The 57671-nt window shown below is 31.7% G+C and carries 61 protein-coding genes (2 of these 61 only partly in view); 13 read left to right on the top strand and 48 right to left on the bottom strand.

The genetic code is table 11. The features are described from left to right. The 14 genes from DZ68_RS0108230 to pheS form a co-directional block, all read right to left on the bottom strand. A protein-coding gene (locus tag DZ68_RS0108230) for a class I SAM-dependent rRNA methyltransferase (RefSeq protein ID WP_024788130.1) crosses the window boundary here: on the bottom strand, positions 1–476 show its beginning. Its footprint begins 697 nt before the window's first position; 476 of the gene's 1173 nt are visible here — the first part of the coding sequence; it begins with the start codon at positions 474–476; the stop codon falls past the left edge of the window. Beyond that, positions 473–1573: a redox-regulated ATPase YchF gene (gene ychF / locus DZ68_RS0108225; RefSeq protein WP_024788129.1), complete on the bottom strand. Its 1101-nt coding sequence runs from the start codon at positions 1571–1573 to the stop codon at positions 473–475. The genes DZ68_RS0108230 and ychF overlap by 4 nt, the downstream gene beginning before the upstream one ends. 71 nt (positions 1574–1644) lie before the next feature. Next, complete coding sequence (locus tag DZ68_RS0108220) at positions 1645–3009, bottom strand: leucyl aminopeptidase (protein ID WP_024791012.1); 1365 nt, start codon at positions 3007–3009, stop codon at positions 1645–1647. Then, a complete protein-coding gene (locus tag DZ68_RS0108215) occupies positions 3010–3645 on the bottom strand; it encodes a DedA family protein (RefSeq protein ID WP_024791011.1) in 636 nt (211 codons plus the stop codon). Next, the gene (gene trpB / locus DZ68_RS0108210; RefSeq protein ID WP_024791010.1) at positions 3645–4844 is read right to left on the bottom strand and encodes a tryptophan synthase subunit beta; all 1200 of its coding nucleotides are present in this window, start codon (positions 4842–4844) and stop codon (positions 3645–3647) included. The genes DZ68_RS0108215 and trpB overlap by 1 nt, the downstream gene beginning before the upstream one ends. A 12-nt stretch (positions 4845–4856) precedes the next feature. Beyond that, positions 4857–5399, bottom strand: a complete 543-nt coding sequence (locus DZ68_RS0108205; protein ID WP_024791009.1) for an adenine phosphoribosyltransferase — start codon at positions 5397–5399, stop codon at positions 4857–4859. 9 nt (positions 5400–5408) lie between these two features. Beyond that, positions 5409–5972 carry an elongation factor P gene (gene efp / locus DZ68_RS0108200; RefSeq protein ID WP_024790226.1) on the bottom strand — a complete coding sequence of 188 codons (564 nt, stop codon included), beginning with the start codon at positions 5970–5972 and terminating at the stop codon, positions 5409–5411. A gap of 9 nt (positions 5973–5981) precedes the next feature. After that, positions 5982–7550, bottom strand: coding sequence for a phosphoglycerate dehydrogenase (serA, locus tag DZ68_RS0108195; RefSeq protein ID WP_024791008.1), 1569 nt, complete (start codon positions 7548–7550; stop codon positions 5982–5984). Further along, a complete protein-coding gene (locus DZ68_RS0108190) occupies positions 7551–7997 on the bottom strand; it encodes a hypothetical protein (protein ID WP_024788122.1) in 447 nt (148 codons plus the stop codon). Next, positions 7994–9151, bottom strand: coding sequence for a S1 RNA-binding domain-containing protein (locus DZ68_RS0108185; protein WP_024791007.1), 1158 nt, complete (start codon positions 9149–9151; stop codon positions 7994–7996). Before DZ68_RS0108185 ends, DZ68_RS0108190 begins: the two co-directional genes overlap by 4 nt. After that, complete coding sequence (locus DZ68_RS0108180) at positions 9142–9978, bottom strand: 4-hydroxy-3-methylbut-2-enyl diphosphate reductase (protein WP_024791006.1); 837 nt, start codon at positions 9976–9978, stop codon at positions 9142–9144. The genes DZ68_RS0108185 and DZ68_RS0108180 overlap by 10 nt, the downstream gene beginning before the upstream one ends. Next, complete coding sequence (gene aroA, locus DZ68_RS0108175; RefSeq protein WP_024791005.1) at positions 9968–11263, bottom strand: 3-phosphoshikimate 1-carboxyvinyltransferase; 1296 nt, start codon at positions 11261–11263, stop codon at positions 9968–9970. The genes DZ68_RS0108180 and aroA overlap by 11 nt, the downstream gene beginning before the upstream one ends. Beyond that, positions 11260–13503: a YtpR family tRNA-binding protein gene (gene ytpR / locus DZ68_RS0108170; protein ID WP_024791004.1), complete on the bottom strand. Its 2244-nt coding sequence runs from the start codon at positions 13501–13503 to the stop codon at positions 11260–11262. The genes aroA and ytpR overlap by 4 nt, the downstream gene beginning before the upstream one ends. Continuing rightward, a complete protein-coding gene (gene pheS / locus DZ68_RS0108165) occupies positions 13500–14483 on the bottom strand; it encodes a phenylalanine--tRNA ligase subunit alpha (protein WP_024791003.1) in 984 nt (327 codons plus the stop codon). The genes ytpR and pheS overlap by 4 nt, the downstream gene beginning before the upstream one ends. 52 nt (positions 14484–14535) lie before the next feature. Here pheS and DZ68_RS0108160 point away from each other — a divergent pair, with 52 nt between their 5' ends. From DZ68_RS0108160 to murA, 3 genes are all read left to right on the top strand, one after another. Further along, positions 14536–14871 (top strand): histidine triad nucleotide-binding protein, encoded by a 336-nt coding sequence (locus DZ68_RS0108160; RefSeq protein WP_024791002.1) that lies wholly within the window; start codon positions 14536–14538, stop codon positions 14869–14871. A gap of 86 nt (positions 14872–14957) precedes the next feature. Next, the gene (gene nfo, locus DZ68_RS0108155; RefSeq protein ID WP_084023939.1) at positions 14958–15803 is read left to right on the top strand and encodes a deoxyribonuclease IV; all 846 of its coding nucleotides are present in this window, start codon (positions 14958–14960) and stop codon (positions 15801–15803) included. Continuing rightward, positions 15796–17061 (top strand): UDP-N-acetylglucosamine 1-carboxyvinyltransferase, encoded by a 1266-nt coding sequence (murA, locus tag DZ68_RS0108150; RefSeq protein WP_024791000.1) that lies wholly within the window; start codon positions 15796–15798, stop codon positions 17059–17061. The genes nfo and murA overlap by 8 nt, the downstream gene beginning before the upstream one ends. A gap of 21 nt (positions 17062–17082) precedes the next feature. On the opposite strand, the gene DZ68_RS0108145 is transcribed toward murA, so the two are convergent. The 12 genes from DZ68_RS0108145 to DZ68_RS10520 all read right to left on the bottom strand — a co-directional run bounded on the left by DZ68_RS0108145 (position 17083) and on the right by DZ68_RS10520 (position 26150). Further along, entirely contained in the window at positions 17083–17889 is an 807-nt protein-coding gene (locus tag DZ68_RS0108145) for a shikimate dehydrogenase (RefSeq protein ID WP_236617379.1), read from the bottom strand. 104 nt (positions 17890–17993) lie between these two features. Continuing rightward, positions 17994–18218, bottom strand: coding sequence for a chemotaxis protein CheX (locus DZ68_RS11155; RefSeq protein ID WP_024790998.1), 225 nt, complete (start codon positions 18216–18218; stop codon positions 17994–17996). After that, positions 18208–18480: a hypothetical protein gene (locus DZ68_RS11150; protein ID WP_236619712.1), complete on the bottom strand. Its 273-nt coding sequence runs from the start codon at positions 18478–18480 to the stop codon at positions 18208–18210. The genes DZ68_RS11155 and DZ68_RS11150 overlap by 11 nt, the downstream gene beginning before the upstream one ends. 25 nt (positions 18481–18505) lie before the next feature. Beyond that, positions 18506–18910 carry a hypothetical protein gene (locus tag DZ68_RS11145; protein WP_236619711.1) on the bottom strand — a complete coding sequence of 135 codons (405 nt, stop codon included), beginning with the start codon at positions 18908–18910 and terminating at the stop codon, positions 18506–18508. Positions 18911–18936: 26 nt separating this feature from the next. Continuing rightward, on the bottom strand, positions 18937–19329 hold the full coding sequence (locus tag DZ68_RS11140; protein WP_024790995.1) for an STAS domain-containing protein: 393 nt from the start codon (positions 19327–19329) through the stop codon (positions 18937–18939). A 3-nt stretch (positions 19330–19332) separates the two neighbouring features. After that, positions 19333–20736, bottom strand: a complete 1404-nt coding sequence (locus DZ68_RS0108120; RefSeq protein WP_024790994.1) for an anthranilate synthase component I family protein — start codon at positions 20734–20736, stop codon at positions 19333–19335. After that, a complete protein-coding gene (locus DZ68_RS0108115; protein ID WP_024790993.1) occupies positions 20736–21416 on the bottom strand; it encodes an SPOR domain-containing protein in 681 nt (226 codons plus the stop codon). The genes DZ68_RS0108120 and DZ68_RS0108115 overlap by 1 nt, the downstream gene beginning before the upstream one ends. A 9-nt stretch (positions 21417–21425) precedes the next feature. Next, positions 21426–21968, bottom strand: a complete 543-nt coding sequence (locus DZ68_RS0108110) for a DUF1882 domain-containing protein (RefSeq protein ID WP_024788112.1) — start codon at positions 21966–21968, stop codon at positions 21426–21428. Between the two features lie 30 nt (positions 21969–21998). Beyond that, complete coding sequence (locus DZ68_RS0108105) at positions 21999–23246, bottom strand: serine hydroxymethyltransferase (protein WP_024790992.1); 1248 nt, start codon at positions 23244–23246, stop codon at positions 21999–22001. Positions 23247–23259: 13 nt separating this feature from the next. Further along, positions 23260–24768, bottom strand: coding sequence for a lysine--tRNA ligase (lysS, locus tag DZ68_RS0108100; protein WP_024790991.1), 1509 nt, complete (start codon positions 24766–24768; stop codon positions 23260–23262). A 9-nt stretch (positions 24769–24777) separates the two neighbouring features. Then, entirely contained in the window at positions 24778–25299 is a 522-nt protein-coding gene (locus tag DZ68_RS0108095; protein WP_024790990.1) for a CvpA family protein, read from the bottom strand. Positions 25300–25307: 8 nt separating this feature from the next. Beyond that, positions 25308–26150 carry a GGDEF domain-containing protein gene (locus DZ68_RS10520; protein WP_236619710.1) on the bottom strand — a complete coding sequence of 281 codons (843 nt, stop codon included), beginning with the start codon at positions 26148–26150 and terminating at the stop codon, positions 25308–25310. Positions 26151–26243: 93 nt separating this feature from the next. Here DZ68_RS10520 and DZ68_RS0108085 point away from each other — a divergent pair, with 93 nt between their 5' ends. Continuing rightward, the gene (locus DZ68_RS0108085) at positions 26244–27290 is read left to right on the top strand and encodes a dehypoxanthine futalosine cyclase (RefSeq protein WP_201768041.1); all 1047 of its coding nucleotides are present in this window, start codon (positions 26244–26246) and stop codon (positions 27288–27290) included. A 47-nt stretch (positions 27291–27337) separates the two neighbouring features. Here the strand turns inward: DZ68_RS0108085 and DZ68_RS0108080 are convergent, their stop codons facing one another. The 5 genes from DZ68_RS0108080 to DZ68_RS0108060 form a co-directional block, all read right to left on the bottom strand. Continuing rightward, positions 27338–28114, bottom strand: coding sequence for a carbon-nitrogen hydrolase family protein (locus tag DZ68_RS0108080; protein WP_024788106.1), 777 nt, complete (start codon positions 28112–28114; stop codon positions 27338–27340). Continuing rightward, the gene (gene xseB, locus DZ68_RS0108075) at positions 28111–28287 is read right to left on the bottom strand and encodes an exodeoxyribonuclease VII small subunit (RefSeq protein ID WP_024788105.1); all 177 of its coding nucleotides are present in this window, start codon (positions 28285–28287) and stop codon (positions 28111–28113) included. Before xseB ends, DZ68_RS0108080 begins: the two co-directional genes overlap by 4 nt. 99 nt (positions 28288–28386) lie before the next feature. After that, entirely contained in the window at positions 28387–29487 is a 1101-nt protein-coding gene (locus tag DZ68_RS0108070) for a homoserine O-acetyltransferase (protein ID WP_024790206.1), read from the bottom strand. Between the two features lie 28 nt (positions 29488–29515). Beyond that, entirely contained in the window at positions 29516–31675 is a 2160-nt protein-coding gene (locus DZ68_RS0108065) for an EAL domain-containing protein (protein ID WP_024790987.1), read from the bottom strand. Beyond that, positions 31672–32925, bottom strand: coding sequence for an O-acetylhomoserine aminocarboxypropyltransferase/cysteine synthase family protein (locus DZ68_RS0108060; protein ID WP_024790986.1), 1254 nt, complete (start codon positions 32923–32925; stop codon positions 31672–31674). Before DZ68_RS0108060 ends, DZ68_RS0108065 begins: the two co-directional genes overlap by 4 nt. Before the next feature lie 52 nt (positions 32926–32977). Here DZ68_RS0108060 and cmoA point away from each other — a divergent pair, with 52 nt between their 5' ends. Continuing rightward, the gene (gene cmoA, locus DZ68_RS0108055; protein ID WP_024790985.1) at positions 32978–33685 is read left to right on the top strand and encodes a carboxy-S-adenosyl-L-methionine synthase CmoA; all 708 of its coding nucleotides are present in this window, start codon (positions 32978–32980) and stop codon (positions 33683–33685) included. Here the strand turns inward: cmoA and DZ68_RS0108050 are convergent. Genes DZ68_RS0108050 through DZ68_RS10515 form a run of 5 tightly spaced genes read right to left on the bottom strand, consistent with a single transcriptional unit; the run spans position 33678 to position 39772 of the window. After that, the gene (locus tag DZ68_RS0108050) at positions 33678–35144 is read right to left on the bottom strand and encodes a cache domain-containing protein (RefSeq protein WP_024790984.1); all 1467 of its coding nucleotides are present in this window, start codon (positions 35142–35144) and stop codon (positions 33678–33680) included. The genes cmoA and DZ68_RS0108050 overlap by 8 nt on opposite strands. Next, positions 35108–35329 carry a hypothetical protein gene (locus DZ68_RS0108045; protein WP_024790983.1) on the bottom strand — a complete coding sequence of 74 codons (222 nt, stop codon included), beginning with the start codon at positions 35327–35329 and terminating at the stop codon, positions 35108–35110. Before DZ68_RS0108045 ends, DZ68_RS0108050 begins: the two co-directional genes overlap by 37 nt. 1 nt (position 35330) lies before the next feature. After that, complete coding sequence (gene flhA / locus DZ68_RS0108040; protein ID WP_035908234.1) at positions 35331–37505, bottom strand: flagellar biosynthesis protein FlhA; 2175 nt, start codon at positions 37503–37505, stop codon at positions 35331–35333. Beyond that, on the bottom strand, positions 37495–37911 hold the full coding sequence (locus DZ68_RS0108030) for an Rrf2 family transcriptional regulator (protein WP_024790981.1): 417 nt from the start codon (positions 37909–37911) through the stop codon (positions 37495–37497). The genes flhA and DZ68_RS0108030 overlap by 11 nt, the downstream gene beginning before the upstream one ends. A gap of 43 nt (positions 37912–37954) precedes the next feature. Further along, complete coding sequence (locus DZ68_RS10515; RefSeq protein ID WP_024790980.1) at positions 37955–39772, bottom strand: HAMP domain-containing sensor histidine kinase; 1818 nt, start codon at positions 39770–39772, stop codon at positions 37955–37957. A 105-nt stretch (positions 39773–39877) separates the two neighbouring features. On the opposite strand from DZ68_RS10515, the gene rpsO reads away from it, so the two are divergent. Continuing rightward, on the top strand, positions 39878–40153 hold the full coding sequence (gene rpsO / locus DZ68_RS0108020) for a 30S ribosomal protein S15 (RefSeq protein ID WP_024788094.1): 276 nt from the start codon (positions 39878–39880) through the stop codon (positions 40151–40153). A gap of 8 nt (positions 40154–40161) precedes the next feature. On the opposite strand, the gene DZ68_RS0108015 is transcribed toward rpsO, so the two are convergent. Both DZ68_RS0108015 and hisD read right to left on the bottom strand, forming a co-directional pair. Continuing rightward, complete coding sequence (locus DZ68_RS0108015; protein WP_024790979.1) at positions 40162–40581, bottom strand: hypothetical protein; 420 nt, start codon at positions 40579–40581, stop codon at positions 40162–40164. Then, positions 40578–41867, bottom strand: a complete 1290-nt coding sequence (gene hisD, locus DZ68_RS0108010) for a histidinol dehydrogenase (RefSeq protein ID WP_024790978.1) — start codon at positions 41865–41867, stop codon at positions 40578–40580. The genes DZ68_RS0108015 and hisD overlap by 4 nt, the downstream gene beginning before the upstream one ends. A gap of 144 nt (positions 41868–42011) precedes the next feature. Between hisD and fetB the strand changes: the two genes are divergently transcribed. Beyond that, positions 42012–42737: an iron export ABC transporter permease subunit FetB gene (fetB, locus tag DZ68_RS0108005; RefSeq protein WP_024790977.1), complete on the top strand. Its 726-nt coding sequence runs from the start codon at positions 42012–42014 to the stop codon at positions 42735–42737. After that, a complete protein-coding gene (locus DZ68_RS0108000) occupies positions 42721–43167 on the top strand; it encodes a YaiI/YqxD family protein (RefSeq protein ID WP_024790976.1) in 447 nt (148 codons plus the stop codon). Before fetB ends, DZ68_RS0108000 begins: the two co-directional genes overlap by 17 nt. Here DZ68_RS0108000 and gpmA read toward each other — a convergent pair. Next, positions 43159–43848 carry a 2,3-diphosphoglycerate-dependent phosphoglycerate mutase gene (gene gpmA / locus DZ68_RS0107995; RefSeq protein ID WP_024788089.1) on the bottom strand — a complete coding sequence of 230 codons (690 nt, stop codon included), beginning with the start codon at positions 43846–43848 and terminating at the stop codon, positions 43159–43161. The two genes, DZ68_RS0108000 and gpmA, sit on opposite strands and share 9 nt — an antisense overlap. A 15-nt stretch (positions 43849–43863) precedes the next feature. Further along, on the bottom strand, positions 43864–44346 hold the full coding sequence (locus tag DZ68_RS0107990) for a hypothetical protein (RefSeq protein WP_024790975.1): 483 nt from the start codon (positions 44344–44346) through the stop codon (positions 43864–43866). A gap of 37 nt (positions 44347–44383) precedes the next feature. Between DZ68_RS0107990 and surE the strand changes: the two genes are divergently transcribed. Genes surE through DZ68_RS0107975 form a run of 3 tightly spaced genes read left to right on the top strand, consistent with a single transcriptional unit; the run spans position 44384 to position 47035 of the window. Continuing rightward, positions 44384–45151 carry a 5'/3'-nucleotidase SurE gene (surE, locus tag DZ68_RS0107985; RefSeq protein WP_024790974.1) on the top strand — a complete coding sequence of 256 codons (768 nt, stop codon included), beginning with the start codon at positions 44384–44386 and terminating at the stop codon, positions 45149–45151. 20 nt (positions 45152–45171) lie between these two features. After that, entirely contained in the window at positions 45172–46419 is a 1248-nt protein-coding gene (locus DZ68_RS0107980; protein WP_024790973.1) for a YcaO-like family protein, read from the top strand. After that, the gene (locus DZ68_RS0107975) at positions 46409–47035 is read left to right on the top strand and encodes a tRNA threonylcarbamoyladenosine dehydratase (protein WP_024790972.1); all 627 of its coding nucleotides are present in this window, start codon (positions 46409–46411) and stop codon (positions 47033–47035) included. The genes DZ68_RS0107980 and DZ68_RS0107975 overlap by 11 nt, the downstream gene beginning before the upstream one ends. Here the strand turns inward: DZ68_RS0107975 and DZ68_RS0107970 are convergent. The 8 genes from DZ68_RS0107970 to rsmH form a co-directional block, all read right to left on the bottom strand. Further along, on the bottom strand, positions 47032–48120 hold the full coding sequence (locus DZ68_RS0107970; protein ID WP_024790971.1) for a TRAP transporter substrate-binding protein: 1089 nt from the start codon (positions 48118–48120) through the stop codon (positions 47032–47034). The two genes, DZ68_RS0107975 and DZ68_RS0107970, sit on opposite strands and share 4 nt — an antisense overlap. Positions 48121–48183: 63 nt before the next feature. Continuing rightward, positions 48184–49302, bottom strand: coding sequence for a calcium:proton antiporter (locus DZ68_RS0107965; RefSeq protein WP_024790970.1), 1119 nt, complete (start codon positions 49300–49302; stop codon positions 48184–48186). Position 49303: 1 nt separating this feature from the next. After that, a complete protein-coding gene (gene bioV / locus DZ68_RS0107960) occupies positions 49304–49831 on the bottom strand; it encodes a pimelyl-ACP methyl ester esterase BioV (protein WP_024788082.1) in 528 nt (175 codons plus the stop codon). After that, on the bottom strand, positions 49818–51206 hold the full coding sequence (locus DZ68_RS11310; protein ID WP_024790969.1) for an AAA family ATPase: 1389 nt from the start codon (positions 51204–51206) through the stop codon (positions 49818–49820). Before DZ68_RS11310 ends, bioV begins: the two co-directional genes overlap by 14 nt. Continuing rightward, on the bottom strand, positions 51193–52413 hold the full coding sequence (mtaB, locus tag DZ68_RS0107950; protein ID WP_024790968.1) for a tRNA (N(6)-L-threonylcarbamoyladenosine(37)-C(2))-methylthiotransferase MtaB: 1221 nt from the start codon (positions 52411–52413) through the stop codon (positions 51193–51195). Before mtaB ends, DZ68_RS11310 begins: the two co-directional genes overlap by 14 nt. 1 nt (position 52414) lies before the next feature. Further along, on the bottom strand, positions 52415–55483 hold the full coding sequence (locus DZ68_RS0107945; RefSeq protein ID WP_024790967.1) for an efflux RND transporter permease subunit: 3069 nt from the start codon (positions 55481–55483) through the stop codon (positions 52415–52417). Between the two features lie 48 nt (positions 55484–55531). After that, positions 55532–55807, bottom strand: a complete 276-nt coding sequence (locus tag DZ68_RS0107940; protein WP_024790185.1) for a hypothetical protein — start codon at positions 55805–55807, stop codon at positions 55532–55534. Continuing rightward, positions 55807–56712, bottom strand: a complete 906-nt coding sequence (rsmH, locus tag DZ68_RS0107935; protein ID WP_024788077.1) for a 16S rRNA (cytosine(1402)-N(4))-methyltransferase RsmH — start codon at positions 56710–56712, stop codon at positions 55807–55809. Before rsmH ends, DZ68_RS0107940 begins: the two co-directional genes overlap by 1 nt. 62 nt (positions 56713–56774) lie before the next feature. On the opposite strand from rsmH, the gene DZ68_RS0107930 reads away from it, so the two are divergent. Both DZ68_RS0107930 and DZ68_RS0107925 read left to right on the top strand, forming a co-directional pair. Next, on the top strand, positions 56775–57323 hold the full coding sequence (locus DZ68_RS0107930) for a class II aldolase/adducin family protein (protein ID WP_024790966.1): 549 nt from the start codon (positions 56775–56777) through the stop codon (positions 57321–57323). Between the two features lie 13 nt (positions 57324–57336). Then, positions 57337–57671, top strand: partial view of a pitrilysin family protein gene (locus DZ68_RS0107925; protein ID WP_024788075.1) — the start only. The gene runs 805 nt beyond the window's last position; the window shows 335 of its 1140 coding nt (coding positions 1–335); the start codon lies at positions 57337–57339; its stop codon lies off the right edge, out of view.

Below are 57671 nucleotides of genomic sequence, written 5' to 3'. Positions count from 1 at the left end.
TATAAGCCTTTTGGATTTAACAAATCTATTAAAATTTCAATAATAACGCCCTTAAAATTATCCATTCCGGCAGTTGTAAAAGAAACAACAAGATTATCTCCGTATTTGTCTACGATAAGTCCCGGCAGAAAATCCGCTTCTGAGTGTATAAGTCTAAGAGAATTAGAATGAAATTTTTTCTCCAAACTTAACATAATATTTTTACTATTAAAATCTGCACCCCTGTTTTTTAAAGCTTTTTTAATTCTTTCATAAAAAAATTCCCTCTCAATTTGTATTTTTTCAAAGCTTATTACCCTTGCACTGATCTTACTTAAAGGGTTTATAAAGGCAGTTGCCACATATTCTCCGTTATAAATCAAATCGGTAACACTTCCTTTGTCGCAATCGGGAATATTTATCAGTTCGTTTTTATAAACCCATGGAAATCTTTTTTTTAATTTTTGAAAAGCATCTTTAGTTATTTCTACTTTCATACATTAAACCTAAAATGCATTACATCACCGTCTTTTACAATATATTCTTTTCCTTCCAGCCTCATAACTCCGGCTTCTTTTGCACCCTGTTCGCCATTATATTTTATAAAATCCTCATAACTTATAACTTCGGCCCTGATAAATCCTTTTTCAAAATCTGTGTGTATTACTCCGGCCGCCTGAGGGGCTTTTGTGCCTTTTTTAATCGTCCAGCTTCTGACTTCAATTTTTCCTGCCGTAAAATAACTTATCAAATTTAGTTTTTCATACGCTTTTTTGATAATCTGATCAAGTCCGCTTTCACTTGCCCCCATACTCTCTAAAAACTCTTTTCTTTCTTCATCACTCATTCCGACCATTTCTTCTTCTATTTTAGCACATAGTTTTATTACTTCCCTGTTGTTTTTATTTGCATATTCTTTTAGGGATTTTACATATTCATTATCCTCAGCCAAACCTTCTTCATCAACATTTGCCCCGTAAAATATTTCTTTATTTGTTAAAAAACTGAGCTCTCTTTCAAGTATTTTAAAAGCGTCTTCATCTTTTTTTGGAAAAGTACTGACCGGATTTCCCTCAGCCAGCCATTCCATAAGCTCCTCGGCTAACTCAAGCTGGGCTTTAGCTTCTTTAGAACCTTTTGCCTGTTTTTGTAGTCTTTCTATCCTTCTTTCAAGAGTCTGAATATCGGCATATAAAAGTTCCTGTTCTATTATTTCCACATCCCTTATGGGATCTACGCTGTTTTCCACATGAATAACATTAGGATTTTCAAAACATCTGACCATATGCAAAATTATATCTGTCTCACGAATGTTTGCCAGAAACTGGTTTCCAAGACCCTCACCTTTACTTGCACCTTTGACAAGTCCCGCAATATCTACAAATTCTATGGTTGAATATTGAATTCTATTTGGATTTACTATTTTGGCAAGCTCGTCAATTCTTTCATCCGGTACAGGAACTATAGCTTTATTAGGTTCTATTGTACAAAACGGATAATTTTGAGCTTCTGCATTTTGTGTTTTGGTAAGTGCATTAAACGTGGTGGATTTTCCAACATTAGGCAGTCCGACAATTCCAACTTTCATATATATTTTCTCCTTAGTTTTTATGAAATTATATCTTATTTTAATTATTTTTTATTTTGGGAAAATAAGAAGGAGAATCAAAGAGATTTTAAGTAGTTTATAAACGTATCAACCCCGAATCCGCTTGCACCGTAAGGATTAAATCCCCACTCTTTTTCTACAAATGCCGGTCCGGCAATATCCAAATGAGTCCATTTGTCTTTATTTTTTACAAACTCACTCAAAAACACTCCAGCAGTAAGCGCACCGCCGTATCTGCTTGAAGCTATATTACAAATATCGGCAATATTGCTCTTTAACAGTTTTGGCAAATATTTATTAAACGGAAGATATGCAAAATGTTCACCGGCCAATTGTGCATTTTTAATAATATTTTCTATTTTTTCTTTATTAAAGCCCATAACACCTGCTGTATATTCTCCAAGGCCTACGACACAAGCTCCTGTAAGAGTTGCAAAATCATAAATTTCATCATATTCTTTAATTTCCTCATCGGCGTAACACAGACAGTCAGCCAAAACAAGTCTTCCCTCGGCATCCGTATTTCTGACTTCAATAGTTTTTGAGTTTTTTGCCTTTAATACATCATCTGGTTTATAAGCATTTCCTCCTATCATATTTTCAGCCGCACCCAAGATGGCATGCACTTCTATATCGAGTTTAAGCTCACTTACAGCTTTTATAATTCCAAGAACTGTAACTGCACCTGATTTATCACTTTTCATAGTTACCATATAATCGGCTGGTTTTAAACTTAACCCCCCGCTGTCATAACATAACCCCTTACCGATTAATACAATTTTTCTTTTAGGATTTTTCGGTTTATATGTTAAATGAATAAGCCTTGGAGGGTTGGAGCTGGCTTTTCCTACGGCATAAAAAGCATGATATCCGTTTTCATATAAATAATTTTCATCATAAATTTTACATTCAAGTTTATTTTCTTTTGCAACATCTTCGGCAATTGCTGCAAGTTTAGGCGGAGTTATTTCATCCGGAACAGAATTAATGACATCTCTTACAAAATTTATTGTATTTGCTCTTATTTTTGCTTCTTTAATTAACTCATCAAAATCTCTTTTCGAATTAATTGCTATTTTTTTAACCGGATGCTTTGCCTTCTCATTTTTATATTTGTCAAATTCATAATCTCCTAACATAAATCCTTCAAAAAAGGAAATTAAAATTTCTTCTTTTTTGGTATTTGGAGGCGTAATTTCCACACTTTCAAATTTATATTTTTTAAGAGATTTAATAATACTTGCCGTTGCAGTTTTTATATTTTCGGCATTGATTTTTTCAATTCCGACATAAATTCTTTTTTTTTCAGCCAAAACCAAAACTTCGCCGTCTTTACCATTAAAGCCATATTCTTCAAATTTTTTTGTTCCGTTTATAATAATTTCTGCTTTAACTTGACCTTTTCCTTTAATAAATTCCATTTAATCCTCCTCTTTTTTATTTAAATACCAAAGAAATGAAAACAATATTATTACAAAAGCTACACCTAAATACCAATGATGTTTCAAGAATTTTAAAATTGCCAAAATCTCCTCGCCGAATATATAACTTGGTATTATTGTAACACTTGCCCAGACAAATGCACTAAATAAATTAACCAAAGCAAATTTCTTTGCATCATAATTCAAAATACCTATTGTCATTGGAATAATCGTTCTCATCCCGTAAATGAATCTTTGTATAAAAACAACCCAGATGCCATATTTCTTAAGAAGCAGTTTTGCTTTTGCAAATTTTTTTCTGTGCTGTGTTAACTCTTTTAAAATCCATTTTCTGTTAAATCTCCCAAGATAAAAATATATCTGGTCTCCGCTGAATCCCCCAAATGTAGCGACAATAATGGCAAGCTCCAGATTCATATCACCCATATGTGATAAAACACCTGCCATAACAAGACCGGTTTCACCTTCAAATATACACCATATAAATAAAATTATATATCCGTATTGTTTAAGAAGATAAATTAAATTCTCTTCACTGAAAAATTCTTTTATGGAATGTAAATCAAAAGCCCAAATAAAGCTTATAAACAGTGTTAAGATTAAAAATTTTTTCATTAAATTTCAAACTTCAAAATTTTTTTTGCACTCATCATATCCTTATCTCCCCTGCCGGAAAGATTGATAATGACTATTTTATCTTTTATATTCTCTAATTTTTTTAAATAAGCTACAGCATGCGAACTTTCAAACGCCGGAATAATTCCCTCTTTTTGACTTAACCATGCAAAAGCATCCAAAGCCTCTTTGTCTGTTATATAATCGTATTTAATTCTTCCGGCTTCATAATGAAATGCATGCTCCGGCCCGATTCCAGGGTAATCAAGGCCGGCTGAAATGGAATAAGCTTCTTTAATCTGTCCTTCCTCATCCTGAAGGAGATAACTCATCTGGCCATGTAAAACTCCGGGTCTTCCGGCGTTTAAACTAGCTCCGTGTTTTCCGCTTTCAATTCCAAGCCCCCCTGCCTCAATTCCAATACACTGGACATTTTTTTCTTCCAAAAAATGCGAAAAAACACCCATGGCGTTGCTTCCTCCCCCAATACATGCTATTACGTAATCGGGAAGGGAGTTTTCCTTTGCCAAAATCTGGGCTTTTGCTTCATATCCTATTATAGCCTGAAAATCCCTAACAAGCATAGGATAAGGATGGGGACCCGCAACAGTTCCTATTACATAAAAGGTATCCCTTGCATTACTTACCCAATACCTTATTGCTTCATTCATAGCATCTTTTAATGTTCTGCTGCCGCTTTTTACAGGATGCACTTTTGCACCCAAAAGCTCCATTCTAAAAACATTGAGTTCCTGTCTTTTTACATCTTTTTCACCCATAAAAACATCACATTCAAGTCCGAAAAGTGCCGCAGCAGTTGCTGTTGCAACACCGTGCTGACCGGCACCCGTTTCTGCAATTACTTTCTTTTTACCCATTTTTTTTGCAAGTAACACCTGACCTATGGTATTGTTTATTTTATGCGCACCTGTATGGTTTAAATCTTCTCTTTTTAAATATATTTTTGCATTAAGCTCTTTACTTAAATTCCCAGCATAATATAAATTTGTGGGACGCCCGATATATTCTTTGTAATAATAATCCATTTCTTTCCAAAAATTTCTATCAAATCTCACACTCTTATAAAAATTTTCCAATTCTTCAAGAACAGGCATTAATGTCTCAGGTACGAATTTTCCTCCGAATTTGTCAAAATGCCCTCCTTTATCAGGATCATATATAGGTTTTGGAATATACATTAATTTCCTTTTTTAATTTTTAACTTTTAAAAGCGAATCCACTTCAACTCCAAGCTCTCTTAATCTTTTTGCCCCATCTAAGAATTCAAGTTCTATTAAAAATGCACAAGCTTCTATTTTCCCCCCGATTTTTTGAATAAGTTTTACAGCCGCTTCAGCGGTTCCGCCTGTTGCGATTAAATCGTCAACAAGTAAAATTTTCGGATTTTGACATTCTCTAAAAGCGTCAATATGAATCTCTATTTCATCAAATCCGTATTCCAATGCATATTTTTCACTGACAGTGGTAAAAGGAAGTTTTCCTTTTTTTCTAAGAGGGACAAAACCTTTTTTAATAGCATAAGCTATTGCCGAACCGAAAATAAAACCTCTGCTCTCAATCCCGCATACAAAATCGACATCTTTATATTTATCTGCAAAGTAATCGATAACCTCGGCAAAAAGTTCCCCGTTATTAAGCAATGTTGTGATATCTTTAAAAATTATTCCTTTTTTGGGATAATCAGGAATATTTCTTACAGATTTTTCTACTTTTTTAGCCAGTTTGTTTTTCATTTTTTTTGCCTATTTTACTTTTTCCAGATAATCACCCGTACGTGTATCGACTCTTATTTTATCACCCTCGAGAATATGGCAAGGAACTGTCACAACAGCCCCTGTTTCGAGTGTTGCGGGTTTTCTGCATGCCCCGCTTCTGTCTTTGTTGCTTACAGGCTGTGTTTCAATTACACTAAGTTCAACACTTCCTGGAAGCTCAACACCTATAACTTTTCCGTTATGAAATAAAATGTCCACCTCCATTCCGTCTAAAAGAAACTGTTTACTTTCTTCAAAAACACTTACATCCACCGGAATCATTTCATAAGTGTTTGTATCCATAAAATAATAAATATCCCCCTCATTATAAGAATATTGATATTTTTTTCTTTCAAGATGGGGTTCATCAGCTTTGTCCCCCGCATGAAATGTTTTTTCTATCACCCTGCCGTCAATTAAATTTTTGAGTTTTGTTCTTACAAACGCCGCACCTTTTCCGGGTTTAACATGATGATATTCAACTATTTTATAAGGTATTCCGTCCAGTTCTATATTTAAATATTTTTTTAAATCATTCATACTGTATGCCATATTTTCTCCTTAAATTTCTGCAAAAGCCACACTTAAAGCGGCTTTTAAGTTTCTAAGTTCATTTAACACATCCTCATTAACATGATTATCTACAATAATAACAGCCATTGCCTGAGATTTTTTATTTCTTCCCAGTCTGAAATCGGCAATGTTTATTTTATTTTTCGCAAGAGTCTTTCCAACTTCACCTATTACTCCGGGTACGTCGGTATTTTTAAAGAATATCATTTTACCTTTAGGTTCAAATTCCAAATCAAACCCTTTAAATTCAACAATTCTCGGATATTTGTCAAGCATTGTGCCGCTTATGGAATATTCCCCGTCATCAGTAATTATTTTTATATTGATAAAATTTTTATAAGTGGGGTTTTTAATTTCTTGTGTTTTTAATTCAATTCCTTTTTCTTTGGCCAAAAATTCAGCATTTACATAATTTACGCTGTCTGTGATGTTTTTAAGAAGCCCCACTACTGTAAATGTTAAAACAGATTTTTCTTCTTTGGCGATATCCCCGCTTAAATTTACTTTTACTTTTTTGATTGATTTTTTAATTATCTGAGAAAGGATATATCCCATTTTTTGGGAGAGTTCAAGATATTTAATAATCCATTCTGGTGTATTTGCCGTATTAATAGGAAGATTAAGGGCATTAGGATAACTGCTGCCCCTGAAGGCTTCTATAATGGCTTCAGCGGCCTGGGTTGCGATTCTTCTCTGTGATTCTACGGTATTTGCCCCTATATGAGGTGTAACAGATGTGTTTTCTAGCTCAAAAAACGGATGGTTTGTAGGCGGTTCTTTTTCAAAAACATCTATTCCAAGCCATCTTATTTTACCTGATTTCAATCCTTCGTAAACATCTTTTTCATTATATAAACCCCCTCTGGCACAATTGATTAATACCACCCCGTCTTTCATTTTTTCAATTTCTTTTTTTGTAATCATATTTATTGTTTCAGCTGTTTTAGGAGTATGGATTGTAATAAAATCACATTTTAATATTTCCTCAAAATCGGTTGTATAATTACAACCTAAATCTGTTGCTTTGCTTGGATCGATATAAGGGTCATATGTAATTACTTCCATTTCAAGTGCTTTTGCCCTGATACCTACCCTGCTTCCTATATTTCCAAAACCTATAATTCCGAGTTTTTTACCTGCAAGTTCAATTCCTAACCATTTTTCCCTGTTCCAAACATGCTCTTTTTTCAAGTTCCATACAGCATTTGTAAAACTTCTTGCCCCTGCAAATAAATGAGCCATTGTAAGTTCAACTGCTGCCAATGTGTTTGCCATAGGGACATTCATAACAATAATACCTCTTTTAGAACAGCTTTTGATATCAACATTATCAACCCCGACCCCCGCTCTTACAATTGCTTTTAATTTTTTAGCTGATGTAAGAAATTTTTCATTTACAGGCGTTGGACTTCTCGTAATTACACCCTCAGCATCTTCAATTACATTTAAAAGTTCATCTTTCGGTGTTTTACTTGCATCAACGAGTTCAATATCTTTTGCTTTTTTTAGTATTTCAAATCCGGCTTCGTGAATTGGATCGCAAATTACTACTTTCATTTAAATCCTTTTTATTATTTTTTGTAATTTTATCGGAAAATTATAATTTTTAAATAAATTCAATATATTTTCAGCTTCTTTTAAATTTTTAAAAATTACATAAACTGAAACATTTTTTTGTTTAATCATTGAATAAGGAACTTTTTTGGTTTTCAAAATTTCCAAAACATTAAAAAGCGAAAACCTGTCTGTACCTTTTATTATTATTTTATATAAAATAACTGTTTTTATTTTTTTAAAATCAATTTTTTCATATAAAACCCTTGCGGGAAGGGCATTATATTCAAAATTAGAAATTTCAGGAAATTTTTCAGGTTTACTTGTCTTAATTTCAACTTTTTTTTCTTCATATTTTTGCCAAATAAAATTTGGTTTTGAAATTTTAACATAAGTTAATACAAGCAAAGAAAAAATTAAAACGCTTAGCAAAGAAATTATTATTTTCATTCAGCAAGCTTAATTTTATCTCCGTTAAGTTCTATAATTTTACCTTGGAATTCATCTCCCACATTATATTCATTTTTCATATCTTCTTTTCTAACCAGTGCTTCAACATCTCCTAAATCTACAAAACTTCCAAAATCAGTAATATGTTTGACTTTTCCTTTTACATTATCTCCAATTTGATAATTTTTTGCAAATTCTTCATAAGGATTTGAAAGAACATCTTTTCTTGAAACAATCACTTTATTATTTTCCGGCTCTATTGTAATTACTTTTACTTCTATTTCATCGCCGATATTTAACACATCGCTTGCTTTTTCGCCTTTTTTAAAACTTACAAATTTATTTGGTAGAAGAACACTTATTCCGTCTATTTCAACAAAAGCACCTACATTTATAAATTTTGTAACAACACCTTTTAATATGTCGCCTTTTTTATATTTTTTTGAGAATTCTTCGGCAGGTTTATCCAAAAGGTTTTTTCTGCTGACTCTCAGTTTTTCTTCATCAGTATTAATTTCTACTATTTCAACATCTATTTCCTGCCCCAGAGTTAAATCATTCATACCGTCCCAGTTAATTTCACTTATATGCAAAAATCCCTCAGCCCCGTTTCCCAAATCAACAAAAGCGCCGTAATCTGTAATATGTGAAACACTAACTTTTACAACATCGCCTTTATTTAAATCTTTAATTTCTTCCCAAGGGTTAGGCAGGGCTTTTTTAATGGAAAATATTCTTCTTACAGGGTCAACAAGCATTACTTCAACATCATCTCCGACACTAATATATTTCTTATGGTCTATTTTTTTATAAAAAATTTCATCTTTTGGAACAAAACCGCTGATTCCGTCTATATCTATTACAAGACCGGAATTTTTAACTTTTGTAACATTTGCAGATATTATTTTGTCTTTTAAGCTCTCTAATTTTTCTTTTATTTCATTTAAATATGCTTTTCTATCAACTACAACAGAATTTTCTTTAAATTCTTTTACCTTTGCTTTTACCTTTTTACCGATTACACTTTCATCTTCTTTAAGACCGCTTAGGCTTTTTGGCAAAAATATTTCAGTATCGTCTATATGGGAAATAAATCCGCCTTTTATTATTTTTTCCACATTAAATTCAACTACATCACCGATATTCAATTCCATGTTACTTCCTTTATTTTTGAGATTATTTTTTCTACCAGCCATTCCGGAGTCGAGGCACCGGCACTGATTCCGCAAAGCTTTTTTCCTTTAAACCACTCGGGGTTTATTTCTTTTTCATTTTCTATTAAATGGCTCTGGGCATACTCTTTTGCAATATTATATAACTGTTTTGTATTAGAAGAGTTTTTACCACCTATAATTATCATTATATCCGCATCTTTTGCAAGAGCCCTTACAGCATCCTGATTTTCAAATGTTGCATTACAGATGGTGTTGAACACCCTGACTTCTTTATAATTTTTTATTAAATAATCAGTAATTTTTAAATAATCCTGAATTTTTCTTGTAGTTTGTGCAACCGTCGCTATATGCTCTTTAAGTTTTATTTTTTTAAGTTCATCAATATCCAGCACAACAAAAACCCTATCATGAACGCTGTAACTCATAACACCTTTTATTTCAGGATGATTGATATCCCCGAAAATTACTATATCATATCCAAGTCTGCTCATCTCCTCCACAATTTCCTGGGGTTTTTTAACAAAAGGGCATGTGGCGTCAATTATTTCTACTTTTTTTTCTTTAAGCTTTTGTAAATCTTTTTTCGGAATACCGTGGGTTCTCACAATCACCCTTTTTATGTTTTTATCTATTTTATCTATAGAATCAACATAATTTACATTATAATTTTTAGCAAGCCTTTTTATTTCAAGTGGATTATGGATAAGCGGACCGAGTGTTACGGCATTTTTAGAATTTTCGGCAATTTCAACCGCTCTTTTTACACCAAAACAAAATCCGTAACTTTTGGCTTTTTTAATCAGCATTTTCCACCCTGAACTTAGCTATTTTATTAAACAGATTAAAAAAATTAGGAAAAGATGTGTTTATACAATCAATATCAATAATTTTAACAGGACACAAAAGTCCCAAAATTGCAAAGCTCATGGCAATTCTGTGGTCTCCGAACGAATTTACGGTTCCGCTTTTTGGAAAAGAACCCATTATTTTATACCCGTCTTCAGATTCTTCTGCCTCTATTCCTAAATTTTTAAGATTTTTTACAACCGCTTTGATTCTGTCCGTTTCTTTAACCCTGAGCTCTTTTGCATTTTTTACCTCACTCTCACCCTCGGCAACTGCCATAACAATACTTAGTGCAGGAAGCTCATCTATCAGCCATGGTATATTATTGCTAACTTCTACCGCTTTTAAATTATCGCCTTCGACTATAATATCCCCAATGGGCTCGTATTTATTCTCTTTTAAAATATATTCTATATTTGCTCCCATTTTTTTAAGAATTTCATAAGCCTCAGTTCTCGTAGGATTAAGTGTAACATTTTTAATAACTGCTCTTGATTTGGTTATAGCGGCGGCTACGGCAAAGAAAAAAGCGCTGCTCGGGTCATTTGGAACTTCAATGTCAAGAGGTTCTAACTTGCTTTCAAGCGGATTGATTTCAATTTTCAATTTTCCATTTTCCATTGTAGAATTTATATCTGCTCCCATACCTTTTAGCATTCTTTCCGTATGGTCCCTGCTTAAAAACGGCTCCCTGTAAACAGATTTGCCGTTTGCATTGAGTCCGGCCAAAATAAGAGCGGATTTAACCTGGGCGGAAGCTATTTTACTTTCATATACAAAATTTTTGAGTTTATCGCCTCTTACGGCCAAAGGAGCCAAATTACCACCCTCTCTTCCGTCTATTTTTGCGCCGATACTTCTTAAAGGATTGGCTACCCTCGCCATAGGACGGCGTCTTAGGTATTTATCTCCTGTTAATACAAAAAAACCGTTGATTCCGGCTAAAAGCCCCATATATATTCTTATACTGGTTCCCGAATTTCCACAGTATAAAACATCGTCGGCTTCTTTTATCCCTTTTGGGGCACTTATAAGTATTTCATTATTATCATCTTTTATTTCGGCCCCGAGGGCTTTTGCGATAGAGAGCGAATTTAAAGTATCTTCGGCCCTTAAAAAATTTTTTATTTTGCTTGTTCCTTTTGTAAGCAAAGAAAAAATAGCACATCTGTGAGAAATTGATTTATCAGCATCTACAATAAATTCTTCATTAAATCTTTTACCTGCAACCACTTCTAAATTCATCTTAAGCTAAAACCTTTTTCTTCCAATTTTTTTATTATTTTTTGCATTATATCATTTATTTCATTGTCTGTTAAGGTTTTTTCACCCTGAATAACAAATCTGATAGTAAGTGAGTTACTTTTTCCTAAATCATAAATATCTATAGGATAAAAATCTATTAATTCTTTTATATTCAAATTATCTATTAATTCAAATATCTGTTTGTATGTAATATTTTTATCTGTAACAATGGAAAGGTCTCTGTTTACTTTTGGAAATTTATTGATAATTTTCGCCTCTTTTTTTGGTCTTTTCAATTTATTCAAATCAATTTCCGCAAAAACTGTATCTTCAATATCAAATTCTTTTTGTACTTTTGGATGCAACTTTGCCACTACTCCAATTTCTTTCCCGTCTTTTATGATTTTTGCATTTTGATAGGGATGGGCTAACGGATGAGAATCATTTTGCATTAATTCAAATTCCCCTATTACAGAAGAGAGTTTCTCAATCATATCTTTAAATTCAACTTTTTTTGGTTTTCCCTGATTGGTTATGTTTTCAAATTCTGCATTCGAGCTGATAACATAGGCTGCTTTTGTTAATTCGACTCTGTTTTTATTATAAACGCTTCCTATTGTAAATAAATATATTGATTTATATCCGTTTGCCCTGTTTCTTTTAATATCATCCAAAAGCTGTAAAAGCAGAGTGCTGCGCAGTGTTGAAAGTTCATTTACAATAGGGTTGGCCAAATCAAGCTTTTCATCAACAACTTCAAAACCGTATTTTTTTAATCTCTCTTTATCATCAAACACAAAATGAATCGCTTCATAAAATCCGAGAGAAACAGATTTTAATTTTAATTCGTTTATAAAATCAATTTTGTTTATAATATCGTTTATTCTGTTTTTTTCTTCAAAATTTAAAGGTGAAGATTTTATTTCATCTATTCCGTATATTCTTAAAACCTCCTCGGAAACATCCTGAATATTTTTTACATCCGCCCTGAATTCTGGAATTTTTACCCTGAATGTCTCATCTCCTATTATTTCAATGACAAACCCAAGCTTTTTTAAAATTTCGACAATTTTTTCTTCCTCTATATTCTGACCGATAATTTCGCAAATTTCTTTACTTGAGACATTTAAAACAAGGGGTTTTTTCTCCGTTATAAAATCTATTTCAGATGAATATACTTTTAAATTACTCTCTTTTATAAAATAATCCATACCGATTTTTAAATCAGGCTCACTGCCCCTGCTCGCTTTAAAAAAATATTCATCGGTTGTGAGTTTATTAACAAATACAATTTCGCTTACATATTCAGGGTCTATATAGTTGGCGTCAATAATAAATTGAGAGGGATTTTCAAGTTTTATATCGTTTTTAATTCCAACCTGATATTTTCCGCTTTGGGTTTTTAATTCGTCAACACCGTTATTTTCTTCAAAACTGCTCTTAACGTCCGATGCAACCAAAAGCACCCCTGTGGCGTGCATTGAATATTTTATAAGTTCATCCAAATCATTTTTTGCTTCTATTTCGCACAAACTCAGTCTGTATTTAATTTTAAGATTACTTTTAACACTTCCCTGAAAAGCTTTGATTAAATGTGAAGAATGCTTAATATCTGTTTTTTCAAGTTTTACAATTCTTCCTATACCTTCGGGTATTTCTTCATATGTAAATTCTTCGGAAATTATATTTTTGTTAAATGCGGCTGCCAGTTCTCTTGCAATTCCGTATATAGAAAAACAGTCTCCCCTGTTGGCGGTAATTCCGAGTTCTATTATTTCATCGTTTAGATAATTTCCGGCATATTCGCCTTTTTTGAGTTCCCCTAACGAATTGTCCAAAACCAGTATTCCTTCATGAAAATCAGGAAGACCAAGCTCCCTTGCCGCACAAATCATTCCGTTTGATTCAATTCCTCTAAGTTTTGCTTTTTTTATTTTAATTTCAGGCAGAGATGCCCCGACTTTTGAAACAACAACAAACTGACCAGCAGCCACATTTTTTGCACCGCATACAATCTGAAGTATTTCTTCCCCTACATCAACTTTACATACATTTAATTTATCTGCGTTGGGATGTTTAACGCAATCAATTACTTCCCCTATTACCACATTTTCAGGAATCTCTATTTTTTTATAACCTTCTACTTCATTTCCTATTCTGTTAAGTGTGGTTATAATATCTTCGGTTGATATACCGTCTAAATTTATAAATTCTTCCAGCCATTTTCTTGTTAGTTTCATTTAAACTGCTCCATAAGTCTTATATCTCCTTCATACATACTTCTTAAATCATTTATCCTGTTTATAAGCATTGCAAATCTTTCAACACCCAGTCCGAATGCATATCCGCTTACATCTTCATACCCCACGGCTTTAAATACATTCGAATCAACCACTCCGCATCCCAAAACTTCAAGCCATCCGGTATGCGAACATACCCTGCATCCTTCGCCTTTGCAAAAAATACAGCTTATATCCACTTCTGCACTCGGTTCCGTAAAAGGAAAAAAAGAGGGTCTAAATCTGACTTTTACATCTCCGAACATATGTATTAAAAAACTTTCAAGTATAAATTTTAAATTTGCAAAACTAACTTTTCCTTTTTTATCCACCACAAGCCCTTCTACCTGATGAAACATGGGAGTGTGTGTCAAATCGTAATCCCTTCTGAAAACGGCTCCCGGACTTATTGCTCTGATAGGAGGTTTTTGAGAAAGCATTGTTCTGATTTGTACAGGGGAAGTGTGAGTCCTGAGCAGTTTTCCGTCGTTAAAATAAAAAGTGTCCTGCATATCGCGGGCGGGATGGTATTTAGGAAGATTTAACGCCTCAAAATTATGAAATTCATCTTCTATCAAAGGACCGGTTTCAACGGAAAAATTCATTCTTGTAAAAAAATTAATAATTTTATTCATTGTATCCGTAATCGGGTGAATCGCCCCTGTGGTTTTTGGAGAATACAAACTTACATCTATTTTTTCAAGTTTCATTTTTTCTTCAAGCAGTTTAACTTCTAGTTCCACTTTTTTATTTTGAATCAAATTTATGGTTTTTTCTTTTAATTCGTTAAGTTCTTTTGCTACTTTTTTTCTTTCTTCTTCGTTTAAATTTTTCAGTTTTTTAAATTCCTGTGTAATAAGACCATTTTTACCTAAATATTTAACTCTTAATTTTTCAAGTTCATCCAAATTAAGAGTGTTTTTAATTTCGCTTAAATCCACTAAAGCTCCTTAAAATTTTTGGATATAATACCAAAAAAAAAGGAGGCTTTCAATGGATTGTATATTTTGTAAAATAGTTAAAGGTGAAATTCCAAGCAAAAAAGTAACGGAAAATGATAAATTTTTGGCTTTTTATGACATTAATCCGATAGCACCCGTTCATGTTTTAATAATTCCGAAAGAGCATTTTGAAAAATTCGATTCAACCCCTGACGAAATTTTTCCTCAAATGGCAGAATTTATAAAAGAAGTTGCCAAAACACTAAACCTGAGCGATTACAGATTAATAACAAACAACGGTAGAAACGCAGGACAGGAAGTTTTTCATCTCCATGTTCATATGGTTGCAAACCCGGATGGAAAACTCAAATGGCCAAAACTGGCATAATTAGTGAAAAAAGTGAGCAGTGAGTTGTGAGTTGTAAGTAGCCAAGTTCCAAGTAGCCAAGTAAGTTTTAAAATAAAGGAGATATTTTGAAGTATGTTGGAGCCCATGTAAGTGCGGCGGGAGGTGTTGAAAACGCCGTATTAAATGCAAAAAAAATAGGTGCTGACGGTTTTGCACTGTTTACAAAAAACCAGAGACAGTGGTTTGCGAAGCCTCTAAGTGAAGAAAATATAGCTAAATTCAAAGAATATATGCAAGAGCATGGTTTTAGTGCGGATGCAGTTTTACCGCATGACAGTTATTTAATAAATTTAGGGCATCCGGAAGTTGAAAAAAGGGAAAAATCTCTAAAAAGCTTTATAGATGAGGCTAAACGGGTTGAAAGTTTGGGATTGAAATATCTTAATTTTCATCCTGGAAGCCATCTGAAAAAAATAAGCGAAAATGAGTGTCTTGATTTAATAAGTGAAAGTTTAAACAAAGCCATAAAAGAGACTGAGAGCTCTGTTTTTGTAATAGAAACAACAGCGGGGCAAGGTAGTAATCTTGGATATAAATTTGAACATTTGGGATATATTATAAATAAAATTACCGATAAAGAAAGAATAGGAGTGTGTATCGATACGGCACATATTTTTGCAGCCGGTTATGATATAAGAACAAAAGAGACATATGAAAAAACTATGAAAAAATTTGATGAAACTGTCGGTTTTAAATATCTTAAGGGTATGCATATAAATGATTCAAAGGCAAAATTTGCAAGCCGTGTAGACAGACACCATTCTTTGGGAAAAGGCGAAATAGGACTTGATGCATTTAAATTTATTATGCGTGATAAACGGATTGACAATATTCCTCTGGTTCTGGAAACAATTGAACCTGAAATTTGGGAAGAAGAAATAAAACTGCTTAAAAGTTTCGAAAATGTATAAATATTTACATATTTTTGAGTCTCCAAAACTTTCCGGAAGTGTTGAAATAAGCGGCGCCAAAAACGCGGCATTACCGATTATTGCTTCTACGATACTTGCCAAAAATGAAGTAAACCTGTCAAATGTCCCGGAAGTTGCCGATGTAAAAACACTCCTTAAACTTTTTGGATATTTAGGCGCAGGTTATAATTTTAAAAACAACACTTTAACAATAAACACATCTACAATAAACAACACTACCGCAGTTTATGAAATTGTAAAAACAATGAGAGCGTCAATCCTGGTTTTAGGCCCTTTGCTTGCAAGGTTTGGCGAGGCGAAAGTTTCTCTTCCCGGAGGCTGTGCCATAGGGGCAAGGCCTGTGGATTTGCATTTAAAGGCGCTGGAACTTATGGGAGCTGATATCACAATAGAAGGCGGGTATATTCATGCAAAAGGCAGACTAAAAGGTGCAACAATAATATTTGACAAAATAACAGTCACCGGCAGCGAAAATATAATAATGGCGGCGGCACTTGCAAAAGGGAGAAGCAAAATAATAAATATCGCAAAAGAACCGGAAGTTAATCAATTATGCCGGATTTTAGAAAATGCCGGTGTTAAAATAGAAAGAAAAAATGACGAAATAGTAATTGAAGGCACCGATGGTGAACTTTTAAATTTTCCTAAAATTAGCATAATTCCCGACAGAATAGAAGCGGGGACGTATTTAACCGCAGGTGCAATTACAAATTCCAACATACTTTTAAAGAATGTGATACCAGAGCATATTGAGAGTGTAATAGTCAAACTTTCCCAAATGGGATTTCCTATTGAAGTGAGAGAAAATGAAATAGAAATATTTCCGGCAAAAAAAATAAACCCTGTAGACATAACAACTTCCGAATATCCGGGATTTCCTACAGATATGCAGGCACAGCTTATGGCTGTCGCCACTCAGGCCGAAGGTGTCTCTTCTATAGAAGAGAGACTTTTTGAGAACAGATTTATGCATGTGCCTGAACTAAACAGACTCGGGGCAAACATACAAATACAAGGAAAAATTGCAACTATTAAAGGGCCTACCCGGTTAATAGGTGCTGATGTAATGGCAACAGATCTCAGAGCCAGTTCAGCCTTAGTGTTGGCCGGACTTATTGCAAAAAACGAAACAAAAGTGCACAGGATTTATCATCTTTTCAGGGGATATGAAAAATTAATAGATAAATTTAAAAAACTTTCAGCCGTAATGGAGCTAAAAAGTGAAGAAAGACCTTAAAATTTTTTTAATTTTTATCAATTATTTAAGTATTTCAAAATAAATTTTTGCAACCTCTTTTCTATTTAATTTTCTTCCCAAAAAATATTCCATTGCAAGAACTCCCTGGAAAACCAGCATATCAATACCGCTTTTGGTAATCAGATTATATTTTTGGGCAAGCTTCAAAAAAGGCGTTACTTTTCCGTAAATTACATCCACGGCATATTTTGCATTTAAAAAAAGTTTTTCAATAATCTGAGCTGGAGCCGGCAGAATATTTTCTTTAAGTCCCGCACTTGTTGTATTAATTATTAAATCGTAATCAAAATTTTTAAAATTTTTCCAAGTGAAAGTAACTTTGCCTTTTTTTTGAAAAAACTCAAGCCTGTTTTCACTCCTGTTTAAAATGTGTGCATCAGGCAGAACATAACTTAAAGCCCTGGCTGTTCCTCCGGCACCTATTATTAAAACTTTTTTAAACTTAAAATCTTTAACTACTTCCAAAAATCCTTCGGCGTCCGTATTGTATCCGACAATTTTTCCTTCTTCTTCCACAAGCGTATTTACCGCTCCGATTTCTTTTGCAATCCCCCTTACCTCATCAGCCAGATTATATGCCCATTCTTTATGCGGCACAGTGACATTTGCGCCTTTTATTTTAAGTTCTTTAAATTTTTTAACAATCTCTTCTCCGTCAGTCAATAAAAATCTTGTATAACAGGCATTGATTTTTTCTTTTTTAAAAAAACAATTGTGCATTAAAGGAGATTTTGAGTGTTCAACTGGATTTCCAAAAATTAAAAACATTAATTTCCCATTTTCCATTGTCCATTTTCCATTGTCCATTATTATCCTTCACTATTCACTACCCCGCCGCTTTTCAAGCGGCCGGGCAGGCTCACAACTCACAAATCACAACTCACTACTCACTACTCACAACTCACTACTAATTACCTTGTCAGGTAAATATAAAATTCCTCTTTTTCAAAATAAAATTTAATTTTTAAAGCTTTTTTCTTCTCAACCAAAACCTTTAATTTTTCCAAATCTTCAAAAACTTTCGGAAGGGTCAAATCAATTTCTATATCTTTTTTTTGAAATTCGCTTTTTACGTTTCCCACTATAATATTTGCAAACTCCCCCACCATGTCTATTAAATCTTCTTTATTTGTCAATTCTTCGCCGATTAGAATTTTTACTCAGCTCTTCTGCAAAAATCAGTATCATTAATCCGTCTACATCCCCGTAAAAACCTATCGAACTCGATACATAGTTTTTATTTGTGTCTATTTCTATTTCCGTATATTCCGGTTTTTCTTTTTTTGCTTCTATTCCTGTTAAAAGTTCAATTGTTTCTATTGTAGATTTTACAAAATAAGGCAAAAGTTCAACAAGTTCTTTTGTAATTTTTCTTTGGGTTTTATAAACAATTTGCATATTGGCCTTGGCCTCTTTTAAAACATCACTTTGTAAAAGTTTTCTCATCTGCAAAAAATACAAATCCCACAATTTCCAAATCTTCAAGAAGTTTAGGCTGCACACCTTTGGTATCAAGCCCGATTATTGTAAGAAGTGCTCCGTATTCAGCGGCTTCAACACCTAATTTCGAAAGAAATCTGACAGCATGAATATTAAGACCTTTTACATTATTCATATCAAAAACAAATATTCTAAACCCGGTAAGTAAAGAACGTCTGAAATATTCAATATCAAACATATTTATTATATCGGCATCCAAAAAACCGTCAAAAAAGAAATATACAATATCGTTTTTTGTCACGGCACTTATTGTATTTGCAAACTTAGAAACGATACTGTTTTTTATTATAAGCGCATTTTGAGTATTTATATTCTTTTCATTATCCACTACGACAGGCACATAACCTTTTTTTGTTAAAAATTATTAAATTTCATGCAACAGATGTAAATATCTTTTGTAATTATTTCTTCCGATGTAAAAAGTTTTTCAACTTCTTCATTTTCATAAATATTGAAATATCTGTTTTCAATTCTAAGGGAAATATCCACTATTTGTTTATTGGCAGAAAATATTGCGCATTCTATATTATTCTTATAAAGTCTTTCAAATATATCATTTAAAAAACGCATGCCGGAAATATTAACACTGATAATTTTACCAAAATCAATGCTGACATATTTAATTTTTCTGTTTATAAAATTATTGATATCCTGGGGTGTTATTATAAAAGAGGCGTTTTGAGAATCCAAAAACCCCTGAGGCCTAATTAAAACCTTTTTACCTGTATAAGATTTTAATACCCCCATTTTTTATTTACTTAATTCTTTTAATGTTGAAACCAATGCGCCCAATTTATTATTAATTTCTTTGAATTCAAGCTCCGGTTTTGAATCTGCAACGATGCCGGCTCCGGCTTGAAAAATTACATTATCTTTTTTAATCAAAGCGCTTCTTATTGTTATGGCACTGTCCATATTTCCGTCAAAGCCGAAATACCCGACGCTTCCCGCATAATAACCTCTTTTTACCTTTTCATATGATGCTATTAACTCCATTGCCTTTATTTTAGGGGCACCGCTTACGGTTCCTGCGGGAAAAGTGGCTTTAAACACATCAAACATATCGTATTTTTCATCTTTTATTCCCACAACATCGCTTACCAAATGCATTACGTGGGAATATCTCTCAACCCTCATAAAATCCTCGACATTCACACTCCCCCCCCTGCTTATTCTTCCTACATCGTTTCTGCCCAAATCCACAAGCATTACATGTTCGGCTCTTTCTTTAGGGTCGTTTATCATATCGTTTTCCATTTCCAAATCTTCTTTTAGGGTTTTGCCTCTTTTCCTTGTTCCGGCTATCGGTCTTAACAAAACAACATCATCGGTAAGTCTTACCATAACCTCCGGAGAAGAACCTATAATTGAAAATTCGCCAAAATCTAAAAAATAGAGATAGGGGGATGGATTTTTGCTTCTAAGTTTCCTGTAAAAAGAAAATTTATCAATTTTTGCTTTTAAATAAAGTCTGTTTGATAAAACAATCTGAAATATATCCCCCGCTTTAATATTCTCTTTCGCTTTTTCCACTATTTCAAAAAACTGCTCTTTATTAAATAAAAAATGTGGCTCTTTTTCTATTTTTATGGGTTTTAAAGGCAGATGTTTATATCCAGAAGTCAGCAAATCCTTTATAATATATAAATAATTTTCCATTTTTTCATCATTGACAATAACGGTGATTTCAGAAGATTTATGGGAAAGGCCTATTATTATTTTAGGCCTTATCATATAAAAATCGGGTATATCGGTTTCATCTTTTAATTTATCCATTTCTTGTTTTAAAACAGGTTCGAATATTTTCACCATATCGTAAGAAACATATCCTATAAATCCGTCGACAAAGCCGATATTAAGTTTTTGTGAAATTTTTTTATAATAATTTTTTTCAATATCTTTATAATATTTTTTTAAAAAGCTAAAAGGGTCTGTATTATAAACTTCTTTTTTATTATTTTTAAAATAAGCCGTTTTATTTCCGTCAAAAACAACTTTTTCCTTTTCGCCTACAAAAATAAAACTGAAATTACCGTTATCGTTGTTTATAACACTTTCAAGCAAAAAAAGTTTTTCACCCGGAAAAAGTGAAGAGATTTGGGAATATATAGCCACCGCTGAAAGTTCGTCTAACAAAAATTTTGTATATACCATTATTTAACCTTGAATATAAATGCATTTTGGGTTAAATTTTCTTTAACAATTTTCAAATTTTTCTTAGCTTCTTTTTCATTTCTAAACGGACCGATTAATATTTTTGTAACAGGTATTTTTTTATGGTTTTTTATTATATAAGTATGATAAATCCTGTAATCAAAGCCTTCTTTTTTTATTAAATTCAAAAATTTTTTATCCGGCTTTTTATATTTTATTAAAGCTGCCACCTGAATATAATATCTGAGTGAAACACTTTTTTTAACTGATGATTCTTTTTGTAGAGTATGTGTGGGTTTATTTTCAGAAATTTCGGAAGTTTGTTTTTTTGACTGTTCCATACCGCTTTGGTCACTGTTTTGAGGCGTTTTGTTAATTCTGTTTTCATTGACCTTTGTTTCATTCTTTTCATTTGTATTGTTTATAATTACATTTTTAGTCAATTTTTCACTTATAGTTGACGTGTTTTCCTCAATAGGAACTTCTTTAAATCCGCCGGAACTCTCTTTTGGAGTTTCATTAACCTGAGGAGGCAAAACAACATTTTCCTGTTTTGAATTTGAATAAATTGCATATACTATAACAGCGATTATAAAAATCAAAAAAGCGATTGCACCGTAAATTAAAGGTTTTTTTATATTTTTCTTAGGTTTAATGTTTAATAAATCATCTTTTTCCATTTTTTCTCCTTACATGTGTTGTGACCAAGATGCACCCCTTTCTTTTTTATACAGTTCATAAGGCAGATTCAATATATTAAATTCCCTTGGCAATTCATCTGTCGGAAACATTCTCCATTGTTTAGGCAGTTTTGAAGATAATTTTAAAGAAAGTTTTTTGGCAAGTTGAATCCCTTCATTTAACGTCGTATGGCCTTTATGCACATACAGATGCAAATGCCCGGGTGTTTTCGAATTGTATGCTGTAAAATTTAAAAAACCTTCCTGCCTTAATATTAAAGAAGCCCTGTTCCAAAATTTCTCAGGGTCTCTTCCGTTATAATCAAAAACAATATTTTCCACCGTATTTTTATTGATTAAATCAAAAGCGATAATTTTTCTTTTTTCAATATGTTCATTCATAATCTTAAGAGTCAAAGGCTCATTTATTCTTTCATATTTATCAAAATAGGTTTTGCCTTTATAGACAATTTTATTTACAATTTTCCCTTTGTATTCAAAATAATAATTTTTATTTATTTTTATCATTGAAACATCTACATTATAGGCCAAAAACGCTCCTTTCCCCAAAAGGGGGACAAATTAATAGGTAGGATTGTTGTAAATTACAAATTTGCCTGCCAATTCTTTTAATTCTTTCGCCACTTTATCCTGAAGCTCTACATTATAAATATCATCTAAAACATCTGCCATTTTTTGTGCAATAAACTTGAATTCTTTTTCTTTCATACCTCTGGCTGTAAGTGCAGGTGAGCCGACTCTTATACCGCTTGTGACAAAAGGGCTTCTTTTCTCGCCCGGAACCGTGTTTTTATTTACTGTTATTCCTGCCCTTCCCAGTGCTTCTTCTGCTTCTTTTCCGCTAAATTCTTTATTTAAAAAGCTGACCAGAATCAAATGGTTGTCCGTTCCGCCGCTTACCAAATCATATCCCCTCTCAAGAAGAACTTCGGCTAAAACTTTTGCATTTGCTTTTACCTGTTTGGCATAATCCTTCCAGCTTGCATCCAAATTCATTTTAAACCCGACCGCTTTCGCAGCAATTACATGAACAAGGGGTCCGCCCTGAATTCCCGGGAAAATTGCAGAATTTATTTTTTTGGCATATTCTTCATTGTTTGTAAGAATTAAACCGCCTCTCGGCCCCCTCAGGGTTTTATGTGTTGTAGTTGTCACCACATCACAGTGCGGAAAAGGATTGGGATGTTCTCCCGCTACCACAAGTCCTGCGATATGGGCAATATCAGCCATTAAAACAGCACCTACTTCATCGGCGATTTCGCGGAATTTTGCAAAATCGATCTCTCTTGGATAAGCGCTTGCACCGCAGACTATCATTTTAGGTTTAACTATTTTTGCAATATCTCTAACCCTGTCGTAATCTATTCTGCCTGTTTTTTCATCTATTCCGTAAGAAAAACTATGATAATGTTTTCCCGAAAAATTAACTTTTGCCCCGTGTGTCAAATGCCCTCCGTTGCTTAAATCCATTCCGAGGAGTTTGTCATACGGTTTCATTAAAGCCACATACACCGCCCCGTTTGCCTGGCTTCCAGAATGCGGCTGAACATTTGCATATTTGCATCCAAACAGTTCTTTTGCCCTGTCTATTGCAAGCTGTTCCACCATATCTGCATATTCGCATCCGCCGTAATATCTTTTACCTGGATAACCTTCTGCGTATTTATTTGTAAAAACACTTCCCATAGCTTCCATAACTTCAGGAAGAGTGAAATTTTCACTGGCAATCATTTCAAGATGATCTGTTTGTCTAATTAGCTCTTTTTCCAAAATTGAATATACGTCTGCATCAAAATTTTTTAAACTCATTGTAACTCCTTTTTTATTTTGTATCATCTTTATCAAAAATCTCTTTTTTAGGCTTCATTGTAGGGAATAAAATAACATCTTTAATAGATTCCGTATTGGTTAAAAGCATAACCAGTCTGTCAATTCCTATTCCTTCACCGGCGGTCGGAGGCATTCCGTACTGCAGCGCCCTTATATAATCGTAATCCATATCCATAACCTCTTCATCACCTTTTGCCTTAGCAACAAGTTGGGCTTTGAATCTTTCGTACTGATCCATCGGGTCATTTAATTCGTTAAAACCGTTTGCGATTTCCCTCCCGGCTATAAAAAGTTCAAACCTCTCTGCAAATTCAGGGTTTTCATCACTTCTTCTTGCAAGAGGTGAAATTTCAATAGGAAACTGGGTTATAAAAGTCGGGTTGATAAGCTTATCTTCAACAAATTCATCAAAAAGTTCCGCCCATAGTTTTCCGCGCGAATCTATATGCTCCTCAATTTCAATTCCCTTTTCTTTTAAATATTTTTTCATTTTTTCAATATCGTTTAATATTTCTTCCGGTATATTTCCTATCTGGACCAAAGCGTCTTTATAAGTAATTATTTTCCAATTGTTAAAATCTATTTCCATGTCTCCAAAAGGTATCTTTTTAGGAAGATGCAACTTCTCAAGCAGATAATTAAAAAGCTCTTTTGTCAAATTCATCAAATCCTGCATATTATGATATGCCCAATAATATTCAAGCATTGTAAATTCAGGGTTATGGGTTTGATCAATTCCTTCGTTTCTGAAATTTCTGTTAAGCTCAAACACTGCTTCAAAACCGCCTACTATAAGTCTTTTTAAGAAAAGTTCAGGTGCTATTCTAAGATTCATTTCTATATCGAGCGCATTATGATGTGTCATAAAAGGTCTTGCATTTGCGCCTCCTACAACTGTATGAAGCATCGGGGTTTCAACTTCCAAAAATCCATGACTCAAAAAAAATTCTCTTATAAGAGAAACAATTTTACTTCTTAATTTAAACCTTTCTCTCGTTTGCTTATTCATTATCATATCAAGATATCTTTGACGGTATTTAGTTTCCACGTCCTGAAGACCGTGGAATTTCTCCGGCAATGGATGAACCGCTTTTGTGAGTATTTTCACAACTTTGGCATGAATTGTAAGCTCTCCAGTTTTAGTAATAAACGGATATCCGCTAACTTCCACAATATCCCCTACTTCAAGATTCTTTTTGAGTAAGTTAAAATTATCACCCAAATCATTTTTATTCATATAAACCTGCAAAATACCGCTTTCGTCTTCAATTTTAAAAAATGCGGCTTTTCCCATGAGCCTTAGGAATTTAACTCTCCCCGCCACTGTGAATATTCTGTTTTCATCCCTTTTGTTTTCAAGATTCTCTATATCTTTGTTTTTTTCTAAAAATTCAGAAATTTTAGTATCTCTTTTAGCATTATGGGCATACGGGTTTATTCCGGCTTCTTTTAAATTGGAAGCTTTTGCCATTCTTTGTTTTACGTATTCGTTGCTAAACATTAATTCCCTTTATTTTTTTGAAATTTTAACATTTTTAGAAAGTTTTTCTAAATCTTTGGGAGAAAGGTTTATTATTTTTTCTCCGGCTTTTAAACATATTGGAAAAGTAATGCTGTTTTTAATATATTTACGGGTTTTTTCTTTAATAAATTCAACTTTATATAAAAGTGCTATAATCACACTTATCAATAAAAAAAACTTAAGCCCGGCAAAAATAAATCCTAAAATTTTATCAAGAGCACCAAGAGAGCTCATTTTTAAAATTTTATTAATTAAAAATCCTATAAAAACAACACTTATCCAAAAACCCACAAAAACAACAATAAAACCCACCAAATCTATGGCGGCATAATTTTTTATTGCAAAAAGATTTTTATCGATATATATTCCGACACTGTGGAAATATTCTCTTGCAAGCCATAATCCGCCTATTAATCCAATGAGTCCTGCAATTTCTTTTACAAATCCGTTAAAAAAACCTTTTATCGCCAATATAAGCGTTATTCCTATAATTACCGCATCAAACCACATTTTTATCCTTATAACTCTACCGCATATTTGTTTCTGCTTTTTTTTGCCTCATATAAAGCCATATCCGCTCTTTTAACAATACCCTCAATACTGTCTCCGCTTTTGTGCATTGTAAGTCCCACTGATATTGTTATGTCTATCAAATGCTCTTTATATTTCATTTTTGTTTTTTCCATAGTTTTCACTATTCTCTCAATTATAACTTCTGCTGCTTTCAAATCGGTTCTGTTTAGTAAAATTACAAATTCATCACCGCCTATTCTGTATATTTTATGCTCTTTTCTTAAAAGTCTTCTTACTATTTCCACAAGTTTTTTAAGCACAAAATCACCTACCAGATGCCCGTAGGTATCGTTTATTTCTTTAAAATGGTCCAAATCGACAATAGCCAGAGCCATATCCAAATCCCTGTTTTTTCCCGCCTCTAAAATTTCATTTATATCTTTTTCAAAAGCCTTTCTGTTAAATGCTTTTGTGAGAGGATCAACCAAAAGTTCCTTGTAAGCCCTGTCAAGTTCCATCTCCAGTTCATTTATTTTATTTTGCATTTTATTAATCTGATCAAGCAGTTTGGAAGAATATTGAATAACAAGACTTTTAACTTCTTCTGCTTCGACAGGCTCAATTTTTTCAAGCAGTTTAATCGACTCCTCTTTTATATTGTTGGAGGTTTGATTTATATTTTTTACCGTATCTGCGGTTTTGTTTATAAGCTCTTCGCTAAGATTTGGCTCAATACATAAAAGTCTCGGGTTTAACTGGTCTAATATTTTCTCTTCTCTTGTTATATTTACAAAAACATCCCTGTAATAGAGCGGATAAGCAGGTTTATTTGCTTTTTTTAAGCTCATTAATCGTTTTCCCGGATATTTTTTCAATCAATTCTTCCATGATTTGCCTTTTTTTGATATTATAAAGCAATTATACAAAAAAAAGGAGTTATTTTGAGAATATCCAAAGAAAAAGCAGTAGATTTAATTAAAAATGGGGATTTAATTACTCTCGGAAAAATGGCGCTTGAAAAGAAAAGAGAGCTTCATCCTGAAAAAATAACCACTTTTATTGTCGACCGAAACATAAATTATACCAATATATGTTTTATTGACTGCAAATTTTGTGCTTTTTACAGGCATAAAAAAAATGAAGATGCATATATTTTAAATTTTGAAGAAATAGACAAAAAAATTGATGAACTGATAAAAATAGGTGGAACACAGATACTTTTTCAAGGAGGCGTTCATCCGAATTTAAAAATTGATTTTTACGAAAATTTAGTGGAGCACATTCATAAAAAATATCCGGAGATAACCATACACGGATTTTCTGCACCCGAAATTGCATATATAAGCAAAATAAGCAAAATTCCTGTAAAAGAAGTTTTAATAAGGCTAAAAGAAAAAGGGCTTTTTTCAATTCCGGGAGCCGGGGCGGAAATATTAAGCGACAGGGTAAGGGATATAATAGCACCCAATAAAATAGATACTTCCACATGGCTTGAAGTTCATAAAAGCGCACACGAAATAGGCATGCGCTCAACCGCAACGATGATGTTTGGAACTGTAGAAACAATAGAGGAAATAGTGGAACACTGGGATTTAATAAGAAAATTGCAAGACGAAACAGGAGGATTCAGAGCTTTTATTATGTGGTCTTTTCAGCCGTACAATACTGCACTTTATAAAGAAGGTATTGTAAAATATAAGGCTTCTTCAAACAGATATTTAAGGTATCTTGCGGTTGCAAGACTGTTTTTGGATAATTTCAAAAACATTCAAAGCTCCTGGGTAACACAGGGCAGTTATATCGGACAGCTTGCACTTTTATACGGGGCGAACGATTTAGGTTCTACCATGATGGAAGAAAATGTGGTTAGAAGCGCGGGTGCTCAAAACGCAATGAATCAGCAGGAAATGATTGAACTGATTAAAGACGTGGGGGAAATTCCGGCTAAAAGAAATACGGCGTATGAAATATTAGAAATATTTCAATAAGTAAAAATGAAAAATGAAAAAAACTTTTAACTTTACACTTCTCACTTTTAACTTAAATTAAGCCCTCTGCTTAATTTATTAAATTTCCATTCTTTTCTCGCTTCTTTAATAATGTTTTTATCAAGTTTGCAAATCATCATCTCTTCTTTATTTCCCAAAATATTTTCTGCTTCCCCAAAAGGGTTTATAAGATAACTTTTTCCGTAAAACTCCCATTCTTTCCAGTTTCCCACACGGTTAACCCTTAATACATACATATTTTTTAAAAAAGCAAATGTTTTATGCATTTCAAACCATCTTTTAAAAGAATTAAAAGTTCCAATACTCGGAATTAAAACAATATCAGCCTTTTTAGTTTCAAAATAATCCCAAAATTTAGTAAAATGGCTCTCAAATCCAGACATTATCCCAAACCGTATATTTTGAATATTAAAAATAAAAGGCCTGTTTTCTTTTTTAGCAAAAAATTTTTCTTCATTCCAATGTGAATATGGCATTAAAATCTGCTGATAATATTTATAAATTCTACCGTTTTTTGCTTTGATGATTATCTTAAAAAATTTTTTATCTTCATATGTCACAACAGGTGCAATGATTACGATATTATAAATTTTAGATAGTTTTTTAAGAAGTTCCAACTGATGTCTTGACTGTTCTATAATAAAATTTTTTGGTGTTTTTTCAAGTTCCTTAAAAAACCTGTTTAAAACATATTCGGGAAGAATAAAAATCTTAACTTTTTCTTTTTTTGCAATATTTATATAATAATCAAGTTTTGTTTTATTTATAGGCAGCTCGGCACTTTGAAGGGCCGCTATTTTCATTTTGTAAGTTCTTTAAACTGAAGTTTGGCCTCTTCTATCATTTTAGCAGCCTCTTCAAGCAGTTTTATACCTTTTTTATAATATTCCATCGCCTGAAAAAGCGTAAGTTCAGGGTCGTTTAATTTTTCCAAAAGCTCTTTTGCCTCTTTTAATTTTTTTTCAAAATCCTGCATAATTCTCCTTTATCAAAATTCATTATCCAACATTCACCATTTTCACTACTCACCACCCCGCCGCTTTGCAAGCGGCCGGACAGGCTTTCACCATTTTCACTATTTACTTAGCTCCTCTTTAATAATATCTTCAAATTTATCTACTTCAACCAAAAAACTGTCATGTCCGTAATCGCTTTTTATTTCATAAAACTCGCAAATTCCGTTTATATCATCCATATATTTTTTAATTTCCCTCATCTCTTCTGGAAAAAACAGAGTATCCCCTGAAAAGGAAATCAAAACAAGTTTGTCTTTAATCTGTGAAAAAGCCTCTTTTGTATTAATAAACCCTCTGCCTATATCAAAAAGTGAAATAGCTTTTAACAAATATATATAACTTAGCGGATCAAACCATTTTGGAAAAGAGCTTCCGTTATATTCCAGATAACTTTCAACCTGAAACCTTCCGAAAAGTTCAAACATACCGTCTGTTTTTACATAATCTCTTCCAAATTTTTTATCAAACGTTTTAGGGGAAATATAATTTAAATACCCTACCATTCTTGCAGCCGCCAAACCTTTCAGGCCTTTTTTCCTGATTTCTTTCGGGTCATAATTTCCGTTTTTAAATTCACAATCACTCCTAAGCGCCTCAATCATAGATTTATTAATAGCAATTACATACGGTCTTGTCTGATACGTTGTGGCAATAGGGAAAATTTTTTCAACAAATCCCGGATAATCCACAGCAAATCTTAATGCCTGCATCCCTCCCATACTTCCGCCTATTACGGCTTTTAAGTGTTTAATTCCTAAAAAATCCAATAAAATTTTTTGGGCTTTTACCATATCTTTTATTGTAATTACAGGAAATTTAAGCCTGTATCTTTCACTGCTTCCGGGATATATCGGACTGATAGGACCGGTTGAGCCAAAACAGCTACCTATTACATTGGTTGCTATAACAAAATATTTAGTGGTATCGACCGCTTTTCCATCGCCGATTAAAGAATCCCACCAGCCAGGTTTTCTCTCACCCTCATACATTCCGGCCGCATGATGGGAACCGGAAAGTGCATGTGTTATAAGAATCACATTGTCTTTTTTTTCATTAAGCTCTCCGTATGTTTCATAAATAATCTGCCAAGGTTCAAGAATTCTACCGCTTTCAAGATATAAAGGTTTTGTAAATTTGGCTATTTTGGTTTCAATTTTCATATTTTCCTTTTTTAAATGAAATTTTAACTTATTTTTTTAGATTTTCTAATTTTTCAGGTTTACAAAAATAATAACCCTGATAATAATCAATTCCGAGATTTTTTAATTTATTGTAAATCTCTTCATTCTCAACAAATTCGGCAACAGTTTTAATATTAAATTTTTTGGCAAATTCTATCATCAGTTTTATTATTTCATAATATTTATCATTATTTATATTCTTGACAATCGTTCCGTCAATTTTTATAAAATCCGGTTTAAGCTCCAATATTCTGATATAATTTGAATATCCGCTTCCAAAATCGTCTATTGATATTTTTATGCCTTTACTTTTGACATAATCAATAAATTTTTTTACAAGTTCAAAATCTTTAATACTTTCGCTTTCCAGTATTTCAAATGTTATTTCAGAGGTTTTTTTGCAGTTGTTTACAAGGTTTAATAAAAATCTGTTTGTTTCCTCGTTTACTATATCTATAAAAGAGAGATTAATAGATACATTTTTTATTCTTTCGTTTTTTACATCGTCAAGCACCTTTTGAATCATTATTTCAGAAAACTTATAATAGAGCTTTGCCTCTTTCAAAAGGTCCATAAAATAAAAAGGAGGCATAATTTCACCGTCTATTTCGACTCTCATAAGTGCTTCGTATTTTTCTTTTTCTCCTTTTATACACTGATAATAAGGAATTATTCTTTTATATTCCAAAACTTTTTTAAGTTTTTGTATTGTTTTTATTCTTTCACTCTGTTCTTTTTCTATTTTTTCATTAAACAAAACACAGTTTTCACTGTTTTTTTTAGCTTTTTTTAAAGCGCTTTCAGCTGTTTTTAAAAGTTTTCCCTTTTCATTGCTTCCGCTTATGCTGAAAGATATTTCTATAAGGTTAAACTCATATTTGTTATTTGCAATTTCACACAAATCTTTTTTAGTTATTTTTCTTTTAAACCCTATAACGAATTCGTCATTTCCACTCCTGTAAACATTTTTATATTTTGATAATAATCTTTTGGAAAAATTTCTTAAAATTTCGTTGCCCATGTCAAATCCGTAAACATCGTTTACATCGGAAAAATCATCAATATCAATAAGAATCAAACCTTCGTAATTATCTAAATTTTCTATCAGTTTATGCCTGTTTGGCAAATTTGTCAGGGAATCAAAATAATATCTTTTTCTAAGCTTTTCAATCAGTTTCCCATATTCATTTAATATTCTATTTTGAAACTTTTGAATAAAATAAGTCAAAACAATATATAAAATAATTAATAAAACAAAATATATAAAAATTCCTATCAAAAAAATTTTTTTAAATTCTTTCTGCTGTCCTACTATCTCTTTTTTTATTTCATTTTTTATCTGGGATGCGTAAATACCTTTTAATATATCAAAATTAAAATTTTTTATCAGTGTAAAATAACTTATTTTTTGCTCAATTTTTCCTGTTTTTGGATTTTTAAAATAATACTCTATAAAACAGTTTTTATGTTTTTTAAAACACTCAAGATATTTTTTTCTGAAATAATTACCTTTTACATCAGGTTTTTTAGTTGAAAGAACAAATCCTTCCATTTCTCTTAATTTTAAAGGCATATAATATAAATATCCAAAAATTCCGTCTTTATCCGGGTTAAAAGTAGTTATTTTTCCCATAGCTATATAATTTGGATTGTTTTTATTTATTTCATCGAGATATTTTTTTATTTTATTTAACGCCAGATTATCAAGATATTTTTTATTAATTCCCGCTATATAGACATTTTTTCCTTCATTTATAAAATAAACCAAAAATTTATTATTTTTATAATTCAGTATAATATATCTGTTTTTATATATTTCATAATTTAATTTTTTATTTATCACTTTTCCATAAATAAAACTGTTGTCTTTTGAAATATAAAAATTATTTATTGTATTTTTTTCAAGCAATATTTTTAAAAAAATTTCTAAATTTGAATTTGCCACACTATAGGATGTATCAAAAATCAAATTAAACGTTTTTTTAAATTTATCAACATCCTGTTTTAAATGCATTTTTTCTATATTAATTACCCTTTTTTCAGTTTCATATATATCTTTTTCCAAAATATATCTTATATACTGGTAAAAAATCACAAAAAAAAATACTGAAAAAATAAAAAAAAGCAAAACCGGAATTAAAGAGAGTTTTTTAATCTCCTCTTTCAATTAAGAGCCTTTTTCAAATCATTTATCAAATCCTCCACATCTTCAAGCCCGATACTTAGCCTGATAAGCCCTTCGTCAACCCCCGCTTTTATCAGCTCTTCTTTGTTTAACTGCTGGTGTGTTGTGCTTGCAGGATGTGTTACAATGGATTTAGAATCCCCTATATTTGTTACAAGGGAAAAAATTTCAAGAGAATTTGCTATATTTTTTGCCTTTTCATAACTCTCCACAACAAAACTCACAATTCCACCGGCATATTTAAGATATTTTTTGGCATATTTATAATTTTCATTATCCTTTAAAAACGGATAATTGACTTTTTTTATATTCTCTTGAGACTGCAAAAATTTAGCTATTTCAAAAGCATTTTCGCTGTGTGCTTTTATTCTCAAATGCAGGTGTTCTAATCCCAAAATCATAAGCCATGCGTTAAAAGGCGACATTACCGCCCCGAAATCCCTCAGAAGCGCCAATCTGGCCCTTGCTGTGAAAGGAGTTTCAAATTTTTTATTATAAACAAGTCCGTGATAACTCTCATCCGGCTCGTTAAACTGAGGATATCTGTATGAAGAGAGCTTTTCTTTGGCACTTTTTCCCTCAATTATAACACCGCCTATTGCACTCCCGTTTCCCACTATATATTTGCTTGAACTGTGCAACACAATATCGCATCCGAGTGTAAGAGGCTTTACACCGTAAGGAGTTGCAATTGTATTATCACAAATTAATATAACACCTCTTTCTTTTGCCACTTTGGCTATTCCTTCAAAATCAGGCACAGCAAGAGCAGGGTTTGAAACACTCTCAATCAGAATTGCTTTTGTTCCCTCATCTATCATATCTTCCAGCATCTCAGGATTGTGAACATCAAAAAATTTAGCTTTAATACCAAATTTATTCAATGTATGGGTAGAAAGGGTTATACTTCCCCCGTATAATTTATTTGAAATAATTATATTATCCCCGCTTTGCACTAAATTTGTAAGAGAATAAAATACCGCCGCCATTCCGCTTGCCGTTGCAACAGCCCCTATTCCCCTTTCCAGCGCCGCTATTCTTTTTTCAAAAACTCTTGTAGTGGGGTTATCAAGTCTTGTATAAATATTTCCAGTTTCTTCCAGATTAAAAAGCCTTGCCGCATGCTCCGTGCTTTCATATTCGTAAGCCGTGGTCATATAAATAGGAACCTGCATCGCTTTTTGATTGTCTTTTTCATATCCTAAATGTAGGGCTAAAGTTGCATCTTTCATAAAAACGCCTTTTATAGTAAAATTATTAAAAATTATACCATAAGGAAAAGAGTTGAAAGACAAAGTTTTCAATAAACCGATAAAAAAACAGTTCGAATTTGACGAGGAGGTTGCCAGTGTATTTGACGATATGCTAAATAGAAGCGTCCCTTTTTATAAAGAAAATTTAAATTTACAAATAGATATTTTAAAAAATTTTTTAAAAGAAAGCGATAAAATTGTGGATCTGGGAAGTTCAACCGGAACTTTTTTAATAGAACTTGCCAAAAAAAGCGATAAAAAACTTGATTTGACAGGTATAGACAATTCAGACGCTATGATTAAAAGGGCAAAAAACAAGGCAAAAGCATTTGGAGTTGATATAAAATTTATTGAAGATGATTTTTTAGAATATGATTTTTCCAATTCAAAAGCCGCAATTGCAAATTATACAATTCAGTTTGTAAGGCCACTTAAAAGAGAAAAGCTTATTAAAAAAATTTACAATTCCCTGAAAAATGACGGAATATTTTTAATGAGCGAAAAACTGATAACAAACCATAAAAAACTCAATAAAATAATGATAGATTTATATTATGATTATAAAAAGAAAATGGGATATTCAGAATATGAAATAGCTAGGAAGAGAGAGGCTCTCGAAAATGTTTTAATTCCCTATACTATGGAAGAGAATATTGAAATGCTGAAAACTGCAGGATTTAAAGAGGTTGAGGTAATTTTCAGATGGAATAATTTTGCAACTTTTATTGCTTTTAAATAGCTACAATTTTATCCCTACCGCTGTTTTTAGCCTCATATAAAGCTTCATCAACCCTTTTTATAATATTTTCTATATCGCCATCATTTCTGAATTCTGTAATACCGCAGCTTATTGTGAATTTTACAGGTGTTTGGACAAATTCATTTTCCTGCAGTTCTCTTTTTAATTTTTGACAAATTTGTTTAGCTTTTTGTAAATCTGTATAAGGAAAAATCAGCATAAACTCTTCCCCGCCCCATCTTGCAAAAAAATCACTTTTTCTAATATTTTTTCTTATAAAAGAAGTCATTTTTTTAAGAACAATATCCCCTGTGTCGTGACCGTATGTATCATTTATTTTTTTAAAATGGTCAATATCTATCATTGCCAGTGAAAACGTTGTATTATATCGTTTTGCCCTTAAAAACTCTTCTTTCAGTTTTTGGTTAAAAAATCTTCTGTTCGGTATTTTTGTCAAAGGGTCGTGAATTGCCTCAAATTCCGCTTTATTTTTTTCTTTTTCCAATAACTTGTTATATTTTATAAAAATAAATTCTAATCTTTTAGAAAGAAAATATGTCAATAAAACCGAAAATATTAAAACTGCCAAAAAAGTAAAAATCAAACTTTTATAAAACGATTTAAATTCATTGCTTATTCTTCTTTTTTCTTTATTTACATACTTATCTATATCCTGCTGAATATATAAACCGCTGCCTATTACGGCATCTATTGTTTTATTGTATATTACATATGTGAGTTTTTTTTCTATTTTATTATCACTTGGATTTAACCATTTATAAATTACAAAAGCCCCGTTTTTATTTGAAAGTGCTTTTTTTATCATCTCTTTTATAAAATATTTCCCGTCAACATCTTTTAAATTCAAAATATTTTTTCCTATTTCATTTTTATATGTGGGATTTACAATTAAAGTGCCGTCTTTTTTAATTATAAAAAAATAATTATTATTTCCATATTTTTTAATCATTACTCTTTGAAAAATCTGATTTGCAAGTTTTGCTTTTATTTCATCCACATATTCTCCGGAACCTATTATCAAATTAAGTTCAGGTATATATTTGATAAAATCAATTTTTAAATATTTTTTATTTGTATGGTTTGGTTTGAAAAATTTTATTTCAATAAACCCTTCACTGCTTTTTTGCAAAATTTTTTTACTCATTTCATAAAAAGATATATGATTTGACAAATAAATTGTTTTAATGCTTCTTCCTAAAAAAGAATTTAATTTATGAACTTTTGTTATTCCGTTTTTATCATATACAAAAACATAATGATTTTTTAAATATTTGTTTAACTGATTCAAATAAGTTATTATAAATTTTTTATTTTTATTTAAAGAATAAAGACTTTTTACAGTAAAATAAACCAAATAAACTCTGTATTTTACACTTTTTTTAGTTTCATCAATACTAAATTTTAAAGCATTGTCAACATCTTGCGATAAATTAACCACATGTTCTTTAATAAAACTTTTTTATTATTTATTAAATTTTCAATATCTTTATTTATTTCATTTTTTTTAAATATTTTCAAAGTAATAAATGATGAAATCATTAACAGTAAAAATGAAAACATTATTAATAAAACAGGATATAAAAACATTTTTTTAATTAAACTTTTTTCCGTGCTTTTTAACATGCTATTCCTTAAAATTTATACTAATACTTCCAAGCACTTCAAATTTAGCATTAGGGTCTATTTCCGCATGGGATAATACTACCACATCCACACCGAATCTTTCAAGTATTTCGGCAAGCGGCTTTCTGATTAACGGATCCACTATCAACACCACCGGAGCAATTCCCTTATTTACAATTTCGCTAGCCGCATTGCTTATTTCCTCAACCAGTTTATTCATTTCCGATACCGTCAAAATAAACTGTTTATTATCTCCCTGCTGCTGCAGTTTTGAAAGCAAGAACTGTTCAGTCTGCGTATCAAATGTTATAAGTTTAAGCGTATCGTCCTCGCTTTCATAAAGTTTTGTTATAACCCTGCTTAAGTTGCTTCTTACATGCTCAACTATTGTATCAATATTTTTAGTATATTCGGCAATATCGGCAATTGTTTCAAGAATTGTAATCATATCTTTAATTGGAATTTTTTCATGAAGCAAAGATTTAAGAACACGCTGAATCAGTCCGATATTTGCAACTTTCAAGGTATCGTCCGCAATGGCCGGGAAATCTTTTTTAATTCTCTCAATCAATGCTTGAGTCTCCTGACGGGTAAGTAGCTCCTCTGCATATTTTTTTATAATTTCACTCAGATGTGTAACTATCACAGTCGAAGCATCAACAACAGTATATCCGTTCATTAAAGCCTCTTCTTTTTTATCTTCGTCTATCCATATTGCATCTATTCCAAAAGCAGGCTCTTTTACGTGTTCCCCCTCAATTTCTTCAATCACCATGGGCGTTGACATAGCAAGATATCTGTCTGGATAAACTTTACCTTTGGCCACTTCAACCCCTTTTAATAAAATCTGATACTCGTTTGGTTCTAACTGAATATTATCTTTTATTCTGATTTGCGGTACCAAAAACCCAAAATCAGAGGCTATTTTTTTTCTCATTGTTTTTATTCTCTCAAGCAAATCCCCTCCCTGATTCGGATCGGCAATTTTAATAAGCTGATAACCGATATCAAGCTCGAGCAGCTCAACTTTCAAAATATTTTCCAATACCCTCTCTTCTTCTTTTGCAAGTTCTTCAGGTGATTTTTTAGGCTTCTCTTCTTCTTTTGCAACTTCTTCAGGGGATTTTTTAGGCTTTGGAGGCGGTTTTTTTCTGAATTTTGCGATAATTGCCGCAAGCGGGTCTACCCCTTTTTGGGTTTCCATCATTAAATATCCTGTCATTAAAAATACAAGTCCCAAAAATATCATACTTCCTCTAGGAAATCCGGGGATAAAAGCCATAAAAAAAAGAAATGTCCCTACAATTAAAATAACCTTGTAATCTTTCATTAACTGTTTAATAACACCCTCTGCAAAATTACTTTCATCTTTACTTGCCCTGGTTATTATAATACCTGTAGCTGTTGAAACCATAAGTGCCGGAATCTGCCCAACAAGACCGTCTCCAATCGTTAATATGGTATATGTGGAAGCAGCCTCGGCAATATCCATATTATGCTGAAAAATACCTATTAAAAGCCCGGCTATAATATTGACAAGTGTAATAATAATTCCGGCAATCGCATCACCTTTTACAAATTTGCTGGCCCCGTCCATTGCACCGTAAAAATTTGCTTCCTGGATAAGTTCCGCCCTTCTTCTTTTTGCTTCGTTTTCATCAATAAGTCCGGCATTCAAATCGGCATCTATAGCCATCTGTTTTCCGGGCATCGCATCAAGGGTAAATCTTGCCGCCACTTCAGCAACCCTGGTTGAGCCCTGGGTAATTACCATAAAGTTTATAATAACAAGTATTGTAAATACAATAATACCTATAATATAATTTCCGCCCACAACAAATTCTCCAAAAGCGGAGATTATTTTACTTACGGCATCAGGCCCTAAATAACCGTTTGAGAGAATCATTCTTGTTGTTGCAACATTCAGTGAAAGCCTGTAAAGCGTAACAATCAAAATCAATGTGGGGAAAGTTGTAAAATCAGTAGGTTTTGGGATATATAAACTAAGAAGTAAAATTAATATACCCACAGATAAAGATATCGTGAGAAAAAAATCAAGTATTCCGTTTGGCAGCGGAATAATAATAATTAAAAGTATTGCAAAAACAAAAGCAACAACACCTAAATCAGTTATTTCGCTTAATAACTTAAGTGAATTTTTAATTTTATTTATCAGATTTCATCCTTATAACATCTTCTAAAGTCATATCTTTTATAATTTCATCAAGTTTATTTTCCAAAAATACAAAAAAAGGTCTCACACAGCAGATATTTGCCCTGTTCCTTACACAGTTTTCAGGCTTTTTGGAGCAGTAAAAAACCAGAGAATCTTTATCTTCAATAACTTTAAACAGCTCTAATATTTTTATTTCTTTTGGTTTTTTTTCTAGTAAAAAACCTCCGTGTATCCCTTTAAATGATTTAACATAACCTTTTTTTGACAATGTTTGCAGCAGTTTTGCCAAAAACGGTTTTGGCAGTGAAGTTATTTCGGAAAGTTTCGTAACATCCACAGGCTTATCAAACCTTGAAAGCTCCATCAAAGCCTGCAGAGTATAAGCGCTTGATTTTGTAAACAGCATATCAACCCTTTTTGCCAAATTATACCTAAATTATCTGTTTATATTAAAATGAAATAATATTAATTACTCCTATTTTTGTATTTTTTATCAACAGATTGGCATTAAAATATTTTTCAAGTATGATTTTACTGATATAAAGCCCAAGTCCGCTTCCTTTATCTTTTGTTGTAAAATAAGGTTCAAATATCTTATCCAGCAAATTTTTTTCAATTCCGCCGGCATTGTCCAAAATATATATTTTTTTTAATTTATTTTTTAAAATTATTTCAATTTTTTTATTTTTTTGATTTTTAAAGGCTTCTTTTGAATTGTTTATAATATTTAAAACCACCTGTCTAAACTGGTTTTTATTCCCTTTAATATAAAAATCATTCCCTTTGAATTCAATTATAATTTTTTTCGCATTCAACTGTGCATCCAAAATATCCAAAGTCTCTTTTACGGAAGTTTTTACAGAAAAATTCAGTTCATTTTCATCATTTTTAAAAAATTTTATAAAATTGTCTATGGTATTGGACATAAAATTTATAATTTTTAAATTTTTATCAATAATTTCGCTGTATTTATTTTTATCGCTAATTTCAGGTAAAACCTGTAAATTAATTGCAAGAGCGTTTAAAGGCTGTCTCCATTGATGCGCCACAGCCCCCATCATATCGGACATAGCTGAAAGTTTTGCATGATTAGCCAAAAGTTTGTCTTTTTTTTGAATATCTTCTACAGCTGAATTTATTCTTTTTTGTAATTCAAAATTCAATTTTTCTTTTTCTCTGTTTAATTCTTTTAAAAGAATATTTTTATAAATTAAAATAACAATAACCAAAACCAGATAAAGAAAAAATAAAAGCATTAAAATAATCTCATTTTTGTATTTTTTCCAGAGTGTTTGGGGTTTGTTTACATAAACGGCATTTTTATAACCCAGATAATACGCATTTACACCGAATTTTTTAAGATTTAAAACATTTAAATACATTTTATTCGCTTTTTCAAAAGTAAAACCAAGTTTTTTCATCTGTTTTTTGTTTAAATATTCTTTTACTTTTATTGCGGCTATTTTACCCTGATTATGGGAATCATTAACTTTTCCCCCTACAACATTTGAATTTTTTATATTTACCAGGATATCCGTATGAACAACTATAGGCCTTTTATAAACTTTAGAAAGAAGCTGAACGGCTTTTTTATAAGATATATGTCTGTTTTCATAATTGAAACTAAAAGGATTGATTAACATCATAGCCGAATCATTTGAATAATTGTCTTTAAAAAAATACAATAAATGGGTCAACTCTTTTTCATTTATATAAACAAATTTTATATTTTTAAATGTTTTATATGCTTTTTTATACTGTTTCATTACTATTTTGGCGGAATTTGAATTATCCCCCACCACATACAAAGTTTTTAAATTTACAATTTTCGAAGCAAATTGTAAATTTGTCACCGGTTCTTTTTTTTCAAACACCCCTGCAAATCTGTTTTTATCTAAAATTTTTGCCAATTTTAGATTGTTTATCCCTGCAAAAAAAACTTTTGCATTCGAAAACAAGGCCGAATTTATATTTTTTCTTACAAAATTCAAAGCGTTGTCATCGGTAACTATAATAATATCAAAAGGTATTTTTTTATACTTATTGAATATATAATTATAAAAATTTTTTAATCTTTCAGGAGTGGGTCTGAAAAGTTTGGTGTCCATAAATTCCACATAAATATTTAAATTCTGATCATTTAATTCGTTAAGTATACCGTTTAATTCATTCTGAGTCCATTTCAGCTTTGCAGAATAAGAATTCAATATTAATATATTTAAACTAAACAGTATCGAAGTAAATAATAACAGAATTATTTTCTTCATAAACACCTTTTTTTAAAATTTTATCAAAATTTGATTTTTTATATAAAAAAAGATATACTTTCAGTCTTAGTTGAAAAACTAAAATTTACCAATCAGGAGGCTAAAATGGCTTTGGATTCGGCGAAAAAAAGAGAAATTATCGCTAAATTCGGAAATACTGAAACTGATACTGGAAGCCCGGCGGTGCAAATTGCACTATTGAGCGAAAGAATCAATCAAATTAACGAACATTTACAAGCACACAAACACGACCATTCAAGCAGATTAGGATTACTTAAATTAGTTGGACAGAGAAAAAGACTTATGAGATATTTGAAAAGAAAAGACCATAACAAATATCTTGAAGTAATTTCTGCACTTAATCTTAGAGATAGAGTTTAAACTCTATCTTATTTATTCAAACATTCTTTTTCTAAATTATTCAAACGTTCTTTAAATTCTTTATTCAGTTTTACGGTTTTTGAATGAAAAATATCAAATAAAATTTTGCCTCTGTTTTTATGTGTTAAAACAGATTTAAGAAATTTAACTGCTTTATCGGGAAACTGTTTTACTTTAAATTCAGAGTTAAAATATTCAATCGCAAATACCAAATCTTTAATATTTGATTTTTCATTTTTAGATATTTTTATTAAATCTTCGATAGTTAATTTTTTATTATTGTTTTGAATACTTTTATTTTTTGTTAATTTTGCAACTGTTAAAACAAAAATTGTTGTAAAGAAAAAAAAGAAAAAAAGAAAAATTATATAAACAAAAGGAGAATCAGGTAAAAAATTCTCTATAAAATCAAATTTGTCAAAATTCACTTAAGCCTTTCAAGAACAGATTTCTGGTGGGCCGTAAGCCCTTCACTCTTAGCTAAGATAGCACAGTCTTCTCCCATTTTTTTGATAGCTTCTTTGGAAAAAGAGATAATTGAGCTTTTTTTCATAAAAATTTCAACATTTAAAGGAGAATAAAATTTTGCCGTTCCCCCGGTAGGCAAAGTATGATTAGGTCCTGCTATATAATCACCAATCGGTTCAGGAGTATTTTCCCCTAAGAAAATCGCACCCGCATTTTTAATTTTTGGAAGCAGTTCAAACGGATTAGCTGTAACAATTTCAAGATGTTCAGGCGCAATTTCGTTCATAAGTGCAACTGCCTCATCAATATTGCGGGCAATAATAATAGCACCTCTTTCATCAATGGATTTTTTTGCAATTTCTTTTCTTTCAAGCTCATTTAAAAATTCGTAAACTTTTTTTTGTGTATTTTTTGCCAGCTCTTCCGAAACTGTTACCATTATTGAACTTGCCATTTCATCATGTTCGGCCTGGGAAAGTAAATCTATTGCCATGTAATTAGCTTTTGCGGTGTTATCTGCAATAATACCAATTTCACTTGGCCCTGCTATCATGTCTATATTTACTTCCCCGAAAACCAGTTTTTTTGCCGTTGCGACAAAAATATTCCCGGGACCCGTAATTACATCCACTTTCGGAATACTCTCCGTTCCGTAAGCCATAGCAGCAATTGCACTTGCACCACCTACTTTAAAAGCCTTTGGCATACCACAAATATATAAAGCAGCGAGTAAAAGTTCATTTGGTTTATTTTCAATTACGGGCGTGGTGACAACAATTTCTTTTACTCCGGCTACAATTGCGGGAATTACATTCATAAGCAAAGAGCTTGGATAAAAAGCTTTTCCTCCGGGAACATATACACCGGCTCTTTCGACGGGGGTTACTTTTTGTCCTAAAATAGTCCCGTTTTCTTCAAACGTAAGCCAGGTTTTGGGAAGCTGTTTTTCGTGATAGGCTTTTATTCTATCATACGCAAGATGTAAAGCGCATTTTAATTTTTCATCCAAATTATCATAAGCTTTTTTCATTTCTTCTTTTGTTATTTCCAAATCACTGTCTTTAACAGGACTCCATCTGTCAAATTTTGAGATATGTTCAAATAAAGCTCTGTTTTTTTCACTCCTGACTTCGTTAATAATGTTTTTCACTATTCCTTCAACATTTTCTATGTCCATTTTTCCCCGGTTTAAAATTTCTTCAAATTTAAGCCTGAAATTTGCGGCATTTGTTTTTAATATTTGCATAAGCTGCCTTTTTTTAATGTATTTTATCAAAATAATTAGTTTCAAAAAAGAGAAATATAATTTTTTATCAAAATTAACATAATATTTTTTCTATATAATATAAATTTATAATTATGTGATACAATTTTATTAAAAAGGAAATAATTGAAATTCAGCATAATTACTTTAAGTTTTATTTTAGTGCTTATCCCTTTGTTTATTTCATACAAAAACAAAATCGGTATTGAAAAAGAACTTTTTATCAATTCTCTAAGAGCACTGCTGCAACTGAGTATTTTGGGATTCATTTTAGGGTTTTTATTTAAAATTAAAAATCCACTTTGGTATATACCTATTGTGTTGTTTATGCTCATTTACGCTTCTTTCATAGCAAAAAAGAGAACTCAATTTTTATTCTTATGTGCTTTTTATTCCATTAGTATGTCCGCTGTAATAATTCTAAGTATAATGATAACTTTAAAAATAATTTCTCTTAAACCATATGAATTTATACCTGTTGCGGGCATGATTATAGGAAATTCATTAAATACCTACACGTTAACCATAGAAAGATTAAAAAGAGAACTGTTTTTGCAAAAAGAGTTAATTGAGAGTTTTATTGCCATCGGAGCAAATTTGAAATCGGCTTATAAAATAATGCAAAAAGAAGCTATAAAAGCAGCTTTGATACCTGTTAACAATATGCTTCAAACAATAGGTGTTGTTGCAATTCCCGGTATTACCACAGGAATGCTTTTGGCCGGTGCATCCCCGCTAAAAGCGGTAAGCTACCAGATAATTATTATTTATATGCTTGTAAGTATAAATACATTTTCCGCTCTTTTTGGCAGCTATTTTTTTATAAGAGAAAAAAATGAAAATTTTAATTGATGCGGATGCTTTGCCAAAGGCAGTAAAACCCATAATTTACAGAGCGGTAAATAAAAACGAAATAAAAACAATTGTGGTATCCAATAAAAAAATTTCTTTTGAAAAAAGCCCGTTTATCGAATATATTATTGTAAACGAAGGAATAGACAAAGCCGATGATGAAATTGTAAGCCTGTGTGAAAAAAACGATTTGGTAATAACTGCCGATATACCCCTGGCTGACAGAATTGTTAAAAAAGATGCTCTCGCTTTAGGGCACAGAGGGGAAATATATGATGAGAATTCTATTCAAAATTTCTTAAGCATAAGAAATTTAATGGCTGAGATTAGACAGAGCGGGGAAATTACAAAAGGCCCAAAGCCTTTTTGTAAAAAAGATATTCAAAATTTTGCCAACAGTTTTAGCAAACTTCTTTATAAATTAATCTAAATTATAAACTTTTTTAATATGAAGCTCCTCATCAAATTCATATACCCTCGGCACTCCTGTAGCTATTTCAAATTTTGGAATATCCTCATCACTTATGTTGTCAAATTCTTTAACCATCCCTCTTATTGTATTTCCGTGAGCTGTAATCAACACATCTTTACCTTCAACTAAAAGCGGTGCAACTCTTTCATGAAAAGCCGCCATTGAGCGTATCTGATTATCTTTTAAACATTCTGTGCTTGGAATTAATTCAACAGGAAAATTTTTATATTTCGGATCAAATCTCGGATGTCTCGGGTCATCTTCACTTAAAGGCGGAGGAGGAACATCATAGCTTCTTCTGTAAAGCAGAAATTTTTCTTCTCCAAGCTCTTTTTTAACCTCGTCTTTATTAAGTCCTGTAAGGGCACCGTAAAACCTTTCGTTAAATCTCCAGTCTTTCAAATGGTCAATCCATAGTAAATCTAGTTCTTCTAAAATAATAATTCCCGTCTTAATAGCCCTTTTTAAAAAAGATGAGAAACATATATCAAAAGTAAATCCGGCGTCTTTTAATATCTGACCAGCTTTTTTGGCTTCCTGAATACCTTCCGGAGCCAAATCCACATCCACCCAGCCGGTAAAACGGTTTTGTTTATTCCATTCGCTTTTTCCGTGTCTAACAAGAACTAATTTTGCCATATTCATCCTTTCAGTTTAATTTTGAAATTTTATCAAAAATTTATTGCTTCTTTTAGACCACTCAACCAACTTAATTATACTGAATTTTAAATCAAATTTTTTTGAAATACCGGGAAAATAAACTTTTTTATCAAAAGCAATAAAATAATTTTCATCAAAATCCGGTTTTATTTTTCTCTGAATTATCAAATAAGGCAAATCATTATCAATTATTCTTGGAATCTTTTTTTCTATACAAACACCTATCTGCTCTCTTAAAAATCCGTTCAATGAATTTAGATAATTTAACACAATATCAACCCACTCCAATTCTTCCTTTTTTTTATTGAAAATAATAATATCATTAAAATTATTTAACATAATATTTTTACTCCAAACTCCTATGTCATAATCTTGAAGTTTTTTTTTGAATTTTTTAAAATCTTTTTCAATTTCACCAAAAGGCATCTCAAAATTTGATAAAATCCTGATATTAATATCATCTCTTATATATTTCATAACCGGCCTTTTTATAAAATTATACCAAAGGACACAGATGCCAAAAATACTTATTACAAATGACGATTCTTTTGAAGCAAAAGGATTAGAAATTTTATATGAAGCCATGAGCGAAATAGGAAAACCTCTTGTTGTAGCACCTGCTTCTCCAAAAAGTGCCTGCTCAAAATCTCTCACAATTACAAAGCCTTTAATGTTTAAAAAAGTTAAAGAAAATTTTTATAAACTTGATGACGGAACACCGGACGACTGTGTTTATCTGGCAATAAACGAATTTTTTAAAGACAAAAAACCGGATTTAATTGTTTCCGGAATAAATCACGGGGCAAATATGGGCGAAGATGTAAATTATTCAGGAACTGTTGGAGGAGCGACTGAAGGGGCAATTCACGGAATAAAATCCATTGCCATATCTCAGGTTTTAAAGAGTTTCGATAATCCCCCCAGTGAAGTTGACTGGGAAAAAGCAAAAAAAATAGCAAAAGATATGGCCTTAATGGTTTTAGAAAATAAAATTTCGCTTCCCCACAGAAAACTGTTAAATATAAACATACCGAATACAAAAGAAATAAAAGGATACCGGTTTACAAAACTTGCATACAGAATTTACGGAAACGATGCCCACAAATATCTTAACCCCAGAGGTGAAGAATATTACTGGCTCGGCCTTCATCACTTAAAATTTAAAGAAGAAAAAGAAAGCGATTTTTGGGCTGTAAAAAACGGGTATGTTTCAATAACTCCCATTACATTGGATGTTACCGATTATCAATTATTAGAAAAATTAAAAAACAGTGAAAAATAGTGAGTAGTGAGTGGTGAGTGGTGAGTGGTTATAATAAATTTTTTGAAGAGTTAAATTTAGAATATTATTATGAATTTAAAGAAATAAACAATATTTTTACATGCGAATTAAAACTTAAAAACATACCTTTTACTTCTTTTGGCAAAGGTGAAACATCAGAGAACGCCCTGCTTAGTGCACAGGGTGAAATGGCTGAGCGGCTAATAACCAGAAATTTTTTTGAAGAATATTATATTAACGGTTTATATCCTGATATGAAAGAAGGAAATTTTTTAAATAACGAACTCAATAAATTTTATAAAATAGACACTCTTCAAAAAGAGGAATTAATTGATTTTAACTCTGATTCATTTGAAATACTTTCAATACCTTTTATAAAACGCTCAACCAAAGAAAAAATATATTTTCCAGTTAACCTGCTTCAAAATTTATACGCAAGCAACGGAATGGCGGCACATTTTGATATTATTAAGGCTTATAAAAACGCCAAGGCGGAAATAATAGAAAGATTTGTAAAATTCGAAGTTATAAAATATGCCCTGCCCCTGCCAAAAATAGACCATCCTTTTAATTCAAAAAACATTCAGATATACGATGCTTCTCTTGAGGGAAAATATCCCGTAATGGCAGCAAGCTATATTAAAGATGATAATATTATTTTAGCTTTTGGCTGCGATATTGACCAGCAAAAAGCGATAAAAAAAGCCTATTTGGAACTTCTTCAGACAGGACTTAACAGATTTGGTAAAATAATCGATGATATTGAAGAGGTTAGAGAAAAATTTAATTTAATTAACCATTTCATAGATTTAAGCGGTGATGTGCATAAAAATTTTTTAAAAAAACCCTTTTTTAAAAAGGGAAAATGGAATTTTAAACATTATGATGTGTTTCAAAAAGAAGAATATTTCAAAGTCTATAAGTGCTGCGGTGTTTTTGCAATTCATTTAATCATTCCTTCCATCAGCGAAATATATCCGGTTGTTGATTTAATATACAATAATATAAATTATCCAAAATTTTTTAGAGATAAAACATTAAATTATCAAAATTATGAAAAAAAAGAGATTGAGGAATTAACCCGGGAAATATCTGATTTATACCCTTTTACCCAGATAGATTCATTAATCGGAGTGATTGCAAAAGAGCCTTTATTTATTGAGAAATTTAAAAAAATTATAAATAACAGCGGAAAAATAGAATTTTCAAAAAAATATATAAATATTTTAAATTTAGCACAAAAATTAAAGGAGTTAAATGAAATTTGACAGATGCAAAAAACTTTTTTCAAAATTTCACAAACTTCAAAATTTAAATATATTAATTTGCGGAGCCGGAGGTGTGGGAGGATATGCTCTTGAGTGCCTCTACCGCTCCGGTGTAAAAAATATAACCGTTGTTGATTATGACATATTTGATATTACAAACCAAAACAGACAAATAGGAAGCGAGTTTGTAGGAAGAAAAAAAGTTGAAGTTTTAAAAAGATTATATCCTGGAATTAGAACAATTGATTTAAAACTGACCCCGGAAAATATCAAAGAACTGGATTTAAATGAATATGACATGGTTATTGATGCAATTGATGATTTAAAAGCAAAAATTTCCCTTATAAAAAAAGCATACCCAAAAATTATCTCTTCAATGGGAGCGGCAAAAAGAATAGACCCGAGTAAAATAAGAATAGAAAGTATATGGAAAACACACACAGACCCTTTTGCCAAAAAAGTAAGGGATTTTTTAAATAAAGAAAATTTCCAAGGTGATTTTAAAGCTGTTTATTCAACCGAAAAACCGATAGAATGCAAAATGGGAAGTTTTGTAGGAGTTACAGGGGCATTTGGATTTGCCCTCTGCAGCGAAGTTTTAAAAGATTTTGTTTAATCTACTATTGTTCCTTTGTCCCTTATATCAAGATACCATTTTGGAAGTGTATCTGTCCATTTTCTGATTTTAGGAAAAAATGATTTAATATTTTCATAAACTTTTGCAAAATCTTTTGATTTATTGGAATATTCGTTAAGAATTTCAATAATAGCTTTTTTTGCTGCTTCATTAACATCATCAGGGAAATTACCTAGTTTAACATCATATTTTCCGCTGATAATATCCTGAAGCTTAAGAGCATTTTGATATTGAAACTCGGAAAAAATTCTTGCATGCATTTCTCTTGTTGCAGCTTCAATAATTGCCTGATGTTCTTTTGGAAGTCTATCATATTTTTTCTTATTAAATGTCATTTCAAGAATACTTCCAGGCTCATGCCATCCTGTATAATAATATCTAGCAACTTTTTGGAATCCCATAATTGTATCAAGGCTTGGCCCCACCCATTCTGTCGCATCAATAACACCTCTTTCAAGTGCGGTATAAATTTCACCTCCAGGGATATTTACAGGTTTGACTCCAAGTCTTGCCATTACTTCTCCTCCAAGACCGGGAATTCTCATTTTAAGGCCTTTCATATCGGCCAAAGATTTAATAGGTTTTCTAAACCATCCTCCCATTTGATTTCCAGTATTTCCGCCTTTGAAAGGCATTAAATTATATCTTGCATATAATTCTCTCCATAAATCCATTCCTCCTGCAAAATCAAACCAAGGTTCAAGTTCATCGGCAACCATTCCAAAAGGGAAAGAACTAAACAAAGCAAACGCCATATTTTTACCCTTCCAGTAATAAGGCCCTGAATGAAAGCCGTCAATCAAACCTTTTGAACAGGCATCAAATACTCCAAGAGCCGGTACTAATTCATTTGCTCCATATATATGAATTTTCAAACTTCCACCGCTTAACTCATCCACTCTTTTTGCAAACCATAAAGCACCCTCACCCATGATAGGAAGTGTTTTTGGCCATGAAAGACAAACTTTAAGTCTTGTTACACTTTTTGCATACAAATTGGTTGTAAATGCAGCACTTGCAGCTACACCTACACCGGTAGCTTTTAAAAATTTTCTTCTGTTCATACATTCTCCTTTTTAGTTTTTACAATTAATTTTAGCACAAAAAAAGAAAAGAAATTTAAAAAATTAATAAAAAATAGCCATAATTGCGTAACTTAGAAACAGCATTAAGTGAGATAGCCCTTCTAAATAATTGGTTTCACCGTTTTCGGTTGTTTTCCATACAAGTAAAATTGTAATCATTAACGCTCCGACCTGCAAAGGGGTAAAATCCAAAGTAAATTTTATTCCGAAAATCAAAGATAAAAAAATAAGTATCGGAACAGTAAGAAGTATTGAAACGGTGCTTGCTCCCATTGCAATATTTACAACCCTTTGCATTTCATCATTTTTCGCAGCCCTAATTGCGGTGAAAAGTTCGGGAGCCGCTGTTACAAAAGCTATCAAAATACCCACAAACCCTGCCGTTAAGCCCATATTTTTAAATACCCTCACGCCTTCGTTTGCAAAAATTTCAGACAAAAATCCTATTAAAATCAATAAAAAAAGTAAAAAAATCACATTGAACAAAGAACTTTTTTTATCAAAAAAATAATTTTCGTCATCTTCTTCTTTTTGATATCTTTTAACCCTGCTTCGTTTTTTAAATTTAAAAAAATGCACGTGTGTATCTGTTTGGAATTTAAATATAAACAGATAATAAACAAACAAAAGTACGGCAATTATTATACTTGCGTTATGTAGCGCTTCTTTGGTTGAATGAAGAGAAATTGCGCTCGGCACAAGAAGCATCGCCACCGCTACAAAAAAAACAGTTGTATAACTGGCCGATGTATCTTCATTATGGACCTGTTCTTTAAAATTAAGCCCCCCTACAAAAACGGCAAGTCCCAGAAGTGCATTCAAATCAACAATTACTGTGGCGGCAATACCGTTTTTTACCGTTTCCATAACATCCGGATGAACTTTTGCTTCCAACACCACCATAAAAAGAATTAAAATTTCTACCAGCACGGCTGAAAATGTCAAAACCAGACTTCCGTAAGGTTCCCCAAACCTTTCAGCCAAAATTTCGGCTATTTCGGAGATTGTAACGGCAAGCGAACCGATACCTATTGCGGCAAAAACAGCTGCTAAAACACTTAAATGTTCAAAATGAAAAATAATGGCAAAAAAGAAAGAAATAAAACCTGTGACTATATCCCAATACTCTTTAACAACATGCGACTTGGGCTCAGTATCCAATTTAACTCCTTAAAAAATGATTTGATTTTTTTATTAAATAAACTTCACCGTAATTTTTAAAAAATTTATAAGCTTTTTTTAAAGAAATAATTTTATCATATTCTCCTAAAAACACTTCTATTTTTATATTTTTAACTTTTCTTATTTTTTCCCAATCAAAAGTAAAAAGCCCTAACAATTCTTTTTCCGTGCAACTATAATCAATTTCAATATCCTCTAAATCAATTTTCCACTTTCCATTTTCCTTTATCCATTGATTAATGCCTGCTTTAGTCAAAAAATTTTTAATATAATCAATCTTACTTTTTTTAAATGCATTTATATTTAACTCTATAAATTTTTCACTCACATCAAAAAATGCGGGGGAGAGTAGCTGCAGTTTATCTATTCTTTCACTGCATTCAAGTGCATATTCAAGAGCCTTACAAGTACCTTTGCTGAATCCCGCAACAATAAACTCTTTTTCTTCCAAATAATCTTTAAAAAATTTTTTTTCGTTTTTTAAACAAAACCCGTTAAAATATTTCATTTTTGTTTTTAATTACATCTTCTTTATGAATAATTTCATTTTTTAATAAAATATTATAAACTTTTTCTATTAATAATTCATTGGATTTATATAAATTCTTAACTTCATCTTCACAATATTTAAGCACTTTTGCAACTTCACTCTCATCCCCCACAATATCATCTCCCATAGCATAATCTTTTATCATTTTAACCGCCAGCTCTTTTGCTTTTCTCAAATCCATATGTGCGTTTGAAAATTTTTCATTATACTTCTCTTCCACAGCCACGCGCCCGGCTAAATAAACCATTATTTTATTCATAAGCTCCGTTTTTGAAATTATTTCCTTATCTTCTTCTTTGAAATCATCTTTTACAAGTGAAATTCTCTCAAATTCAACACTTTTTTTACCTATTAAAACCTTATCTTTCACAGCATAAAAATCTTCTTCTTCTATATATTTTTTACCATGTTTAAGTGCATAAATACTTGCTTCATTAACCAGACTTGCAAGTGCCGCCCCAGAAAATCCCACCGTCATTTTGGCAATGTTTTCCAAATTTCCCTTAAAAGGCCTGCCTCTTAAATGAACTTTAAGTATTTCCATTCTGTCGTTAAGCCCAGGAAGCTCCACAAATACCCGCCTGTCAAATCTTCCGGGTCTTAAAAGAGCTTCATCGAGGAGTTCCACTTTATTGGTCGCCCCTATAACAATCACGCCTTCGCTCCCTTCAAACCCGTCCATTTCGGTTAAAAGCTGATTCAATGTGGCTTCTCTTTCATCATTTCTAAGATTTCCTCTTGCTTTTCCAATAGCATCAATTTCATCGATAAAAATAATACTTGGAGCCGATGATTTTGCGCGTGAAAACAGATCCCTTACCCGTTTTGCACCTACCCCCACATACATTTGAACAAAACCGCTTCCGCTCTGATAAAAAAACGGAACACCCGCTTCCCCGGCAAGGGCCTTGGCTATCAATGTCTTACCCACACCCGGAGGACCCACCAGTAAAACACCTTTTGGGAGATTTATTCCAAAAGATTTATATTTTTCAGGATTTTTTAAAAAATCTACAATCTCAACAAGCTCTTCTTTAACTTCGCTTATACCAGCAACATCTTTAAAAGTAACATTGGAAATAGTAGGTTTTATTACAAAATCTTTTTCTATTCCCGTATTCATTTCAACCTGAACCTGCTGGGGATTTTGCTGGGGAACAGATTTTTTTAAAAGCAAAATAAACAGAATAAAAAAAGCAAGCACTATAACCACCGCTACAATCTGGGTTAACAGCTCTTCATAATTTCCTTTAAACATATAAGCCACCACAAGGGCAAATAAAACGCCAAAAAGAATAGAAACAATTATCTGATTTTTTTTAGATTTTTGCATAATTAACTTCCTTAACCTCATAATCTTTTACCCTCACCCATTCTCCTTTTAAAAATTTATCACTTTTTATTAGCATTTTATTATAATATTCATCAAATCCTTGATAAAAGCCGTTTTTTTTCTCTTCTATATGAACGAAAAGTTCATTTTTTCTTTTTCTGAAATTATAATTTGTTTTCTGAACAAAATCATGCAGAATTTTGGCTCTTTTTTTGGTTATATCACCTCTTATCTGCTGTTTCATTGCTGCACTTATTGTACCATCTCTTGGAGTAAATCTGAAAACATGGAGATGAGTCAACGGATATTTTTTAAAATTATTAAACGCTTCTTCCCATATTTTTTCACTTTCACCCGGATGACCCACTATGATATCGGTTCCCAGTGCAAAACCGTAAGTGGCCAGTTTTTCAAAAAGAGGCAGTGTATTGGAAACTCTGTTTCTTCTTTTCATAATTCTGAGCATTGTGTCACTTGTATGCTGCAGGGCTATATGAAAATGCTTTTCAAGTATCGAATCACTGGCTATCTCAATTAATTCCTCATCTATTTGAGTTGGTTCAAGAGAGCCTATCCTAATTCTTTTAATCCGTCCTATTTTTAAAATTTTTTTTATAAGTTTGGCTAAAGAAGAACCGGTATCTTTTCCGTAACTTCCCATATTTATTCCGGTTAAAACAATTTCGTTTATTCCTGTTTGTGATAAATACTTAATCTGTTCTATTACTGTTTTTTCATCCAAACTTCTTGAATACCCCCTGACTTTGGGCAAAATACAGTAAGCACATTCAAAATCGCATCCCTCCTGAATCTTTACAAAAGCTTTTGTAGTTGAAAAGTCAGTAATTATTTTTTTATTTACAAAATCAAAGTCCCCTAATTCAATACCTTCAAAATTTAAATATTTATCAATTTCCTCTTTATATTTATGCCCCAAAACAGCATTTATTTTTTTTTCTTTAAATAATTTTTCACCCTGGGTATAGGCTCCGCATCCTGTAAAAACAATTTTTTTATTTTGCCATTTGTTAATATAACTTCTTACGTCCCTGTCGGCAAAATTGGTAACTGTGCAGGAATTTATTATTATTAAATCGGCTTTTTCTTCATTATCAGCGATTACATGACTTTTTTTCAAAATATTTTTCATAAGCTCCGAATCGTATATATTGCTTCTGCATCCAAAAGTTTTAATAAAAATATTCAAATCACTCCTTTAATTTTCTTTTTCTTAAAACATAATAAAATACCGGCAGATAAAACAAATTCAATACGGTTCCCCACATAATGCCAAAACCCAGGGCAATTGCCAGAGGCTGAAGGATTTGGGCCTGTCCGTAAGGAAAAAACATAAGTGTTGCAAGGCCAAAAAACGTTGTAAGACTTGTAAGCAGAATCGGCCTTAGCCTGAAAGATGCCAATGTTAAAATATCTTCAAGACTTTTTGCATTTTTAATAAAATCTATCATTACAATTCCGTCATTTACAACCACCCCTGAAAGTCCGACTATGCCTATCATTCCAAGCATTGTAAGATTCATATCCATTATCATGTTTCCAAACACCACCCCCAGAAATGAAAGAGGAATAACGGAAATAATCACAAACGGCAAAAACAGAGAATTAAACATCAAAACCAAAATTAAAAATATTAAAAGTAAAGCCACAACCAGTGATTCTTTAATATTTTGCATAAATTCCCTGCTTTTTTTTGCAGCCCCTCCTATTAATACTGTTAATCCCTGCTTTTTAAATTTATTTAAAAGAGGATTTGTTTTTTTATAAAAATCTTTAACCGTTATTATTTTTTTATTAAGCGTTGCATATACCGTTTTGGCAGGAATACCGTCATATTTATGGATTTTTTTGAAATTTTTTATTATATTGAAATCGGCAATTTTATTCAGTTCAATATATTTATCCGTATTTGGAATGTTTACTCTGAAATTTTCAAGAAACGCTAAAGAATCTTTATTGATATCATAAAATTTAAGCCTTACGATTCCGTCTTTATTAAATGTTTTGTCATACTCGGCTTTTGCAAAAAAAGGTCTGATCTCTTGAAAAATATTTCTTTCGTTAAATCCCAGTTTCTCACCATATTCATTTAGATTTATTTTAATCTCGCTTGCACCCATCTGCGCATCGTCATAAATATTATATACCCCTTTTATTTTTTTCATTTCATTTTCAAGTAATTTAATGGCTTTTAATACTTTTTTATTATCCCCGCCGAGACTAATTACTATATCGCTTTTTACAATTCCGGCCTGAGGCACTATTACATTTAATTCTTTCAGCCCTTTTATTTTTAACTTTGATAAATCTTTTTTTATTTTAAATGCCAGAGCCTTTGCACTTAGCTCTCTTGTTTCTCCGGTAACTTTTACAGGTTCAAAAAGGGGGGCAATATATTTGTTATAAAAATCATGAGGTACCCTGTCTTTTAAATCTACAAATATCTGAAAATAATTTTCCCCTCTGTTTGCCTCTCCTTTATTATTCATCTGCATTCCCACTGCGGTGGTAAAGCCTTCCACATTTGGACCTAAATATTTTTTTAAAACATTTTCAACGGGGGTGAGCGCTTTGGCACTCTGCTCGATTGTAAAATTATTATCAAATTTACCGTTTACATAAAGCTGAGACGTGTCAAAATCAGGAAACAGCTGAAATTTTGAATGTTTAAAGCCTTCAAAAGTTAAAAAAGGGATTACAAGTAAAAAAAACATTAATGTTATATATCTGAATTTAAAAAAACAGTTCAACATTTTCTTATAAACCGATGAAAATTTTTCCCATAAAATTTCTTTTTTATTTTTTGTAACTTTAAGTATTTCTTTTGAATGAAGAGGCAAAAAAACATAAGCTTCAAAAAGAGAAGAAAGTATTAAAACCGTAATCATTATAGGCAAAATTTTCATAAATTTACCTATTTCACCCTGAATCATCAGCATAGGTAAAAACGCCAAAATAGTAGTGGTTGAAGAGGCCATAACGGGCCAAAAAACTTCACTCGCCCCGTCTATCGCAGCGCTTATTTTATCTTTTCCCTGTCCCATATGCCTGTAAATATTTTCACCAACCACTATCGCTTCATCCACAATCATACCAAGTGCTATAAGCATACCAAGCATTGAAAGAAGATTAAGAGAATAATGAAAATAATAAAGTGCTATTAAGGCAATGGCAAAAGAAGTAGGTATCCCAAGTGTAACAATAAAAGAAATTCTTGCATTTAAAAAAATCCACATTACAAAAAACACTAAAATAAGCCCGAAAACAATATTGCTTACAACCGTATTAAACCTGTTTCTGACCCATTTGCTTGTATCTGTGGAAATTCCGAATACGACATCGGGATGGGATTTATGATAATTTTTAAGAATTTTTCTTATTTTTTCACTAAGAGCTATGGAATCGCCGTTTTCGCCTTTTCTTACATCGATTGTTATATTCGGTATTCCGTCATATTTACCTATCTGATCAGGCGTGTCATATTCCATTTTAATATCGGCAATATCTTTAAGTCTTATTTTTTTATTGCCTGTTTGAATATAAGTGTTTTTTAATTTTTCAACATTAACATTTGCCATAGTGATAAAAAAATGATTTCTGCCTTCTATATAACCGGCAGGAAAAATAGTCGAAAGGGAAGATATGACATTTGCCAATAATGATTTATTTATACCGAGTGTTTCTATTTTCTTTGAGTCAAAAGATATATAAATATTTTTATCGCTTTTTCCCCTTATATCAACCTTAGTTAAATCTTTCAGTTTCAAAAGCTTTTTTTTAATTTCATCGGCAACATCCAAAAGCTGGTCTTTGTTTAATTTATTACTTGCAACAGAAATAAACATCAAGGGGAAAGCTTTTTTTGCTATGCTGACAGAAGGCGTATCCATATCGCTTGGCAAATCTTTTTTGAGATTGGAAACAACACTTTGAAATTCGCTTAATAATTCATTTTTATTTACGCCTTCTTTTAAATTAGCGGTAATTACAAAATTTCCGTTAGTTATAACACTTTCAATGGAATCGACTTCTGAAAAAGATTTTATTTTATCTTCAATTTCATCCACGGCCATTTTATTGAGAGTTTCCGGAGATGCCCCTGGGTAACCTCCGGTAATTAATATTTTATCAAGTTCGGATGGCGGAAACAATTCTTTTGGAACATGTTTGTAAGAGAGAAAAGCCGTAATTATAATTATAAAAAACAGTGTATGGGTAAAAGCGGCATTTTTTATAAAAAATCCTATAAATTTTTTCATTAAACCTCTTTTTTATGGGTATTTTATCATAGATAAATAAAAAATGAATTAAAAAGAAAGTTTTTGAAGTCTGTTTTTAAATTTTATTTTTTCTATTTTGGATGAAAGTATGGACTGCTCTGCTTTTAGGGAATAATATTCGTTTAACAATTTATTTAAATGCAAAGAATATATGTAAATATGATTTGAAATATATATTTTAGGAAATAAGACAGCCAATGAAAAAAATATTACAAATACAACATTTTTAATAATTGATATGGATAACGACTCTTCTTCGATTACTTTTGAGACCTCTTCAATTAAAAGTTCTTTTTCATTCATTATTTTTCCTTAAATAAAAACCCCCTGAGTTTTGCACTTCTGCTTCTTGGATTTGTCTTTATTTCATCATTTGTAGCAGTTACAGGCTTTTTAGTAATAATTTTACCCAACGCATGATTGCCGCCGCATTCACATCTGATAGCTTCGGGAGGGCATATACAGTTTTTCGCCCACTCTTTAAATTTGTTTTTTACTATTCTGTCTTCGAGTGAATGAAAGGTTATTATACCTAAAATTGTGCCTGGTTTTGCAATATTCTTTGCATTTTCAAGCAGATTTTCAAGCTCACCCAGTTCATTGTTTACTTCAATGCGGACGGCCTGAAATATTCTTGCCAGACTTTTTTTATCTTTTATACCGATTTTACCTAAAATATCGGCAAATTCACGGTTTGAATTAATAACACGGTTGGAAATTATGGCTTTTGCAATTTTTTTATACCTTCTCTCTTCGGCAAATTCTTTTAAAATTCTTTCAATTTCCTCTCTTGAATAATAATTAATTACCTCATATGCACTTAAATCCTGATTTTTATTCATTCTCATATCCAAAATTTCACTTTCGAAATTAAATCCCCTCTCGGGATTGTCAAGCTGAAAAGAACTGACCCCTATATCCGCCAAAATACCTGCAATTTCCAAATCTTTCAAATCTTTTAAAGCAACACTGGCCCTTTTGTTGATAAATTGGATTCTGTCTTTAAAAGGAAAAAGTCTTTTCTTTGCAAAATTAAGTGCATCCGTGTCCTGATCTATTCCAATTAGTTTAATATTCGGAAAATTTTTAAGTATCGCAACGCTATGACCGCCAAAACCTAATGTGCAGTCAACAAAATAACCTTCTTTCATTGGAGAAAAAAGTTTTATTACTTCATTTAAAAGAACCGGTATATGAGGAATTTGCATAATAACCTTTTTTTTAAAAATTATACTAAATTTTTGATATAATTTGGCAAAAAAGGTAATATTTGCTTGAAAAACTGTTTTTAGATGATTATAAATTAACCGCCAGGGTTTTGCAAGAAAAAAATATATTAAATATAGGTTTTGGTAGCATTTCTTTAAAAACAGGCAACGACACCATGCTTATAAATAAAAAAAACAGCTGCATTTTAGAAGAAAATTTTTATATATCTGTAAATATTGCAAACAAAACACTCGCATACAAAGAAGCAAACGAAGATGCCCCTCTTCATGCAAAAATTTACAAAAATATCTCTTTTGCAAAAACTGCATTGAATCTTTATATGCCAAATACCATTGCTTATTCTATAATCCACGAAAAATTCCAGCCCATAGACACATACGGAAAAAAATATTTTAAAAATATAACCATTATCGAAGATTTAATGACAGAAACAAATATAAAAAAATTATTAGCCATTCTTGAAAAAGAAGAAATTGCAATTATAAAAGCAAAAAGCGTGATTATAATAAGCAGAGATATAAAAGAAGCTTTAAAAAAAGCTTTTATTTTAAACAATTCTGCAAGAATTTTATTAAAAATTCCACATTAAAACGGAGGTATCAATGATAATTTTTGAAAAAGATTGCATAGGAAGAAGTTTTTTACAAATAGTTTTTTTAAACTCGGGAAGCATATTTTTTAAAGACGGAGTAGCCAATTTTGCCAAAGAGATATTAAACAGAGGCACCAGCAAAAAAAAAGAAAAATTTTTTTCCTTTTTGGATGAAAACGCCATTAATCTGAATTTCGGAATAAACCATGAATATTTCACCGTTTCCGTTAAATGTTTAAACAATAAAAGAAAAAAAGCCCTCGATTCGTTAATAGAGCTGTTCAGTGATATCAATTTGACAAAAGAAGCTTTTGAAAAAACAAAAAGAGAAATTATTGCCAAAAA

The sequence above is a fragment of the Lebetimonas sp. JS085 genome, from assembly GCF_000523295.1.
Taxonomy (GTDB): domain Bacteria; phylum Campylobacterota; class Campylobacteria; order Campylobacterales; family Nautiliaceae; genus Lebetimonas.
This window is presented reverse-complemented; position numbering and strand designations above follow the sequence as displayed.

Excerpts from the sequence above, each read along its gene's own strand:
- DZ68_RS0108220 (WP_024791012.1), bottom strand. The coding sequence starts at position 3,009 with ATGGAATTTATTAAAGGAAAAGGTCAAGTTAAAGCAGAAATTATTATA.
- DZ68_RS0108215 (WP_024791011.1), bottom strand. The coding sequence starts at position 3,645 with ATGAAAAAATTTTTAATCTTAACACTGTTTATAAGCTTTATTTGGGCT.
- trpB (WP_024791010.1), bottom strand. The coding sequence starts at position 4,844 with ATGTATATTCCAAAACCTATATATGATCCTGATAAAGGAGGGCATTTT.
- DZ68_RS0108205 (WP_024791009.1), bottom strand. The coding sequence starts at position 5,399 with ATGAAAAACAAACTGGCTAAAAAAGTAGAAAAATCTGTAAGAAATATT.
- efp (WP_024790226.1), bottom strand. The coding sequence starts at position 5,972 with ATGGCATACAGTATGAATGATTTAAAAAAATATTTAAATATAGAACTG.
- serA (WP_024791008.1), bottom strand. The coding sequence starts at position 7,550 with ATGAAAGTAGTAATTTGCGATCCAATTCACGAAGCCGGATTTGAAATA.
- DZ68_RS0108190 (WP_024788122.1), bottom strand. The coding sequence starts at position 7,997 with ATGAAAATAATAATTTCTTTGCTAAGCGTTTTAATTTTTTCTTTGCTT.
- DZ68_RS0108185 (WP_024791007.1), bottom strand. The coding sequence starts at position 9,151 with ATGGAATTGAATATCGGTGATGTAGTTGAATTTAATGTGGAAAAAATA.
- DZ68_RS0108180 (WP_024791006.1), bottom strand. The coding sequence starts at position 9,978 with ATGCTGATTAAAAAAGCCAAAAGTTACGGATTTTGTTTTGGTGTAAAA.
- aroA (WP_024791005.1), bottom strand. The coding sequence starts at position 11,263 with ATGAATTTAGAAGTGGTTGCAGGTAAAAGATTTAATGAAGAATTTATT.
- ytpR (WP_024791004.1), bottom strand. The coding sequence starts at position 13,503 with ATGAAACTAACAAGAAAATGGCTGGAAGAATTTATAAATTTAGACGGT.
- DZ68_RS0108160 (WP_024791002.1), top strand. The coding sequence starts at position 14,536 with ATGGATTGTATATTTTGTAAAATAGTTAAAGGTGAAATTCCAAGCAAA.
- murA (WP_024791000.1), top strand. The coding sequence starts at position 15,796 with ATGTATAAATATTTACATATTTTTGAGTCTCCAAAACTTTCCGGAAGT.
- DZ68_RS0108145 (WP_236617379.1), bottom strand. The coding sequence starts at position 17,889 with ATGGACAATGGAAAATGGACAATGGAAAATGGGAAATTAATGTTTTTA.
- DZ68_RS11150 (WP_236619712.1), bottom strand. The coding sequence starts at position 18,480 with ATGCAAATTGTTTATAAAACCCAAAGAAAAATTACAAAAGAACTTGTT.
- DZ68_RS11140 (WP_024790995.1), bottom strand. The coding sequence starts at position 19,329 with ATGGGGGTATTAAAATCTTATACAGGTAAAAAGGTTTTAATTAGGCCT.
- DZ68_RS0108120 (WP_024790994.1), bottom strand. The coding sequence starts at position 20,736 with ATGGTATATACAAAATTTTTGTTAGACGAACTTTCAGCGGTGGCTATA.
- DZ68_RS0108115 (WP_024790993.1), bottom strand. The coding sequence starts at position 21,416 with ATGGAAAAAGATGATTTATTAAACATTAAACCTAAGAAAAATATAAAA.
- DZ68_RS0108105 (WP_024790992.1), bottom strand. The coding sequence starts at position 23,246 with ATGAGTTTAAAAAATTTTGATGCAGACGTATATTCAATTTTGGAAAAA.
- lysS (WP_024790991.1), bottom strand. The coding sequence starts at position 24,768 with ATGTTTAGCAACGAATACGTAAAACAAAGAATGGCAAAAGCTTCCAAT.
- DZ68_RS0108095 (WP_024790990.1), bottom strand. The coding sequence starts at position 25,299 with ATGTGGTTTGATGCGGTAATTATAGGAATAACGCTTATATTGGCGATA.
- DZ68_RS10520 (WP_236619710.1), bottom strand. The coding sequence starts at position 26,150 with ATGAGCTTAAAAAAAGCAAATAAACCTGCTTATCCGCTCTATTACAGG.
- DZ68_RS0108080 (WP_024788106.1), bottom strand. The coding sequence starts at position 28,114 with ATGAAAATAGCGGCCCTTCAAAGTGCCGAGCTGCCTATAAATAAAACA.
- xseB (WP_024788105.1), bottom strand. The coding sequence starts at position 28,287 with ATGCAGGATTTTGAAAAAAAATTAAAAGAGGCAAAAGAGCTTTTGGAA.
- DZ68_RS0108070 (WP_024790206.1), bottom strand. The coding sequence starts at position 29,487 with ATGAAAATTGAAACCAAAATAGCCAAATTTACAAAACCTTTATATCTT.
- DZ68_RS0108060 (WP_024790986.1), bottom strand. The coding sequence starts at position 32,925 with ATGAAAGATGCAACTTTAGCCCTACATTTAGGATATGAAAAAGACAAT.
- DZ68_RS0108045 (WP_024790983.1), bottom strand. The coding sequence starts at position 35,329 with ATGTTAAAAAGCACGGAAAAAAGTTTAATTAAAAAAATGTTTTTATAT.
- DZ68_RS0108030 (WP_024790981.1), bottom strand. The coding sequence starts at position 37,911 with ATGCTGTTTACAAAATCAAGCGCTTATACTCTGCAGGCTTTGATGGAG.
- DZ68_RS10515 (WP_024790980.1), bottom strand. The coding sequence starts at position 39,772 with ATGAAGAAAATAATTCTGTTATTATTTACTTCGATACTGTTTAGTTTA.
- rpsO (WP_024788094.1), top strand. The coding sequence starts at position 39,878 with ATGGCTTTGGATTCGGCGAAAAAAAGAGAAATTATCGCTAAATTCGGA.
- hisD (WP_024790978.1), bottom strand. The coding sequence starts at position 41,867 with ATGCAAATATTAAAAACAAATGCCGCAAATTTCAGGCTTAAATTTGAA.
- DZ68_RS0108000 (WP_024790976.1), top strand. The coding sequence starts at position 42,721 with ATGAAAATTTTAATTGATGCGGATGCTTTGCCAAAGGCAGTAAAACCC.
- gpmA (WP_024788089.1), bottom strand. The coding sequence starts at position 43,848 with ATGGCAAAATTAGTTCTTGTTAGACACGGAAAAAGCGAATGGAATAAA.
- DZ68_RS0107990 (WP_024790975.1), bottom strand. The coding sequence starts at position 44,346 with ATGAAATATATAAGAGATGATATTAATATCAGGATTTTATCAAATTTT.
- surE (WP_024790974.1), top strand. The coding sequence starts at position 44,384 with ATGCCAAAAATACTTATTACAAATGACGATTCTTTTGAAGCAAAAGGA.
- DZ68_RS0107975 (WP_024790972.1), top strand. The coding sequence starts at position 46,409 with ATGAAATTTGACAGATGCAAAAAACTTTTTTCAAAATTTCACAAACTT.
- DZ68_RS0107970 (WP_024790971.1), bottom strand. The coding sequence starts at position 48,120 with ATGAACAGAAGAAAATTTTTAAAAGCTACCGGTGTAGGTGTAGCTGCA.
- bioV (WP_024788082.1), bottom strand. The coding sequence starts at position 49,831 with ATGAAATATTTTAACGGGTTTTGTTTAAAAAACGAAAAAAAATTTTTT.
- DZ68_RS11310 (WP_024790969.1), bottom strand. The coding sequence starts at position 51,206 with ATGCAAAAATCTAAAAAAAATCAGATAATTGTTTCTATTCTTTTTGGC.
- DZ68_RS0107945 (WP_024790967.1), bottom strand. The coding sequence starts at position 55,483 with ATGAAAAAATTTATAGGATTTTTTATAAAAAATGCCGCTTTTACCCAT.
- DZ68_RS0107940 (WP_024790185.1), bottom strand. The coding sequence starts at position 55,807 with ATGAATGAAAAAGAACTTTTAATTGAAGAGGTCTCAAAAGTAATCGAA.
- rsmH (WP_024788077.1), bottom strand. The coding sequence starts at position 56,712 with ATGCAAATTCCTCATATACCGGTTCTTTTAAATGAAGTAATAAAACTT.